The sequence below is a fragment of the Bacillus sp. D48C genome, from assembly GCF_053345735.1.
Map to the genome: position 1 here is coordinate 145239 of NZ_JBKFAQ010000010.1, position 57671 is coordinate 202909.

Here is a 57671-nt window from a genome sequence, read left to right on the forward strand (position 1 = left end):
AATAATAGTTCACCTAGTGAATTATAACACAAATTCAATTACATTAATAGATAATATTAACATTTTTGGAATTATAGTGAAAGAATTGTTAATTTACATTCAGATTAACACCGGCCTTTGCAGATTCTAACAAGATTTCCGCCAACAACATTCCTGTTTATTCTATTCAGAACCAAGAACAAGAACCTTTTACTGGATATGTCATTTCAGTAGAGAACAATTATTTAGTAGTTGCAGCTACATCTACAAAAGATGAAGCCCTTGCTTATCAACATGATTGGTGGTGGGATCTAGTTTCTCAAAATAAGATTTTAAGGGTCCCTGTTTCAGATGGTGCAAACTACACATTAGGTGAGAATTTAAATGTATATGCAGTTGCATGGACTAAATCCCTACCACCAATAGCTGTTATGCCTACAATTGAAAAAGTATTTCAGTAGGTAATATTTTCAATAATTAAGCTATCTCATATAAAAAGGAGTCGAATAACGGCTCCTTTTTATATTCTACATTTTCTTGGATTCCTTACCTTCTCGTACCCCTAATATTTAATAACATACTTCTTTCTCACTAGCTAATACAACTTTCACCTTAGGAATTTTTCATCATATTACTTATTTAAATCCTTATCATAGCTTTAAAAAATATATATTATAAAAAACGTATCCCCACCTACATTTACCTATACATATTTAAGAAATAAATAGTTCAAAAAGAAAAAGAAAAATACCACCACAAAGAATATCCATTTGTTTCTTTTCGTTGGTTTTCCAGCATGTTGTATATAAAAAAATAAAGCAATGCCTGTCATAGTAATTAAAAAAATTTGATATTAATCATCTGTAATAACCCCTCCATACAAAAATAAGAAGCCCCTTTTTAAAGAGACTTCTCATTTCTAATACAAACGACATACATAGGATAAATATACACAATATTATCAGGATGGTTTGCTTTGTTGCTCCTTTAGTATAACACACAATATCTCATTTTTGTTTAATAATCCCAAATTGTAAAACTTTATCAACATTAAAATATTTCATTTAAAGCAAACGAACAAAAATAAACTCAACGAAATACTTACTTATAAAACCAACGTATGTAAAAAACAGCTACAATTCCATTCATGGTTTTAAAAATTTGTCCCCCTTTTCTTCTAAGAATATTCTAAATCTCAGATAGATTGTCTTATATCGCCACCTTATGTATACAGAATTACATATTAAACTATATTGAAAGTCATTCTCATTGTAACCCTAAAATTATAACTGAATCTTTTTTCATTTTTCTTTTCCACCTTTCTTTTTCCGTACAATTATATGTGAACTCATTCATTCTCTTAGATTTCAATAAGAACGGACATGCTCTCTAACACATTTTTAAATATAAATAGAACTTCTTAATAAAAAGTGAGAAAGTTTCTTAACTTTTCCTTAAGAAAAATATTCACATAAAAAAAGAACTCTTATTAACAAGAGTTCTTTTTTTACAATATAGGTATATAGTATCTAGAAATGAATGCCGCATGTTATCCCCCCTATAATGCAGACTGATTAGGGGATGCTCTGATTTATTTTTCATATGTTTTTATATTAGTGCCTACTTTTAAAACCAATATATTTTATGAAACATGTGTTATCATTGGCTAAGTAGTTTAGCGATTCTTGTCTCAAATTCGAAAAGTTTATAGATTTACAGAACTAAATACATGTAATTTTGTGTGAACGTTTAGTTTTAAATACTACATTACTTTTATTTATAAAAAAAGGTATCCTAAGATGCCTATCTATTCTTTAACAAATTTAAATACATAGTACAAAAAATAGACAAGATAGATGGGCTAGCCTGCCAGCAATTGATTCCCTTATAAATTTCATAAGTATTACTTTGATAAGCAATGCTAAGTAAATTTCGACATAAAAAACATTAATTTTACTATTGTCATCTTTCTTTTTGTATTATTTTCCATTTTATAGGGTTTAAAAAAATTTACACCCTATATCTTATAAACCCTTGCTATTACTGATTTTCTTCACTTTACTCTTCTCTTCTCACTCTTATATATAGCTAAATTAAGAAGGTTATTAAAAATTTATGCTTCACTTTTTTTATATAATAACATTAAGATTATTGAACTGATGAGAAAAGCAAGACATATTTGAGGAGTTTTTATTAATAAATCTTGTTTATATATCAAATTTATTTCATTCATTTTACTTGTATCATTGATAGATTCGAATAGCAAAAAACAAGTATTTATTATTAAAATAATTGTTAATGATACTAAAAATTTAAAATGTTTTTCTAATGATAAAAAGAATCCATTTATAAGTATTCCAATCACGAACAATAACATAGGAACTAGCCTCCAAATTTCACTTGAAATTTCCCATGTTTGAGATATGGAATCATCTCCTGTTCCTAAATACCTGGATGATGTATAAATAAATCCAATTCCATTACCAACTAATCCTAAGATATATACAACATATGATTGCATGAAAGATCATTCCTTTATTTTAAGATTACAACGTTTGATACACTTAGTAAGATTAACAAAATAAATACTAAATTTATAATTAAACATGATGCCAGAGTTAAATAAAGACTTAATATAAGTTAATTCTTTGATTCGACATGAAAAACGTTAATTTTACTACTTTAAGCACTGTTATAATTATTTATAAACTATTCAAAAAACAAGAGAACATAAATAAAATTATGTCCTCCTACTTTCTTATTCATACCGTAAACACTCAATTGGATCTAGCTTTGCTGCTTTATTAGCTGGCAGTAAACCAAATACAATGCCAATTAACATAGACAATCCTACAGAAGTAATACCTAAGCTTACCGAAATAACAAGTGGCCATTCTGCGAATAGTGCAATAAGCCAGGCAAAGAAAACACCAAGTATAAATCCAATAAAGCCACCTAATGCTGTTAAAATACAAGACTCTATTAAAAATTGCATTAATATTTTGCCGCGCGTTGCACCAAGCGCTTTACGAATACCAATTTCACGTGTACGTTCTGTTACAGATACAAGCATAATATTCATTACACCAATACCGCCTACTAGTAGAGAAATCCCTGCAACCCCGCCAAATACCATTTTCAACATATTCGTGGAATCATCTAAATCCCCCATAAATTCATTCCCATCCTCAGAAGTTTTGAACTTATTTTCAAATTTTGGTGATTTGATTTCATTGACAAGAGAAACAGCTTGATTTTCTACATTTTTTCGATCAGTTACAGAATATAATTTTAATGTCACCGTATCATATTCATCTACCCCAGATATAAGAGGAGTATTTTCAAGAGATGTATATCCTATTGGGCTTGAAGATATATGCTTTTCTTTATTTTTATAAACACCAACAACTTTATAAGGTTTTCCTTTTATATCAATGTATAAATTATTCTCCCATTCAGGAAATAATTTGTTGAAAGCTACTTCATTTAGGACAACAGCTGGAGATGCTTGAATTAGCTCCCGATCATTTAGTTCACGTCCATGAAGAATTTCTAATTTTTTATCCTCCATAAAATTACCTTTACCACCATTTAATTCTAACGGCACACCTTTTGCCCCAGCATACGCTTTTACTTCCATACTCACATTTGGGTATACACTTTTTACTCCTTGTACCGATTCAAGTTGTTTTATCATTTCAGATGTAATCTTTGCTTTCTCTGTACCAAAGTCAGGGTTATCATAAAAAATTGTAAGCTCATCATCTTTGACTTGGCTTAACTCCGCTTTCATCTTTTCGTTTGATCCATCCCCCATTGAAATAATTGTAATAATGGAGCAAATACCGATAATAATTCCAAGCATTGTTAAAATGGAACGCATTTTATGGGCAAAGATGGACGATATGGCCATACGTATATTTTCATTTGTATTCAAATTAATTTCTCCAATCCTAGGCAATATTACCGTCACGAATAACGATTTGGCGCGCTGCTGCTTCTCCAATTTCACAATCATGAGTAATCATGATAATTGTTGCACCTTGTTTATTTAATTCGTAAAAGAGATCCATGATTTGTTGACTCGTTTTTGTATCGAGTGCTCCAGTTGGCTCGTCCGCCAAAATAAATTTCGGATTATTTACAATTGCTCGAGCAACTGCGACACGTTGTTTTTGTCCACCTGATAGTTCATTTGGAAGATGGTTTGAACGATCAGCAAGACCTACTTTCGTAAGCGCTGCTAGCGCACGTTCACGGCGTTCTTTCTTATCTATCCCAGCGTATATAAGCGGTAATTCTACGTTTTGTAATGCTGTTAAACGAGGGAGTAACATAAAGTTTTGAAATACAAATCCGATTTCTTTATTCCGAATATGTGCTAGTTCAGTTTCAGACATATTCGAAATACTTTGACCTGCTAATGAATAAGTACCCGTTGTAGGTTTATCTAAGCAACCAATAATGTTCATAAGTGTTGACTTACCGGAACCAGAGGGACCCATAATAGAAGTAAACTCCCCTTGGTTTAGTGTGACATCAATACCGTGTAAGATTTGAACCGTTTCTTCACCATTTTGAAAGGATTTTGTGATGCCTTTTAAATCAATCATTGAGCGGCAACCTCCATACCATCTGTGAGATCTTTTTCTGGTTTAGCAATAATGGAAGCATCTTTTTTTACACCAGAAACTTTTGCTTCATTATTTGTTTCAAATTCAATCGTGACAGGTTGTTCCTTTGCTTTACCGTCTTTCACAGTAAATACAACGTTTTTATCACCTTTTTTCACAATACTACTCTTTTGAACAACTGTACCGCTTGCTTCACCTGTTTTATTTGTGACGTATACATGGAAACCTGTCTGTAGTTCCTCAGAGTTATTTAATGTTACAACAAACGGGTATTCAGAAACTGTCTTGTTTTCATCTACGCTTTTTACCGGTGTCGTTCCAATCTCCGTTATTTTTCCTGTCCATGTTTTTCCTTGTATTGTTTTGGATGTAATAGAAACTTCTTGTCCTACCTTTACTTTTGAAAGTTCGTATTCTGATAGTTGTCCTTTTACCTTTAATGGACCAGCAGTACGAATTATAATGCCGCTCATCCCTGCTTTACCATCTGTTTCCTTGCTAATCTCTTCAATCACACCATCAACAGGGCTTGTAACTGTTAGTGCATTCGCTTTTTCCTTATTCGCTTGTATTATTTGGTTTGCTTTTTCGACTTCAAATTTCTTCATTTCAAGATTTGCTTCTTGCCCTTGGATTTCATTTTCAGCTGCTTGCAGCATCGTTTTTTCAACACCAGTATTTTTATCTTTTTGCAATTTTTGTTTTGCTATATCAATTTGCTTTTGCAGCAATGCTACTTCTTTTTCAGCCAATTTCTTCTGCATCTCTGCTTCGCCTTTTTCTATTTTTATAGATGAATCATTGTATTGAAATAGAAATTGTCCCTTTTTTACTTCATCACCTTTTTTAACAGCAAGCTTATAGGAACCTTTTGATAAATCAAACGCAATGGTTTCAATCCCATTAGGAATCACTTCACCACCAAACTTCTGTGCATTTTCTATTTTTTTCTCTGTAATTTTATAAGTATCATATGCCATAGCAACTTCCCTAGTATCTCCGGCAAAGGTAAAATATGCCCCTACTCCAGTCCCTATAGTCACTAAACCAATTAGTAATAATTTATTTTTCTTTTTCATTTATCTCTCACCTTTTCGTATATATTTCACGTTTCTCATTTGAAGAAGACAAGTTTTAGTATATAGATGGTTTCTTAATAAATTCCGAAGAGATTTCTTAAGTTTTTCTTAATAAAATGAACTTGCCATCCCTGTTTTTTACTACACGTTAATACAAGATAAAGTTTTTTTGAAATATAAAAAGACCCAAAACCTTAAATTTTGGGTCTTTTTCTTCATTTTGTATTATCTCTCTTTCGGAAGAACGATTCCTTTATATAATTGTACTGTAATAAGGTAATAAACCGTGTATATGCCGACAAAAATTAGAATTGGCAACCAAATACGGAAATATGGATCGATTACAAAAAATCCAAAAATATTCATACCAATTAACACATGGATTATTCCTACAATTGCAGGGAATAAAAATACTAAAAATAACTCTTTATAAATAGATTTCGTTAACAACTCACGGCGAACACCTATTTTACGAAGCATTTCATAACGTATAATGTCTTTTGATGCACCTGTAAGGATTTTAAACATTAAACAACTTGCCATCATCGCTAGGAATGCAATACCTAGGAAAAATCCCATAAATACTGCTCCACAAGCACCAACGTAATTATCATAATATAATATATATTTACTAAACATATCTTCAGCTTTTATATTTTTATATTTAACCAGCTGCAACTCATCAATTTTTTTCCATTCTTTTGTATATGCTACATAATCATCTGTTTTTCCAACGAATATAATGTTTTCTTTTTCCGATATTCCCTTGTACATATTTTCGTCGACTATCTTGATTGTTTTCTCACTGTAACCTACATAGGACGGTTGAATAGAACTTATAGCTATATTCCATTCGTCTGGAATCATCTTAGCATCGCTGCTTTCTTCTTGAACAACATTCGAAATAGCTCCTACCGGTAGATCCCCGGAAACACGTTTTAATTTACCACTATACTTCCCGTCAATTCTCTCCTGTACAAGTAGACGATTTTTCTCTAAATCCTCTTTTAAGTAATAAACGAATTTCTCATCTACCTTATAACGATATTCACTTTTCTCTTTAAATGTAATACTGTCTAAAATGATTTTCTCTTCTGCCGTTGGGTTATGAATAACTGCATCGTATATTTTATAGCGCTCAGTCGAGCTTAACACATTATTTTTGAAAGCCATACCGCCAGAGATTCCCCCAGCTCCAAGAGCAACTAACATCGCTACCGTTGCGAGAACCTTCGTTAAGCTATTCATACGGAAGTTTAATTGAGCGAAGGTAAAAGCATTAAGACCTTTTTCACTTCGTTTTTTATTATTTTTTAACTTTTTAATCAAAAGTGGGAGCACAGAAACAAATAACATATATGTTCCTGCCGTTGTCGTAATCATTGCAATTACAATACCCATCTCTTTCAATTTATTTAAATAAATCATGGAAGCATAGCCCATTCCCAATAAAATAATTGAGCAGAAAGCTACTACACCAGTCATTTTCCCTTTCACTAATCCTCTCTCAACATGAGCGTCTGCGTGTACAAGCTTCAAAACGGATATATGGGAAAGTTTCATACTATTCATAATGGCAGATAGTAAAAATAGTACAAAAAAGAATATACAAGTAACTACCATCGACGGTACATAAAAGCCTTGATAACCACTGCCATTAAAATCAAGCTGCTTCATAAGGAGTTTGCCAATCCCTTGTGCAAGCCCTACACCTACCGTAATACCAATTACTAAGGATGCTGCCCCAATAATAATGGTTTCCAAAAACATAAGGAGTGCAACCTTATATTTTTTCGCTCCTACCATCATATACATCCCAAACTCTTTTTGACGAAGTGACAACAAGAAAGAATTTGCATATAAAATATAGAAGAATGTGATAATTGCTAGTAAGGCTGAACCTGTTTGGAAAACCATTCCAATTGATTTGAAAGCATTATTTGATTCAAGAAATGCTTTATTTAATGCTAGTGTTTGAAACATATAAAAAACTGAAATTGACATAACAAGACCAACAAGTAAGACAATATAATCTTTCAGTTTACCCTTTATTCCTGACATGGAAAGCTTAAATAACATAGTAAATCTCCTTTCTTACGCCTTTTGTGTGCCTAAGTCTGCAAGCACATCTAAAATTTCTTTATAAAACGTTTCACGTGTACTAACGCGTTGAATTTCTTTATATAGCTCACCATCTTGAATAAATAAAATACGTTGACAGTAACTTGCACTATATGGATCGTGTGTCACCATCATAATGGAAACATCTTGCTTTTCATTTAAGCCTGTCATTGCATTTAGAAGACTTGTTGCATTTTTAGAATCAAGTGCTCCTGTTGGCTCGTCTCCTAAAATAATGGCTGGTTCATGTACAAGTGCACGTGCAGCTGCAGAGCGTTGCTTTTGTCCACCCGATACCTCTGATGGATATTTTCGAAGGATTTCCGAAATTCCTAGCATTGCTGCCACTTTTTCTACTTTGGGCCCAATCTTTTTTGAAGCAACCCCCTGTAGTGAAAGTGGTAGAGCAATATTTTCATAAATTGATAAGTTTTCTAGTAAGTTAAAATCTTGAAAGATGAATCCTAATTTTTGAGACCGAAAATCTGAAAGCTCTCCTTGTTTCATCTTTGTGATATCGATACCATCAATTTCAACAACGCCTCCCGTTGCTTTATCTAATGTTGAAATAACATTTAATAATGTCGTTTTACCTGAGCCAGATGGCCCCATAATACCAACAAATTCGCCTTGTTGAATTGAAAATGATACACCATTTAATGCGTATGATTGACTCTCACCTTTTTTACCGTATACTTTTTGTACGTTTTTAACATATACAACTGGTTTGTTCATTTTTATCCTCCTACTACTTTTCTTGTTTTTTCTTTTGTAATTGATCTACTGTTTCTTAACCTTATATGTTATTTCTTCTTAAGTTTTTCTTTTGCCTTTTCAGGAATTTCCTTCTCTTGAACTTCTTCAAATTGGAAAACATACTTCCCTTTTACATGAACTTTTAAATAAGAATCTACATACTCGTCTTTACCAGCAAGTCCCACTTTAATTTGCTCTTCATTTCCTGATTCGTCTACTCCGTTTAACTTGTACATATATCGCTTACCAGCGTATTCAGGGTCTGGTTCTGCTTCTCCCTTTGTAAGAACATATACATCATTTTCTTCTATCATTGGATTAAATCTATCTCTATTTTCCTCTCCGATATAAGTGAATACTCCGCCTGCCATAACAATTAATCCTGATACCGCAATCAACGTTTTTTTCATCTGTAATTTCCACCTTTCTCTTTTGATGTAGTTGATTATTTTTCTTTAAAGTTTCGTGAGACTCTGTAACACATTTCTTAGTATAGAGACCATTTCTTAATAAAAAATGAGGAAGCTTCTTAAGTTTTTCTTAACAAAATCTTTCATATTGTATAAAAAAAGAACCCTTTATTCTAAGGGGTCTTCTTATCTCGTTATGTAAACAACATATTTACTTGCTAGTTTATTTTCTAAGTTTTTCTCTTACCTTTTTGGGGATTTCCTTTTCTTGTACTTCCTCATAGGAGAAAACATATTTTCCTTTTACATGTATTTTCAAGTAAGTTTTTCTTTTGAAAACATTAGGGTCACTAGTTCCTACTTTATATTTCCCCTCACTTCCTGCTTCGTCTATCCCATTTACCAAATACTTATATCTTCCTGGATAATTATGATCAGGTACGCCTACTTCCTCTACAAGGGCATATACATTTTTTTCGTTGTATAACGGATTAAATCTGTCTAAATCCCCTTGTAAAATAAAAGGTAATACGTATATTAAAAAAGATAGTCCTATTATTAAAAGTAATAATTTCTTCACATATATTTCTCCTCTTCTGTAGTCACAACTTTAAGTAAACTATAATTAATAATTTCTAAGACAAGTTCAATTATAGTAAGAAATCCTTGTACAAAAAGAATACATTCACAAAAATCTTCTTAGAAAACTTTCACATAGTATGAAAAAGAACTCTTCTTATAAGAGCTCTTTTTCATTCATCGTATAAACAATAGCTTATAGAAGCACAACTATTTTTCTCCTGCAAGAGGTAGCGAAATAATAAATTGCACAACACCATCTTCGTATTTCGCTCGAATTTCTCCACCCTGCAGTTCAACAATACTTTTTGCAATTGCAAGCCCAAGTCCAGATCCTTCTGAGACTCTACTTCTTGATTGATCTTTTTTATAAAATCGTTCAAATACGTTATCCAGTTCTTCTTTTGAAAATTCTTCGCTTTGATTTGCAATGGAAATCAAAGCGTTATCTTCTTCTTTTCGAAGAGAGACTTTAATTTCTCCCTTATCTTTACTATATTTAATTGCGTTCATTAATAAATTATCAAATACACGCACAATCTTCTCTGAATCAAGTCCTGCATTTATACGTGCATCAGGAAACTCTTTTACAAAAGAAAGACCATGCTCCTCTGCTTGTGGCACCAATTCCTCGATTAATTGATCAAGCATTTCATTGATACATACCTCTTGTTTTTCTAACACGATATTTTCATTTGTTAACTTCGTGTATTCAAATAAATCTTCTATTAAATTCTTTAGCTGTTCTGATTTTGAAAAAGCGATTTTTATATACTCATCATATTGCTCTCTATTATCATATCTTGCATCGCGTAATAAACGTAAATATCCCATAATAGAAGTAAGCGGTGTCCGTAAATCATGCGAGACATTTGTAATTAATTCATTTTTTTGTTTTTCAATTTCTCTTTCTTTTTCAATATTTACCATCAGCTCTTCTGCCATTTGATTAATATTTTTTGTTAATAATGCCATCTCATCTTGCCCTTTCTCTTCAATTCGATACGATAGATTACCTTTTGCTATCTCATTTACTCCTTGCGCCATTGCCTCTATCTGTTTCATTTTTCTCTTTGTGATATAAAAGAATAAAAAGATAAATATAATCGTCCCAATTAAGAATGGAAAAGGTCCCTCTTCCGTAGTATATATTACATCCCCCTCCGGTATTCCGCTAACAAACATATATAGGTTTTTGTCTTGAATTGTAACAGGGTAAAAAGTAATGAACTCTTTACGTGATTCTTCTTTCCCCTCAAAATCACTTCTATTTGTTGGATTATTTATTGCAAAATCCATAACATTTCTTATCTTACTATGCAAATTAAATTTTTCTTCTTCAGCTTGCTTTGTTTTATACAAAACATTTCCTTCTTCATCTGTAACTAATACTTTTAAAGCGTAACTGTTTAATTCTATATTTTCATTTTCCTCATCAATCATCTTTTGTAATGCATCAACTTTATTATCTCTTATTGCTTCATCTGCCACAGACTTTGCTCTATGATTAATTCGCTCCATATCACTTCTGTAATCAATCGTAACCGTTTGGTTGGCGCTTTGAAAAAATGGTGCTACTCCTCTTGATACGAGAAAACCTATTGCTACACAAACAAGAAATGTAGTAACGAGCTGAATTCGAATACTCCGTTGCACGTAGTTTAACACTTTTTTAATTACACTCTTAATTTTTTTATTTAAATAATAAAATGGTTTAAATATCTTTTTCAATCTTATAACCTACTCCCCAAACGGTTTTAATATAACGAGGTTTCCTTGGATTTTCCTCTATCTTTTCACGTAATTTCCGAATATGTACCATAACGGTATTATCAGATTGGAAAGACTGTTCTTTCCACACTCTTTCATAAATTTGTTCGGCACTCAGTACCATTCCTTGATTCCGGGCTAGCAATTCTAAAATTGAAAATTCTCTGGGGGTTAGTTTCACTTCTTGATTTGCAACAATTACTTCATAAGTTGCTACATTAATTTTAATATCTCCAATTTCGACTTCATTTTCGTTTTGTTCACTTACTCTACCTTTCATTTTCATATATCTACGAAGCTGTGACTTAATTCGTGCAATGAGCTCTAATGGATTAAACGGTTTTGTTACATAGTCATCTGCCCCAGTTGTTAACCCTAAGATCTTATCCATATCTTGCGTTTTGGCTGATAACATAATAATAGGCATTTCTTCTATTTCTCTAACTTTCATGCACATATGAATCCCATCGATTTTTGGCATCATAATATCAAGTACAATTAAATGTACTTCATTTTTCTTTAATAGCTCTAAGCCTTCTTCTCCATCTCTGGCTTGTAGAACCCTATAGCCTTCACTTTTTAAATAAATAGCGATAAGCTCTCGAATTTCTTTCTCGTCATCTACTATTAGTATCGTTTCTTTACTCACAAAATTTCCTCCAATATCATTTTCGAGCGTACATTCTACCACTTACTCGCTAAAGTATTTTATATAGAAGCGGCATACCAATAATTCTTTACCATAAGCAAAAGAATTAAATATTATAACCATATTGCTGGAAATAATACAACAATTCATGTAATTGCTATGGTTTTAATTTAAATTCATTATAAATCGTATTTCTTAACAAATATCGAGGAGGTTTCTTAAGTTTTTCTTAAAAGAATAGAAATGAAATTTTAATATACAGTTATCAAGATTATTACTGATTAAGTAATTGAGGTTTACTTATCTTATGTTCAAAAAATATAAACTTTGATGTCCTGTTATTGAAGCAAGATATTTTAGTAATAACCGCCTTTTATTTATAACAAAATGAGGTTTTTATTTTGTTTTTTTTACATAATATTTTTTATTCTTCTCATACTATAGCTGTAACATTACGTTACAGTGTATTGTGGGTATCGTCACTGTTGGATGATAAAGCAGTTAGTTCATTGAGCTAGCTGCTTTATCATTTACTAAGTACAAAATAGCGTTTTTATATAAATCTTTTCACCTTTTAATTAGCCAAGCATATATTATTGTGTATGGCACTCCACAGTTCATACATTCAAACCTTTTAGTCTAGAAGCACACTTATACGTGTGCTCTTTTTTTATTTACTTTCAAATAACAATTTTGTTTTCACTGTCCCATTCTTTTAATAAATTACATATACTAAAAAGAATAGTCGTTACAGTACATTCAATTTCGAGCGTCTTTCTCCCAAGACGCTTTTTATTTTTCTAATGACAAGCTCCATGGGTCTTAGCAAAACATACAATATTAAAAATTTACTCATGAAAATCTGATTACAACTTTTGGATTTTTCTGTTTCATGAGACCTTCACCTACCTTATTAGTAAATGTAGATTCTCCCTTAACTTACTGTTGTACATAAACTTTGAATAATACTATAATAAAAGCTGTTCTACTGTGTGCGAATACCTTTTAGGCTAGGAGAAATCCTAGCTTTTTATTTTTCCTCCCTGAATAAAACTAAATATTTCGTTAACAATATAGGTGGAGGAATTTTTATATACCCATTAATTCCTCCCTTTCTTTAAGGGTTGGACAGTTAACTTTCGTTAGCTGTCCTTTTAAATTTATCACCTTTTATGTGAAGATGAATAATCTATAAAGGGTATTTTTGATGCACCTTTCTTTATTAGCTTATTCGATTATTCACTCCAGGAAAGAGCGCTGTTCGAAGGCACTTTTTCTTATGCATTCTTTTCTATAATTTTTTTATAATCATTACTAATTAAAATTCACATATACTTTAATGAAAACGGATATTCATTAGCGATTGGAGGCATCCACTCATAGAAATCTACCTTTCTTGTCAAAGGGCATACTTATATGTGTGCTCTTTTTCGTTTGTTGCGAAATAATGCTTTTGTTTGAAATTCATTCACCTTATTGATTCCTTTGCATACATTACAAGCACAAGGAATTCTACAGGTTTCCCTAGGCCAGTTACCTTGTATTCCTTGCACACCTTAAAGGAAGAATCCGTTTATAACAAACGGGTTCTTTTATTTTTACTCGTATAATAAGAATTTTGTTTAGCTATCATTTGATTAATCATATTTAGATTTCATTAACATAACTTAATATTAATCAGGAATTACACTACCCCCCAGTAGATTTGTAGTTCCTGTAATTGAGTCTATGGCTCTGATCAGAACCTGTTTGTTATAAACAACAGGTTCTTTTTAATTCTACTTTACGAATATTCTTTTCCACATTACACATACTATCTACGAGTCAGCTACACTCTTTCAAAACGGAGTTTTACTCCTCAGGCAAAATGGCAGGTGATTTGGTCAATCACCTGCCATTTCCGATAAAAATAACGCTTTTCTTTATTTATCAATAACTGAAGTTACTTAATGTAGTAAAACAATAATCGGATTGGCATTCAATACCATATTGCTAATGATTCAAATCGCAGAAAGCACCTTAGGGTGTCTTTTCTTTTGTTTGAAACAAAAACTGCCAAAATATTTGTATTTTCATTGATTTACGACTCGTATAAACTAACAAACTTCTTATATACAATTTGTTATCCTAAATGGGTTGACAATATGAACAGTTATAGAAGGATTTTGTGAATTGTAAAAACAACTTGTGCAAGTATTATTACTGGAATTTTTTTAATATGTTCAACAGGATGTGCCTATCAAACTGATTTCATCGCAGCTAAAACTCAATCTGTAGATGGAACATATACAACAAAAGATATCACAGAAACATTTTCTGTAGGAACACCCATAACTGCTTACATTCAAACAGCAGAAAAATGAACGTAAAATATCTCACTATTAAAAATAGTATTGATTAAATGCTCTAAACGTTACTAAACTATAATTCGGTAATTTGTTTGATCTGTCATAAGTTATAGTAATTTTGTGGTTTTACAATAAATAATTTTTTTAATATGCTATTCATAAGTACGGTTGGAAAATACTTTAACATTGCAACTTTGAAATATCTCATTATATGACTGTCAGATGAAGAAAAATTCGCTGCTTTGATAGATTTTTTTTGTATTTTTTCAATTTCATATTTTAAGTAAGATTCATAGTTATAGAAGGCTTCTTTGTGAGAAGGGCAATGTATTAACTCTTGAGTCAATTTGTAAGCCCCCAGCATAGATTTCCCACCACCAGTTCCTGACATAAAGGTCATAGCATGAGCCGCATCGCCTAATAATACTATACGTCCATCACTCCATTGTGGTAACTGGACAAGTGTCATTTGATCTTGAAAAATAAGATTTTCGTTATTTATACTTTCAATAACGTCACGTATCCCCCACTCAATGTCTTTGCATAACTCTAATAAGAATTCTTTATTATTTTTATTATGGAACTGTTCTCGATGCTTATTCTTATATATAAACATTCCCCAGATATAAGTATCATCCATCCCGCAATGAATATAACATCCTGGTAACAGTGTCTCTAAAGTTTGATTTTGCTTCAATTTCTCAGGGATAAGAGTAGGCCTTGGTATAGTAAACACAGAAAAACCTATATCCAGCTGTTTCATATATTGTTCTTTCATTAATAAATTACGTGTAACTGAATGAATACCGTCTGCCCCAATGACTAAATCAAAGGACTCCTTCCTTCCATCATGGAAGGTGACCTCAACCTGATCGCTATTTTGATGGAAGGAATGAATTGTTGTATTAAAATTCACATCAATAGAATTTCTTATGGATTCATAAAGAATCTCATGCAATATAAAACGGTGAATACTTATTGAACCACCCTGTTGGATATGAAATTTTCTAAAATCGATTTTGCGCAGTTCTTGTCCCCCTTTATCAACAAATTGTCTCATTTCTACTATGACTCCGTTTTTTTTAACCTGTTCTAATAATCCTAATTTATCAAGAACAAATATCGCATCTCCTCTTAAACTAATTACGGACCCAATCGACCGAAACGAGTGAGCCTTTTCAATAATAGTTGGAGAAAAACCATTAGATAAAAGACAATTTGCTAAAGTTAGTCCCGCAATACCACCACCAGAAATTAATACTTTCATAAAACCCCTCCTGATATTGATAATCATTATCATTTATAAATATAATATTACAAAAAATGGCTTATAACAAGAAGGAACTATATAATTACGGTATTTCTTCCATAGACATTTTCAATGCTGTCAAACAAAAAACGTCATTTAGTTTCAAATCATGTACAAGTGGTTATCATACACAAAAAGTATTAATTGGGTTAACGCTGTAAATAATAATTAATAAAGGAGGTGTAGTGTAATGGCTAGAGATGTTCTTTGTGAGGTAAATAACTGTAAATATTGGAATTCCGGAAACAAGTGCAATGCAGATGCTATTTATGTAATTAGTCATACAGGTAAACAAGCATCAGATAGTAAAGAAACAGATTGTAAAACATTTGTACCAGAAGAATTGTAATTTTTTGATGGATGAAGAAATAGAACATCTAATCCTAGGGTTGAAAATAACAGTACAATCTTGTATAGATAATAATTTATATAATGCTTACGAACTTAAAAAATATCTTGAAAATTAAGACTAGAATAAATAACCCACTTAATTGGAATTGAGTGGGTTATTTATTCTAGTTAATTAAAGAATCATGAAGACATTTTGAAGTTTTTGGATTTAATGTTTGTCACCGTATAAGTACTCTTCTCCCACATTTCTGAACGATATGTACCTGGTGGTAAAACAATGTGCCAGTATTTTTAATTTATACATATATTACTATTTCATTTTATCTGTTTTTGCAACAAATTGAGCTGCTTCTGCACGCGTTACGAATCTATCAGGTTCCCATCCAGATCCTGTACCAATAGAAATCCCTTTATTAATGAGAATATTTACATAGTCCTCACCCCAATGGCCTTTTAAGTCTGAAAATATAAGTTTGCTATTATTGGAATTCACCTTGGTATTAAGATTATATGTTCTTACTAAAATAGTCGCCATTTCGGCTCTCGTAATAGCTGCTTCTGGATTGTATTTTCCTGTTCCATCTCCTATAATAATCCCTTTTTTCTCAACTGCAGCGATGTAAGGTGCAGCCCAGTGATCTTGTGAATCATAAAATGTTGGTTTAGCAGATGAATCTACAGGTAAATCTACAGTTTTTGCAATAATTTTGGCAGCCTGTGCACGTGTTAATTGATCATATGGTGCAAATCTTCCATCTGGATAACCATTTATAATATGCTTATTAACTAAATAATCCACGGATTCTTTGGCCCAATTAGGTACATCTGAAAAAGAGGTTGCTGGAGTTTCTTTCTTAACTACAACATTTTGCATCACTGTTCCATTAAATAATATTGGATAATAGCCACCTGCATCAAAGCTGGTTTCAAATGTAAATTCTTTTTCCCCTGCGGTCTTCCATTTTATGACCCCGTTTGTAACTGTTCCATCTTCTTTCAATTTAATGCTCTTAGGTAGATTCCCCGCTGGATCAAATATTTGTACTTTTTGAGCCTCATTTATATTTCCTTCATTCAAAAAGATTTTTTGCCTTTGGATATTTGCTCGCTTTATATTTTTTAATGGGCGAATATCTGAAATAGCATTTGCATCTAAATTTACATTACTTAAATTCGGTAACATACTTAATGTTGAAATATCATTAATGTAGTTTGTTTCCAGGTTAAGAGTGTTTAATTGTTCCAATTTAGATAAAGGACTAATATCATTTATCTCATTATATTTTAAATCTAACTCTTTTAAATTCTTTAATTCGCTAATTGGTTGAATACTGTGGATTGTATTATATCCTAGCGACAATTCTTCTAAATTAGTTAATTGGTTAATACCAGTTATATTACTAATATTATTACTTGATAAAAATAACGATTTTAAAGAAGTTAATGTACATATTGGCCGAATATCCTCTATATTATTTCCTATTAAATCCAACCGTGTTATACTTTTCATCTCGTTTAATGGCGAATAGTCCGAAAGCTTAGTTTCTCTCAAATATAATTCTTCAACTTTTTTTAATTCAGTAAGTGGTTTAATATCATTCATTTGACTATAAGATAAATCAATAACTTTAAGATTTTTCAATTTAGATATTACTGACGAATCTTTGATTTGTGCATTTCTCAAGCTAAGACTTTCTAAATTTTGCAGGTACTCTAATCCTCTATAATCCTTTATCTCCTTATTGTCTAAATATATATCTTTAATTTCCAATAAATCTTCTTTTGTTATAGGTGCATTTGCATCCTCTCTATTTAAGACCCATTGATTAATATGTTGTCTTAACTTTTCATCGGGTATTAACTCTTTACTATCAACTGGTTTATTGCTGGAATCCTCTTTCATATTTGAAGCATCTATTTCAAATTGAACTTGATATTTATGATCATATCCCATGGTCGGAATCAGAACATGCATCTGCATATTATATTTCTTTGAGAATTCTCCTATCTCAAATTGAACCACTTTTGTCCCATTTTTTCTTTTATCTTCAGAAATTACCTGTACATCATGGAATACACCAGGTGTACGATAATCTTCTACTCTAAGATATTGAAAATAGTCACTATCCTGAACGGTTACCGTTACAATTTTCTTTCCATCTTTAATCGTAACTTTTGGCTCCTTTAAGTAATTAGATGTGATAGATGATTCATTGGTTTGATCCCTATATGTTTTTAAGATTACATCATAGGTACCTTCTGAAACTTTTTGATTTGTATTTACTTGAATAGGCGTTTCTGCTTTAACTATTGGAGAAGCAAGCACGTTAAATGGAACTACTAAGGATGCAGCCACAACCAATCTTTTTAGATATTTCGTCTTAATTTTTCCCAATATAATATCTCCCTTACATAAAGAGTAATAAAAAATAATTAACACTACAATCATATTGATAATGATTATCATTGTCAATATGATTGTGTTCAGAATTTACTTCTTGTTAGTAGTTTTTTCGGAACATCAATAATGTATTTATATAATTTTATGGAGATATACTCATTTTTCTAAATCTGTTGTATTATCTAACCAGCTAAATTTTAGAATTGTATGAGATGTCGGGATACAAAATATATTCAAGATTATTTCTATAAAAAAGTGCTCCTAAATTTATATAGGAGCACTTTTTTATGAAACGTTATTTTTAATCTGCGTAGGAACTATTTTATTATAATACCCATGCTTCACAACTTGCCTAACATCATCTACTTCAATATCCATTACTTCTGTAATATCTACAACAATTGTATTTTGTAGAACAGTCACTACAAATCCTGTTAATTGTAAATTAGGATTTTTACGATATGAAAATTGAACGTAATCTCCAAGTTTTACTTTTGTGTTATGATCCATTTTGTGTCCCCCTAAATTATCGTTAAGTATTCAATAGTTTCCCCCAATTTTGATTCTTCATACTGGTTGGCAAGTATATAAAATAAAGAACACTTAATCTTATTTTTCGTAGCTCCTGTTACAGCATTGGATTTTTAAATAATTTATAGCACATTTTATAATTTGTTTCTCAATATAGAAATAGATGTTAAATATAGGTTTTATATAGAAGTAAAGTAAGGAATATACTATTATTAATGTTAAGAAAGTCTTTGACTTTTTCTCCTTATGAAAAAGATAAGATCCTCTCCGGTCTTATCTTTTTTATTTTGGATTTGTTATACAAAAAAGAGCATCCCTATAACGAGGACGCTGCAACAGGAAAGAACAAATATATAATAATAAAAAGAATTACTTATATTATAATTTGAGAATGATATAATAAATATTGAGAAAATTCAAAATAAGTTGAATATATTTGTATACTTAATTATAATTGATTAAGAGCTGGGTACTATCCTGTCATCTATTCCTTTTTTAAAGAAGATTGATTCAATCTTCTTTTTTTTATTTTTTGTCTCTCTCCCCCGAAAAATAGAATATGAATTACCTAATAATTGTGGAAATCGCTTGTTTGTAAGTTAGTTGTTGCTTACCCTGAACCATCATAAGAACCGTAAATTTATCTGTTGCAAGAATTTTCCCGCGTATGGGAACCCCACTCTTTAAAAATATGGTGCAGTCCCCCTTTTTTACTTTTAATTGTTCATACGTATCTCCTTGTAAGTTATACATGAAACAAGCCCCCTATTTATATATATTCTCAATACTTGCTACTATATAACTATCGTAACACAATTAAATACAAATGCCGCTCCAGGTACGTATTTCGCAACAAATTAATTTAAAATACAGAAAATTGATTATTCTTTCTAAAAAGCATAGTCAACTTGTAGTAGTAAATACAAGTTGACTACAAACTGTAACAAATATTACCAATAAGCACAATGAAACAACAGTAATCCGTTTATTTGACTATTCATTCCTGGAATTAGTCTTGGTCAAGTTTACTCTTTTTTCACTTTGATACACCTGAATATTTCTAAATAATAAACACATACTATACACAGGCAATAAGCCATAACTCATTTAATCTGTCCCAGTATTTCTTCTCTTCTCTTTTCTGTATTGAGCAGTTAGTCTACTCTAACTGCTCTTATCCTTTCAATTAACTTGTCACCATTTATAAAAATACATATATATTATGTATGTGAAAGCTTTCCCACTCATATTATTCTCCCTAAAAGGGCCTACTCTCACAACAGAACCTTTTTAAAGAATGATTTTTTATGACATGTTTTGTATCTCAAAAAACTTATATATATCGTACTCTTTACCAGTAAGAGTAATATTGTTTTCAGGAATATTTAAACACAAACGCTTCTTTTATTCACTTTATCTGCTAAAACACATACAAAATGCATAGTTACCTCAGTATTAGTCATAAGACCCCTTATAGGGTGCTCTTTATTTTTTCTGGTTACTAACCCTTTCTATGAAACAAGCTATTGTTTTAAAGTTGTTTCAAATTCCCCATAAATTACATATATTGAAATGAATAGTCGTTACTGTATACTCACCTTAAAAGCATCTTCTTCTCAAGGCGCTCTACACATTTATCAATAAATGCCGATTTTTTTGAAATACTATACACATTTTAACTAGACAAGCATATATTTATATAGACAGGACATAGCTTTTTATTACGCATGCACAAAATTGTTCATGTTTTTTCGCATATATCATAAAAGTTCACACTAAAATTGCACATCTATAGAACATTTCCTTTCAAAAGGTTCTGTCCTTAGCAACATCCTTCTGCACTTTTTTTGATAAGCTGCTTACCATAACTTATATAAGTGAACCTCGGTAACATGTGCTATATCTTTTTAATTGATACTTCTAGTTTAATGATTTTTTCATTTTGAATTTTCTATCAATTTATGTTATACTAAAAAAAAGAGTCGAGTCTCCTTTAGGCGATGTTTATTATAAAAAACCAATTCTACCATACAAGAATTGGTTTTTTGTAATTTATTTACTATAAATATTAAAACTAGTTTGTGGTATACTTTTAAAGAGAAAAAATCAGTGACAAGTCTCTTCTATTTATCAGTACCTTGTCACTGATTTTTTCTCTTGTGTCTACTTCTTGCATCTTAAAAGAGCCATAATCTCAGCCATTGGGGATTATGGCTCTTTTTCTTGCTTTCTTTATTATAATACAGTTGAAGGAACGTTCCTCAAGTTTTACAATTAATTATTTTTTTATTTCCTTTTTAGACTCAGCTCCCAGTTGCTCTAAAAAGCCTAAAAGTCCTAATAACGTAGCTAAGGTGGCTGCTTTTAAAAAAAACTCAGTTTAATCAATTAATTGTGTTAAGAATCCATTGAAAGGATATTGTTAAACTTTTCTTTATTTTTTAATACAAGTATGTCACATTGTATTTCGTATGTATATCAAATCAAATTGATATACCGTGTAGTTTAAGTATCGTCACCTAAATTTGAATCTTCGTATCTAATACTGTTCGATATTCTTCTAAGATCAGTACATCAAGATGCATGCTACTTACCTTCTAAATACTAATTAGGTACATGTTTTATGTTATCGAATGTGGCTTTGATTTTTTCAGCTCGTTCATACTACGTTTTTGTTGTAGCTGTTGAAAAAATTCGAGATTTAAGGAGTATAAGTAAGTAAGCAGGTTCTTGTAAAATTAACATCGCTCAACTTGCTATATCTCTTCCTAGCTAATAGCTATATCTCTCATTTATATAGTAATACAAGATTTTTCTTCTAGTAGAATGTACTCCGCCTCTTTTAACTGATGAAAAGGGCCTAATTGCACACTATATATCGTATTACCCACTGCTTTCATTCCCGAAAAAAATATATTTCTCCTTCTATTTCGTAGTCAGGACGTATAATCAGCCCTTTTTGACTTTCATATTGAACATGACCAATTTCAACCATCCCTTCATTTAACAAGACATCTCGAGCATTTGTATAGTCATTTCGAAAATCGGTATGTATCGTTTTATAAGACATTGTATCCCTCCAGCGGTTTGATGAGTGGTTTTTAACTTTGTACATCCTAAGTGTCTGGCATCTATTTTTAATGGCATATACGTTTAAATTCAATGTAGGAAAACATAATTCCTAGTATGTTCTTGTTCTTTTATGAAAAAGTAACATTTGTCATGTTGTATTTATAGAATCCAAAAAGAGTAGCACCCTTACTCAGGTACTACTCTATCTTCATGCTATTGTATACATAGTTTAATATCCAAGTATGCCAACAATTTGAGTTGCTTTATTGTTACGAATGGAATAATAAATTTCTAAACCTTTACGTTCAGCTTTTAGTACTTTACCCTTCATTTTCGATAAATGTTGTGACACAGATGATTGGGGTATCTCTAAAATTTTTGTTAGCTGCGAAACATTAAAAGTATTATGCTTGCTTAGCTCATTTACAATACGTAAACGAATTGGATGCGCCATTATTTTTAAAATTTCAACATCTTCTTCTGTAATATTAGTTTTTTTTGATTCCAGTACAGTGCTTGTCATAGTTATTCTCCTTTATTATTTTCTTATGAGAAGTTATTTATCCAAGTATCCCGTATCAAAATTTATATTTTAATAGATAAACATTAGTGTACCATTAAAAACTATTATATAACGCATTATCTATGTGAGTGTGAAGTTAATCTGGAGTTTGCGTGATTTTTATATATTCCAATGTACAATTAAATAAATACACATCTGACATCCAATGTTTCATAAAAATAAATAATAATATAAGTTTCTCTTACTTACTTATGAAAGAGTTTTGGTCAGAATGCATCGACAGTTCTACAATTCTATTACATATAATTACGTTCTTACACTCTAAACTTAATTACTATTTTCACATCTTTCTATAAAAGTGAGTAGCAACATACATCTGTCACAATTTGAACCATAACTTTACCCTTTTAGAAAATTATGGATCAAGTATCAAATAACAAGAAAATGAATACTAAATGTTGCAGGTAATAAAAAGATTTTAAAATCAATACTCTTCACAGAAATTAACCAGCTCCTCAAAATCAAGAACTGGTTAATTTGTGTTTAAATAATACATTTATTAATAGATATATAAAAATTATAGAATTCAACATATACCTGAAACAATACATATAAAGTTACCTACCAAATCGTATCTTCCAAAGTAATTAGGTATTATAAAGTGGTCTCCTTTTTTAAAGGAATAGTCCTCCCCTTCTTTAATTAACTCACCTGCACCCTCTATTACACTAACAAGAAGGAATTCTTTTTGTTGTTCCAAACTAGTTAATCCATCTAACTCCCATTTTGCCACTGAAAAATATGGACATTTGATAAAGCTAGTTATACTCAAATCATCTACTTTTTCCTGTTTAACCATTAACTGATTTGATATAAATGGAGTTTCTATTACATCAATGCTCTTTTCAAGATGCAGATCACGTAAATTCCCTTCTGAATCTCTTCTATCATAATCATACAATCTATAGGTTGTATCAGAATTTTGTTGTGTTTCTAATACTAAAATCCCTTTACCAATTGCATGAACAGTTCCACTCGGCACATAGTAGAAATCTCCAGGTTTCACCTTCACACGATGTAACAGTTTGTTCCACTCTTTCTGTTCAATCATAGACATTAATTCTTCTCTTGTTTTCGCATGATGCCCATATATAATTTCTGCGTCTTTAGTGGAATCGATTACATACCAGCATTCTGTTTTTCCTAATTCTCCATTCTCATGCACGCTAGCATATTCATTATTGGGATGAACTTGAACAGATAAATCTTGATTGGCATCCAAAATTTTTGTAAGAAGGGGGAACCGTTCCCCCTCCATATTTCCAAATAAATCTCGATGATTTTCCCACAATTCCCCCAAGGATAGCCCTTTATATTTTCCATTCTTAACAATACTTTGTCCATGTTGATGTGCAGCAAAAGCCCAACACTCTCCGGTTTGATTTGATGGAATCTCATATCCAAAAGAGGTTAAATGTGTCCCCCCCCAAATTCTTTCTTTAAAAACAGGTGCAAAAAATAATGGTTCCGTCATGATTATAATCCTCCGTTCTATATAATTTCACCTAGTAGCTTGTATGCTTCTTCTTTTGTTTGGACGGATAATAACCGCTCTCTATAACTGTCATCCATTAGTTTTCGAGAAAGCATTTGAAGGATTTTTAAATGTTGATTTCCCTCATTTTCTTTTGGTACGGCAATCATAAATATTAATTTCGCTTCCGTTCCATCAAGGCTCTTCCAATCCACCCCTGATTGTTTAATTCCAAATACCACGCTCGGTTTCCTAACAGCATCTGATTTTCCATGCGGAATCGCAATATTTATACCAATTCCTGTAGTACCTTCTTGCTCACGGTTCATAATAGCTTGTTTAAATTCTGTCACTGAATATAATGCACCCACCTGCTTTAACTTTTGAATCATTTCATCAATGATGTCATCTCGTGTTTCCCCTTTTAAGTCCGTTTCAATTAATTCTAAACTTGTAATATCTGTTAATTTTTTAATTTCTACCTTGTCTACTTGTTCGCCTCTTGCTTGAGCTTCCTGTTCCAGTTGTTGCACTTCTATTGTTGCTGAAACTTCTTTTATTTGTTCATTTTCTTGTTTTTCTAACTTTGAAACGTCTTTTTTCAATACATTTACTACAACAGCTGTCACAATAGAGCCTACAATTACAGCCACAAAAAACATAAATACATTATCTACTGCTCCTAACACAGCAACAATTGGACCACCATGTGCTACTCTGTCTCCTACATGACCGATCATCGCAATCACAGCACCCGTCATCGAACCAGCCATTATACTTGGAATAACCCGAAGTGGATCTTGTGCTGCAAAGGGAATCGCACCTTCCGTAATACCAAATAGCCCCATTGTAAATGATGCTTTACCCATTTCTCTCTCTGAATCTTGAAATTTCCCCTTACCTATGAAAGTAGCCAGTCCCATTCCAATTGGTGGGATACATATTGCCGCAGCAATTGGACCCATAATTTCATAGTTTCCTTCTCCAATCATTGCTGAACCAAATAAGAATGCAACTTTATTAACTGGACCACCCATATCAAATGAAATCATTGCCCCTAAGATTAAGGCTAAAAGAATTGAACTTGAACCTTGCATACCTGCTAACCAAGCTGTTAATGATACGAAAACTTGTGCAACAGGAGCACCAATAATAAATACAAATGCTAAGCCTACAATAAGAGAAGTAAATACCGGAATAATAATAATCGGCATAATTGGTTGAATCGCTTTTGGAACTTTTAATTTTTTGATTCCTAACGCTATGTAACCAGCTAAGAAACCAGCGATAATACCACCAAGAAAACCAGCACCACTTTCACTTCCGTAAAAGCTTCCTGTTGCTGCAATATATCCACCAATCATACCAGGAACAAGTCCAGGCTTATCCGCTATACTATATGCAATATATCCAGCTAGTATTGGAACCATGAACGTAAATGATGCACCACCAATTTGTTCAATAGTTTTCCAGAAAGAACCCTCCGGAATCACTAAACCCCCAGGTGTTTTTTCTCCCCCAATTGTTAACGCAATTGCAATTAATAATCCCCCGACTACGATAAATGGGACCATAAAAGATACACCATTCATTAAATGACGATATATCGGATTTTGCTTTCTTTCCTGTTGGTTACTTTCTACTATTTTTGACTGTGAATGATAAAGAGATACATTCCCGCTGATTATTTTCTGAATTAATTCTCCTGGTTTACGAATACCATCTTGTACCCCAACAACCAACAATTTTTTCCCTACAAATCTATCTTTATTTACGACCCTATCTGCAGCTATAATAATGCCGTCTGCTTCGCGAATATCTTGTTCCGTCAACTCATTTTCTACCCCTATTCCACCTTGGGTTTCAATTTTCATTTGGATTCCTAATTTATCCGCTGTTTTTTGCAAATTTTCAGCTGCCATATAAGTATGGGCAATCCCATTTGGACATGATGTAACCGCTAACAATTTCATTCTTAATCCTCCTCACACTTTTTACTAAGCGCCTACACTTACTATAAATTAATATTACGACGTCAAAAGTTTCATTTTTTACCGTAACTTCCGGAAAAATAAACCTTTTACCCAAGCGAAAAACGGGTTATTTGATTCTCCACTTTTCGGTTAATTATGTAAAAAGGACAAAAATTTCATTACGTTTGTTTCTTTCGTAAGCTTTTGAATAAAGGATGGTTGCTCACTTATAAAGGATAGTTCCTGAAACAATTGTTTCGTTACCTCTTGTCCATCACTTTTAACTGCTAGCATAAATACAAGTGATACCTTCTCTGCTCCCCAATTAATTGGCTCCTTTAATGTAGCAATTGCTATTACTGACTCTTGAATAAATTTCGGATTTCCATGAGGAATTGCGATTCCTGCCCCAATCGTTGTCGCTGACATTTTTTCTCTTATGATTGCATTTTCTGCATACTGTTTATCTACATAACCCTTACTATGCAAAGCATACGCTAACTTTTCAATTAGCTCATATGGATGTTGTATATCCTGTTGTAAAAACACTAAAAATGGAGATGTATAGTTGAACATAACAAAGTCTTTTGGTTCTTTATAACTTGGCTCATCACAATTTTGTATAAATTCCCCTAGCTTCTTTTCTTCCAGCCCCTCTAATAATGGGGATACTACTATATGAGGAATGTTTAAACTTGAAAGAGTAGTAGTTGAAATAACGAGATCCACATCACGATGTTTCATCATATAACTTTGTAAATCAGCTTTTGATATACAGTCCATCACATGAATATGACGAAATTTACGCTCAATTTTTGTACGTAACAACTGCGACATGCCAATTCCCATATGACAAACAATAATTACATTTTTAGATTTTCCCTGGTAATCTAACCGTTCAACAGATGCTTCAAAGTGTAGAGTAAGATAAGCCGCTTCTTCTTCTGGAATATATATAGTTAGAGATTCGTAAATTTCTTCTAATACTTGTATCAATACATTAAACACATAGGGATACATTCTTTTTATATCGTGTAACATTGGATTTGAGACAGAAAGGTCATAGTTTAAACGATTCAATGTGGTATATAAATGAATAGTTAACCCTTCTATTAAAATATCGTCTTTACTGAAATCAATTTCATACAACTGCGACATACGTTTAACTAATTGCTGTATAACCATAGAAAGAATTGGATTACTTTCAGTAAGTGTGCTGCCCTGCATTGGTTTATCTTGATAACGAATTTTCCCACCTAATATATGAGCTGTTAAATACGTAACTTCTTCCTCAGTAAAATGCACAGAAAAAACACATTCCAACTGTTTTAAAAATTCCAATGTCCATATATATTCTTTTGTTTCTTTCAGTATTTTAATTTCCTTTTCAGCATTTATAATAGGTTGCTTAAGTTTCATTCTTCGTACCATAAGCAACGTATGCACTAATAAACTTTCAAATGTATCATCTGTAAAAAATAATGCATTTCGTTTTTGCAACGCTTTTAATTCGTTCGTAACAAATTCAACCTCATGATATTGAAATTGTTCTTTAATAAATTGATTCGTAAGATCTGAATTACGAATCAAATCTGATAATCTAGCCAATGCTCTTCTTTTTTTCTTTTCATCTCCATCAATAATAAGTCCAACTCGCTGTTTTGAAATAATAGTTAAATCAAAATGATGCAACCATTTTTTAATTCTATCTAGATCTTTTTTAATAGTAGTCCGACTTACAAAATGTTGAGATGCCATATCCTGTGCAGTAACTGCCTTTACATTCATTAATAAGTTGTAAGCAATTTGTAGAATTCTTTCTTCATCTAATTCATATTTTGTACGATTATTAATACAATAAAGTTTATTAAACAAGTCCACCTTTTCATATTCCTCAATCTCTAAGTACACACCTAATCCCGGTTTCCTAACAAGAATCGCACTTGTATAATTCGCAAGGTGCTCCTCGATTATTTTAAAGTCATTACGAATTGTTTTTTCAGAGCAATTCACCTGATCCGCAAGGTCTTGTACTAATAAATAGTCGTTAGATTCAGATAATAGAAAAAATAAAATTTCTTTTTGTCTTGTATTCATAAATTTCACCTATCTCTTATATACTTCTATGTTATATGCATTACTTTACAAGATACTTTTACCCTCTCTTATAACTAGCACTTTCGATTATTTGTACTCACTTTCAAATTTTTGCTACCTTACGTTAAAAATTCCTATTTAGATTAAATTATTTTTCTCTATACTCCAGTATTGCTTCTATTTTAAGTATCTAAGAAGACAATTACTTTCAATATACAGTAAAGTAGCCTAATTAAAAGTTTAATATATTACCAAGGCTCCGGAAAAGCGGCTTTATTACTTAAAACTATCAGTGGGAGCGATAATCAAAAATAGAACCCTGTATTTACAGTTGTTTATCTACATAATTAATTTTAATCTCTCTTCTAGAATCTCTCTATCCGATTGTGATTTTGAAATTATAAGACATGTATCATTTCCACAAATACATCCTACTTTTTCTTTCCAGTCTAAAGAGTCTAATAACACACCTATAACATGTGCATTCCCCGGTAAAGTTTTAATAATGGTTAATTGATTTATATAATCAATCTTTACAACAACTTCTCCCAGCTTTTTCTTTAACATCGTATCAGCTTGTATGTTATCTCCTGTAAGATTTTTGTATATAGTTAAACCGTTTGAAGAAACTGTCTTTATTAAATTTAATTCGCGAATATCTCGGGAAATAGTAGCTTGTGTTACTATTTCTCCTTTTTCTGCTAACAGCTCTACTAACTTTTCTTGTGTATCTATTTCATGCTCTCTAACCACTTGTTTAATTAGCCTTTGTCTTTTCTCTTTTCTCATAAAAGACGCCCCTTATATCGTTATACTTTTATTATATCTTGCTATAAATTTTATTCGAAAGAGACAAAGGAGAATGTTGCGGAAACGTTCATAGTTTTGAGTACTTTACGCCTCTTTAGGGGTCTAGCCTCATTGCTATCAACCCATTTTATGATTTTCGTTTCTATTTACTTATATTTTCATTGTTACTAAACTCTACTTCATTTTTATTTTGTCTATATCCAAGTTTGCCTTGTGTGAAAATAAGAATAAATAACCAAACCCAATCCTAACACTACAAATAAATCCGAATTCTTTAAAATAGGATTATTGAAATGAGTTTGTACCAGGCTAGAACTAGCAAGATAATAAATACGTTACCTTGATGGCTATTATAGAAACCAGTGAGAATCATTGAGATCGGCAAACACAACAAAATAAAATTGGCAAATGAATATATAGGATAGAAAGATCAGAACCCTGTTCACCTCTTTGTGCAGCTGTTAAAAAATGTGACAGATGCCAAAAATCCCACAAAACACCAAGTAGTAATGTATATTTTAACAATCCAAACTTTAATTGTCATCGAGGCAGAGAGAAACCACGCCATCCGATTTCCTTAGGCAAAGATCCATCAAGAAAGAAAATGGCTACATAAGAGATGAGATAGGTTACAAAAAATTCAGAAGTAAGGCCATGGAAAGTAGGTATCCCTCCATTTAATATCACCATACCCAGAAACATTACAACAAGGATAACCATTAGAGTAGACAAGCAGAAAGAGAAGTCCATAATTGTATAGACTTCTCTTTCTTACTTGCAATTTATCATTAAAAAACTATGCAAATTATCTCCTAAAGTTACAGTATGACAGGTAAAGAAATACAATTAAAAGTGGAATAGTAAAAAAGCACTCAAAAGATTAATTTTTTTCTCAATAACCGACATTATTTAATGTGATAAGATAATATTTGGATTGGCATCCAATACCATATTACGATGGTTCAAATCGCAGGAAGGCACCTTAGGGTGTCTTTTTTATTATAAGCCCCCTAGTATTAATAAACTTAGGGGTTAAACAATTGAAAGGTAAAAATATTCGGAATTCCATAAACCAAGAACAAAGTGGGATTTTTCCTAAACCAATTCGTAGATCTGCAGCGAACGCTCGAATTGGTACAGAAATCTGGATACCTTCTACAACTAAGAAATATTGTCCACTTACTACTTGGAAACAAGCTAATTGCATGGTTATTACTCCCCTTTGTTAGGATTAATACATTACATTTTCGTAAAACATGTAATTGGTTGATAATCAGGAGAAATCACCCTAGATTGCCTTTACTTTATTTTCAAATGGACCTGCTCATTTAATCCGTAAAAACATAACGTAAATTGCATTCATTAACGTATACTTACATGTGCGACCTCTGTTCTTTCTCCTATTACTCAAAAAGGGATTCGTATATTCTATAGTGGCGGATTTGCTTTACTGATTGTTCTATTCATACTGTTAATCATTATCGGATGTAGTTGTTGGGGCTATGGTGGTGGATTCGGTTACTAAGAAAAATAGGAGGAAGACACCTTTAGGTGTCTTTTCTTTATGTATTTTGAAATCTATTATAATGATAAAGAGGTTTAATTTAGAGAGGAATTTAATATGAATTTCAGTTCATTGAACTACTCACCACTTAACGTCCTTACGGACTTTTTGAAGTGGGAGATTCCTGCGAACACCGATGTATCCACCAGTTCTATTAACAGGCTCTACCCGTAGTCCCTACGGTGAGAACATAAGTATCTTGTACGTTGACGCACCACACTCCCTACTTTAGCCTGGTTTTCGCAACTTCGGCAAGCATAGGGCGATAGAACGTTGAAGATTTTACGGTTGCAACGTTTTTCTGCAACCAACCTCATATCTTCAGTTTTCGAAGAGCAATCTGTACAAGTAAATGATAGCAAACATGTCGGCTTATGCCACCCAACATTCATATCCCACCTAAAATTGGTGTTTTACACCTTCACGTTTTTGAGGAAAGAGTCTTCTGTCGGAAGACGATAAAATTACCAACACACCATACAAAATATGGACATATATACCAGTTCTATTTTAAAGATATCAATAGATATCTTTTTTCTCCTTTGTTTTTCGTTATGTCCATTATATGCTCTTTGATTTACAATCTCACCAATATAAAAAAGACTACCATTACTGATAGTCCTTTTTAGGTAGATTTAGAGATTATTATTATAACATATATACATCAAAATAATAAGTTTAATTGTTTTTACGATAAGAATATTGTTCAAAAAAAATGTGCGTAATTCTTTTATAGACTTTTTTTATGACCACTGTTTTAATCATAAAGTGCTTAAATTCAAAAATATACATAGCATAGAACTTAATATGTTAATCCTAATAAATCAGTAATCTCAATGACCTTCTTATCCACTACTCTGCAATAAAGCCTTGTGCCTTTGCGCTCGCTAATTACAATATTACCTATAGTTAGTTTTCGCAAATGTTGTAAAATCATAGGTTCCGAAATATGCGTCGCAGTGCTCAACTGAGAAACTGTTAAGGTACCACTTACAATCAATTCACGTACAATTAATAAACGACTTGGACTACCTAATAATTCTAAGATTTTAGCACTACCTTCATAATCACTAGAATCCATGTTGAAATCGCAAGACATAATATTCATCTCCCTAATATAAATATTGAATATTTTAACATATAAACCAAAATACACCCTAATATTTTCTATAAAATTGAAAAAAATCAATTTCAAGTTATTTAAATTGGCGAAAAACACCTTAGAGTGTCTTTTTTTGCATAAAAAAAGGCTCCATTTCTGGAGCTCTCAAAAAATAATATAAGTAAATGAATTAAAAAAATAACAAACAATTAATTATATAATATATACATATTAAATTCATAATATAAAATCCCATTATTGCTCTACAATCAAATTGAAATGGTTCAATTCGAAGAAAGGTACTCTTAGATGTCTTTTCTTTATTTGAAACACATTCTGCCAAAATATTTGTATCTTTGTTGGTTTACGACTTACATAAACTAACAAACTTCGTATATATAATTTGTTATCCTAAATGGGTTGACAATACGAACAGCTATAGGAGGATTTTGTGAATGGTAAAAAAGACTTGTGTAAGTATTATTACTGGAATTCTTTTAATATGCTCAACAGGTTGTTCCACTCAAACTGATTCCATTGCAGCTCAAACTCAATCAATAGATGGCACATATACAACAGAAGATATCATAAGCGTATTTCCTGTAGGGACACCCCTAACTACTTATATTCGCAAAGAAGAAAAACTGAACGTAAAACATCTCACCAGTATTACGCTTACAGATGGTGGCGTCGGTAAAGTCCTGGAAGCAACAGATGGGTTTGTTATTGTATGCAGCAATGAAAAAGGAGTTTTTGATGTGTTAATATTTAAGACTATGGAAGATGTAGAGAAATATGAACAAAGTTTGGCGCTATAATTAATACACTTCCAGCCTCCTCATATACACCGTATCTATTCTAGATTACAAGCTCACCAATATAAAATAGCCCACCTACTCCCGTAGATGGGCTATATCTTTATTTTACAATACCAAAATATCTCTCTTTTCTTGTTAACTTTATGCAATTATACATATTCAAAAAAATTACACTATAAAAATATTACATGTAGTAAAATATAAGTTGTGGATACATTCTATAAAGCAGATTCTTTTGAAAGACGTAACATTTTAGCAATTATAAAAGATGTCGCGTCACTCTAATATTGATCTCAAATCTCTTGTATTTTGTGAACTAACAATCTGGTATATATAGACGATTCTGTTTTATAGGATGTGTTTACACGTATAACAAAGGGATAATACGGATAGGTTTATACTAAATGAACGTGGTTCAATTCGGAGAAAAGACACTCATTTTAGAGTGTCTTTTCTTTATATACATTATTAAAATTGAATTTCTTCTACAGCTCCCTCTAATTGAATAATAACTACGCCTCAATTTCATCCTGATATTACAAGAAAAGAACGGAGATATTTCATCCTAGCTCTTATTTAGCAATATCAACTTATTGTATATATTCCCCAATCATTATTGTACTTCATTGGCTACAAAGAAATGCTCACATACGCTTGAAATACGTTTTAAATCCACATTACCACCTGAAATAACCGCTACTACTTTTTTCCCCTTTACGTATTTATCAACTTTCCCTGCAAGAAGAGCGGCTGTGGCTAATGCTCCCGCTCCTTCTACGACAGCCTTTCCGCGTTGCAGTAAGTCTTTCATTGCTACTTCTAATTCTTCTTCCGATACAGTTACAATATCATCTACTAGGTCTTTTACAATTTCAAAAGTTAAATTTCCTGGTATTTTAACTGCACAACCATCTGCAATTGTTGGGGCTTTATAATGTGATACAATTTCTCCAGCATCGTAAGAAGCTTTCATACCGTGTACGTTTTCAGCTTGAACTCCAATAATATTAATGGAAGGATTAAATGATTTCAGTGCAACAGCGATCCCTGAAATAATACCTCCCCCACCAATAGGTATAATGACAGTATCAACATCCCACATGTCATCCAGAATATCTAAACCAATTGTCCCTTGGCCAGCCATTACTTCTACATCATCATATGGATGTAGGTATGTTTCTCCTGTTTCTTTTATAATCTCTTCACATTTCGCTTTTGCATCATCAAATGTATCACCGTATAAAATAACTTCAGAACCATATCCTCTAGTCGCATCCACTTTAGCTTGCGGTGCGGAAGTTGGCATTACAATTTTGCTTTTGATTTTAAGTAAATGAGAAGATAATGCAACACCTTGTGCATGATTTCCAGCTGAACAAGCGATTACACCACGTTCTTTTTCTTCATTTGTTAGTTGGGAAATTTTATTAAATGCACCACGAAACTTGAATGAACCTGTTAACTGCATATTTTCTAACTTCAAATAAATTTCTCCACCGGTTTTACTGGTTAAATAGAATGATTTAACCAAAGGTGTTTTTCTAGCATTTCCATACAAAATTTTTTGTGCTTTTTTTATATTCCCAATGTTGAGTGGTAAAATTGCATTACTCATAATAACACTTCTTTCAATGGCTTATAATCTAATTCTAGTGTTGTTCCTAAGTTCTCATAAGTTATCGTACCCTTATAAATATTTATACCAGTTGCCAAAACTGGTTTATGTTGAATTGCATTTTCTAATCCATCTTTAGCTATCGCTAGTAAGTATTCAATATTCCCCTTAGCCAATGCCATAGTAGAAGTACGTGGGGTAGCACCAGGCATATTGGGTACTGCGTAATGAATTACATCATGTTTAATAAATACAGGATCATCGTGGGTTGTATAATGATCGACCGTCTCGATCGTACCACCTTGATCTATTGCAATATCCACAATAACACTTCCAGGCTTCATGGATTGTACCATATATTCTTTTACAATTTTCGGAGGTTTAGATCCTGGTATTAAGATTGTTGAAATAAATAAGTCTGCTATTTGTATATGTTTTTCTAAGTTTTGAGTATTAGATTCAATAACTTCAACAGGATCATTTATATATCTCTCTTTTAAATATGTTATCTGTGTTTGGTTCAGTTCTAAGATAGTTACACTACACCCAATTCCAATTGCCATATCACATGCATTAATCGCAGCATTTCCTCCACCTAAAATGACTACATTTCCGGCAGGGATTCCCTCAATACCTGATAATAAAATCCCTTTTCCTTGATGTTGTTTTTCTAAATAATATGCTCCCATAAATACGGCGCGACGGCCAGCAATTGCACTCATTGGCTTTAATAATGACAAAACACCATCTTCGCTAATTGTTTCTCCTGCAATTGCAGTAGTACCAGCATTTCTCATTGCTTCTACACACTCTTTCGATGCAGCTAAATGTAAAAACCCCCAGATTATAAGATCTTTTTTAAAGTAACGATATTCTTCAGGTAATGGTTCTTTTACTTTAACTACCATGTCGACTTCCCAGGCTTCTCCTTGTGCTACTAAATTTGCGCCTGCACTTGTATATTCATCATTTGTATATCCAGATCCAATGCCGGCATCTTTTTCTACTAAGACTTGGTGTCCTTCTTCAACCAATTTTCGAGCATTCTCAGGAGTCATGCCTACACGTGCTTCTCCTTTTTTTATCTCTTTTACTACTCCAATTTTCATCTCTAACACATCCTTTTATACAAGATATAGTAACTACAATTGAAAATAAGTAATAATTTAACAAACTTATTATATCCATTTATATTATTTTTATCGCCAAATTCCCTTTAAAGAAAAAAGCCCTGGTTAGGGAGCCTTATTTTGCTTTTACAGTAAGGTTATCTAAGAAATTGCTAATTGAAGAAGCTTGAAAAATACGTAGATTAAAAGATCTAATATCATAATGCTTTTCAGTAATTATAAGTATTGATGGAAAGAATTTAGATTCTTTTGGCTGCCAAGATTCGTTATGCCAATTCTGACTCTGGAAGTACAACTCATACCTATTTATTTTATCTTGCATAACTTTTTTACTGTAAACTGAATTCTGAACTTCAATGAAGAATGGAGATCTACGCCAAATTGTAAATGCATCAGGTTCCATGAAATCTTTACCGTACTTTGGCTCCACTTTAAACAGTTTCGGTTTTTCATAATGGATAAGCTGTTTATACACGTCTACTATACCGAGGAAGTGGAGAATTTTTTGGCTAGTTTTGCAAAGTGTGCTGGGTTGAGGGAAGTAGATGTATGGCTGCTGCGAGATATTGGCATCCACATGACCATCTCTTCTTAATCGTTTCATCACCGTATTACAGCAAGTCACTGCATTCTTTAATCCTTGAAAGTGCAAATCAACAATATCATCACGAGACATACATCTAAAACGTTTCAGATTGCTAAGTATCGCTTTGTCTCTACTCATCATAATTTAACACCCCGAATAATTGATTTTCTTCTTTTGTTGAATTTTGAACTTTTATATGCTCTTTTAGAACACGATAAGGTTCAACTATCTTCTTAGCTTTACTTAATTCTAAATAAGGAGCTTGCACTTTCTTTAATCCATTTAACTTTAATATCATTTGACCCGATTGTTCTAACTGTTCTGATCCAGGTGTACCCATGATGTTACTGTTAATTACGCTATCACATTTAAATCCCATTTTAACTGTCATATTGAGCTTTAACTTACCATCCAATACCTTTGCATCTGGTCTCTGCATACTGAGCATCAGAAAGACTCCGAGTGCCCTGCCGACTGCTGATATTTTTTCGACTATAGACATGCATTCTTTTTCATCTTGTAACATGGCAACTTCATCTATAGCGAGTATGATATATGGTTTCTGATTGTCAGAGTTCAATTTGTTATATTCATCGATATGATCCACTTCATATTCTTCCATCAGCTTTCTACGCTCGCGTATTTGCTTCCACACTTTCTGTAGCACCATCTTCATTTCAATTTCTTCCATGCAAACCTCTTTTACGTGTTTCACTCTTCGCAAGAAATGAAATTCGGAATTCTTCAGGTCGCCTAGGTACAAATGCAATTTATCAGAGGACATATGCTGAACGAGTGTAGTTAGCACAACACGTACCATACTACTTTTCCCACTCCCTGTTTCTCCTGCGATTAGAAGATGCGGTGTATTCGAATCTACCAAGTCATACGTAATCATGTTTCCGAATTGGTCTCGGCCTACCACAACAGGAAGACGATGCTCTTTTAGTAACGGCTGCCATTTTTTATAACTGTAATTATATGTTTGTAATCCTGCATCCGAATGAAACACATTTAGTAAAAACCGTTTAATATCACCTTCAATTGCTACATTGCGTCCTAATATTTGTTGAAAGCAAAACCATTTCTTTTCGATAATCTTCGGATCCAAACCATTTGGAATGGTAAATATATATCGAACTTTTTCTTTCGAAGAAGCAATGTCCTGTATCTTCGGATAAATGGGTACTTTCCCACCCCGTGTTTGATGGTCTACATATAAACCCGCTTTTCTAAATACCTCTATAAGTTGATTCCTCAAACTTTGTTTATGAATCCATTCTTTGATAAGTCCCATGTAACACCTCCTAGAACATGATTAAGATCTTGACAAATACATAGCCAATAAAACAAACTCCACCTATTCTCATTCCATGATACATTCCATCACTTAAAAGTTTAGCTGCTGCAACGTGATCATTTTTTACAAGATGCTTTTCTAGTAGCACCCCTCCGATTGTCGTTACTCCTAAAACTCCTAAAGAGATAAATGTAGTTAACATATAAATCTCCCCTTTATAAACAGAATTTTGAATGCTGATTATATACAAGTTTATAGACCAAATACCTTTGTAGCATTACTTTGATAGCTAACTTGATAACTACTTTGGTAGCAACCTTGATACATCATATTGCGGATGGCTTGTACACTATTCAAACTTTCGTGAAGTTTAAAAAGTTTAATTTTTGTACATACTTTTTACTAATTAAGAAAGTAAGGGAGTGGAAATGATGTTTGGACTAGGTAAACAACGTTCGCGTTTTGGCAAATTTATTGATAAAAACGGGCTTTCGCAACAAGATATAGTAAAAGAAAGTGGAGTGAACAGAGGGACCATCAGTAGGATATGTCAGGGAGATGCATTCCAACCTTCATTGAAGAATGGGAATAAAATTATAAGAGCGTTAAAAAAATTAACAGGAAAAAATGTTGATTATAATGATTTTTGGATGTAGCTGACTAAACGTGGTCAGCTTTTTATATTGTTGAAACTTTAATAAAATAAAAACTATGTAAGGATAAAAAAGCGTCCAATTAAGGACGATTCTTACTTATCGCTTCACATATACATTGCTTTATGATAGTTTAATAACTTTTGCTCATTGCTATGTACCTGTTTCTGGATAGGTTAAGTTACACAAAATGACCTGTGTGTTACATGAAGCTCGTGATCTCTTTCTCCGTATGAGCCTTTAATTTATTTTTGGTAGTGGAGAATTGTTTTCTTCAATTACATCATTAATAAATTTGTCTAGTACACTTCCTGCTGCTTCTCGCATTTGATTTGGTGTTGAATTACTAAACACCTTTTCTATCTCCCGGAGTAGTTGCCTTAAAGAATGATTGTTCTCGCTATTTTCTAGGAATTCCTCACCCAAACCTTGAACAAATGTGCTAATAACAATTACCTTTTCCAATTTAGTTAGTTCCATCTCTATTCCTCCTAATCAAATCATCATTCTCATCAAGCATGATATTTTCACTATTTAATAAAGAGTTACCAAACGCCTTTGTGTTATAACAATGTAGACTTTCATGAATCAATGTGGTATCTCAGCTGTATATATTCTGTGGTCTACAATCAATGGTATGGTTTCCATTATTCCCCTTCTGTTCTTTATCATAAATATGTGAGATGTCATTAAGAAAAACTACAGAACCTCATTACAAATTTACTCATAAAAACCTAATTACAATCTTTGATTTATTCCTATTTCATGAAACATTTACTACCTTAATATAGTTTTTAGTCTAGAGCACCCTAACCTTCAATGGTTCTCTTTTAAATTCAAATAACCCCTATCTATTTTGGACAAATTTACCGGCTTAATTAGCAGAAAATTTGTGTTATTATGAACTTGTTGGATATCCCAATACATTCAACAATGCTCAAAATTGCATATTTATTATGCAACCATCCATCCAGATACCTTAGCTAATACTTCTCCCTAATTGTCGTTATTGCTAAGGTATCTTTTTAGATGTCCTGTGTGCAGGGCTTTTTATCTCAGTGATAAAACTATTTTCCCCATCATGTTATCAATATTTTTATTACATTTTCTTAACAAAATTCAATTCCGTATTTTTACTTTATATATTGATTTTAAGTTTTCAAGTTTTGTCCTTACCATTTTGAAATCTTATTCTAAAATCTAAACATATTTTTGCGACCACTAAACTAATATATAAAGTTTAAATAACTAACTTTTATTTCATATAAAATGGTTGCCATAAAGATAAGGCAAATATCCAAGTAGGATCTCCATTTCCTTGATAGCTTTGAACCGCTTCATAAAATTTCCCTTGATATTCTACTTTGTCCCCTTTTGTATATGCCTTTTTCGGATCCCATTTTTCATAAGTTACATTTTGACTCTTTGTTGTTACTGTAAGGATATTGCTTTGAGCCGAGATATTTCCAGCCGCATCTACAGCCTTTACAGTATATTTATATTCTTTATTAGCTGTAAGATTTTGATCAGTAAACATTGTCCCTTGTACAGTTTGAATCAATTGTCCATTGCGTAACACCTGATATCCCTTTACACCCACATTGTCTGTAGAAGGATTCCATTTTAGCTCTACACCGTCTGATGCAACATTGCTTGCATATAATCCTTGTGGCTGTGTTGGAGATTCTGTGTCCGGTTTCGGATTAACAATTTGATTTATTTTCTTCAGGCCATCCTTTGTAACTTCATATATTACTTTTTTATCAAAGCTTTCGCGTTTATTATTATCCAGATTTGTTAATGTTGCTCTCTCTCCACCTTCTAGGTGTGTAAGTTCAATAAAATTGCCCACTTTTACTGGGACTGTTTTTGTTTCAGCATTTTGTCGGTTATTCCCATAAATCTCTTTGTTATATACCACTTTACCTGATGTATCCTGTACTTTAATACTTGCATACGTACTATCAAAATAATTGTGTGGTGTCCCTGCTATTAAACTAACTTGCAATTCTTCTGTTGATTTATTTAAATCAAGTTTTGCAAATTCAAAATCTCCTATACCCTTCATCGACCATGCAAACCGATCCCCTTCTAAAATGTTTGGAGATTCATTTTTGATTTTCACCTTTTTTTCCACAGTTTGATCAAATATATCTGTTAATACAATTTTTGCATAAGTATTTGTTGGTAATGATATAGATTGACTGATTCCATTTTGGTAAGATTTAATATCATTAATTACGTTAATCGGTTGGCCCGTCATATTTTCATTATTATAAATTTCAATTTTCCCCTTAAATTGAGGTGTACTACTATCTTTTAATTGCCAAGTTATATTTAATTTTTCATTTTCATAATACGTAGACTTTACATCATAATCTAGTTTTCCTATTTCAGGTTGGCTAGGTTGATTTAACGTAAATGTTTTTCCTGTTCCAATAGTTGATCGAGAGTCTCCCCCAGCCTTAAACCAAAGATATTCTGAAGTAGCTCCCCCATCCCAATTATTATTCAATGGCTCTTGCCCCTCTATTGATTGAGTATTCCAAGATGTCCATTTTTTATCTGAGATATTTCTTCCATATCCATTTTTTACACGTGCCTCTCTTACATCTTGTCCATTACCAAGCCAGTCTTCTTGAAACAGCGTTTGTCCATAGTTAAATGTAACGTTAGGAACTGGAAAGTCCATAATCCCAATAAGCTTCCATTGGTTTTTTGAAACATCTTTTAACCACTGTCCAAATTTTGTGTGTCCATTCTCTTGCCAAGAACGCATTGTCATGCGATACCAATTATAATTCTTCCAATCATATGTCGTCTGAATTTTAAGACCTGTTCCTTCTCCACCAAAATTACTTGCAACTGATGTAGGGGATACATATTCTGCTTTTATTGCTTCCTTAGAAGAAATAGGATCCCAAACTGCAAAGTGCAAAGTACGCTTTCCATTTTCATCAAAACCGCTTTGTTGTTGGAATCCAGCATACCCACCAGCTTCTCCCCCCTGGTTCCAGTTATGTACAGCCCAATATGTATAAGGTGCTGTTTGAACAGGAGACCAATCTATACTAATAATATCTGAAGAAACACTATTTTTAGGTGTAACATAAACTCCTGGAGCAGACGCCGCCTCTATGATAGAAATTGATGATCCAAACATCGAAAACACCGTACTAGCTGCTGTAATTGCTAGGATTTTTTTGACGCCATTTCTTGTTCTTTGATTGAACATAATTTTCCCTCTCCTCTTTCGTTATTAATAACTATTTAAAATAATATCTCTCTATATACAATTGAACAAATTCCCCATGAATGTAGTACTATTTTAATAAAATGGATATATTTGATGTTATTTTCACTGTTATTCAATAAGCATTTATAGTATTTCGTTATAAATTTAAGTTATATATCGCTGAATTTATCCTATTAACAATAGAAAAATTCATAAAAATAAAAATATTTTAGAACTTTTTAAGCACTTATTAATTAAAAACCCCCATTTTTCTACAAATGAGGGCGTAATGCGTTGAAAATCTTATAGTTTACTTTCTACATCTTACTTGTCTAAAAAATATTGAATTCATTTTTAAGTATTTGATGATATTGTTTCTCTGTTATTTCTTTTTTAATTTTCTTTCCATGCCGGGTTTCTGTAAAACTTTGCTTAGTAAGTGCAATATGCCCGTGTTCAATTAATTTACAAATAATATTCGCCTTATTTACTGGTGATTCTGGATGCTCTATAACCATGTTTTGTATAGCATTCACTTTCTTTTCATTAATTGCATTTAAATAAAAAGCATAACCGATAGACCAGGTATCACTAAGATCCGAATCAAAAAAATGTGAAGTTTCTCCATTTTTTCCTTTTTTCATTTCTAATACATGGGTTCCTTTCTCCGTATTTTGTTTACGAACACGATATTCACCCGTTACAGAAGTCACGCTGTCACCGTGAAAAGGAACAGGATGTAAAGGGAGATAGGATGCAAAACCGGCGTCTATAATATAGTTTTCATATTTGTGTTGTAAAACGATAAGTGCATGGCCATCATCAGGGTTCCACTTTCTTGTTTTTGGATCATATAGAGTTCCAGCTATTCGATACACATTAAATCCACAATCACACAAAAAATAATATAATAAAGAATTAATTTCATAGCATAATCCGCCACGATTCTTTAAAAGCAGCTTTTCTTCAATATTTTCTCTAGAAAATTCTTTCGTATTTCCTTCCATGATGTCTAAGTTTTCATAAGGTAATAAGTGCCCCATCTGCAAAAGAATTCTATGTAAATCTTCAAATTTCACATTTTCTCTTGGGGGAATTTTTAATTTTAAGAAAAACTTTTTTTGTAATTCAGTTAACATTATATATCTCCTCCATTTGCAGAAATCATATATATTTACCTATATATTAAGACTATTAATTATATATGGTGTACAGCTTGATTAATACATTTCATAAGAGTGTGTAGCACTAACCATATTAGCGACAATTAAGGAGCAAGTGCTCAAAAATTCCTTAATATTTATTCAAATGTATGTTTTTGATATTTTGATATCTTTGCTAATTCCCCAAAACTGAGTTGATAAGAATTTTAAATGTAACGTCTAAAAGTGTACTGTATGAAAAAACAAAAATAGAGAATCTAAGATGCAGTTATTATTTAGATAAATAACTATATAACCTTTAATCCTTCTACTTATACATATAATACTCTTTATATCGTTCAAACTTAGATTTTTTTGTTTTTGCTGGTATTATGGGTGACCTTAATGTTTTAGAGGGTGCCGCTTGCTTTGGCATTTCTAATACTCCACGTTTCTTGAGCTCTCTATACAAACTACTCACTTTGCACCCTACTATTTTCGCAATGTCTGGATATTCGGTCCCTTGATTAAATAATTGAACTGCTTGTTTGCATCTTTCATCCCATTTTTCTTCTGTCGTTCGATTTTTAACTGATTTTTTTTCTAGCTTGAAATACTCTCTTTCTATATTACACTTCTCCGCATTATACTGTTCTGCGTCCGCTTGAAGATTACAAAACTCCTCCCCCTCTAAGGGTATCATTTGTGCTTTTTTCGTAATTACTTTCATGTTTCATTCACCTCATTTTATTTGATAAATTCTCGCATCCTACTACGTTATCTACAATTATTGCTAGTTTCTCAGATAATACTTATAATAAGGCCATTAATACTTCTATCCTTATCACTTCTATTACAACTTTTAATTAATTATTTACAAGCCACATTGATTTTGCTGTTTACGTAAACTACTTATTTGACATTCAAATTGATGTACATTTCTTATACATATCCATTCCTTCTTAACACCAGCGCCTGCTAGCAAATGTAATCCCACTTCAGTTTTATTTTTCTTTTAGCAGCCTTTTCATCAAAAATCAATTCCGTTCCTATTTGACATACTGCTTTTCCAATTTTTTAATCATCAATAAAATATTTATGTACACTACTAGTATGATGATCTTGCAAATCTAAAATACAAATTCTCATTTCTCTACTATTCATAATTCCAATCTCTGCGGTATAATAGTTGCCAATATTACACCCCTAATGACAGCGCTTTCTAATTCTAATAGATTTGATTGATCCCATTTGAACAAGTCTGTCCATTTTTGAATCCAACTCCAAACAAGCCTACAATTCCATTCAAAACAACGGGTATTTTAGTCTGAATTTTAAAATTATTTTTCTGTACAAATGTTGCCGATGTGGTAAAATTATAAATGAAAAAGAGTATGGATTTAAAAGAAGTCAATGAATATAAAAATTGGCTTTTTTCTTGATGGAAAATGAAACAAAAACTTCTTTAAATCTTTATTAGTGATAAGTTTTAAAGAAAATCCATCCTGGTTATAGTTTTACATAATTGTAAACTATAGTAAATTGATATTATTAATATTGAATATTCTTAACATTAATCCCACCTATACACATCAACAAACAAAACATTACTATTAATTTCTACTAATTTTTTGTAAACATACTAAATTATCACCTCTTAATGTATTTATCATTAAATTTATATATTCTGTTTTATAATTTAAATACCTCTTTGTATTTAATATTTATTTTACAAATACAGGTAATCTATCAAATATAGTGAATATGAATTAGGGATATGAAGTCTATACATCTTCTTTAATTTCTAAAATTACTGATTCAGAAAATTTATAAGTAACCTACTACTATTTATCAATGTGTAGCATAACAATTGCCCTCGAATCTTCAAGTAACCCACCAAAATTAATTTGTCTTTCAATAATTCCCTTTAGGTGTCCACCTACTTTTTCAAAAAGCTTCTTTATCTTGAATAGATCCTTTTTACGTTCAAATAAATATTTTGTTCAAACTTGTGCTTACCCTAAAAAAATACAAGTGATTTTATTCTAGTCACCTTGAATTTCTTGCACACCTAGTGAAAAGAATCCGTTTTTTACTAACGGGTTCTTTTCTTTATTCGTCATACTATAACTAGATTGTTACATTTTTTCACAGCTCACCTTTACTTGCATAAATATTCCGTTCTTATAAATCCTTAAATCCTCTTTCCTTTAATGCTTTTATGTTATTTGAGTCTATTCATGTAAATTCATTATTTCTCCCTTATTCAATAGCCTCTGAACCTGTGAGTATAAGGTTTATCTAGAAATATAGTCTAGGACACATAGGATTTTTGTGTACGAAAGAAAAAATCGTAATTGCAAACAAAAACCATTTATTTACCTATTTTAAGTTTCTAAATTTGTATTGATAATTCTTGGCTTTAGAAGTATCCTATACATATTCAAACATTTGAAGATGTATAGGATACTTCTGAAATGTTAAATGTAAATAAATACTAGAGGTGTTTTAATGGGGACCGAAATGCAACAATTTAAAGCAGATTTCTTTAAAGCTTTATCGCATCCTTTACGAATAGGTATTTTGGAACTTCTATCAGAAGGTGAAAAAAGTGTAAATGAAATTCAAAGCATTCTTAAAAAAGAAGGTTCTGCAGTTTCTCAACAATTAAGTGTATTACGCGCGAAAAATATTGTTGTTGGCACTAAAGATGGAAAACGAGTATTATACTCCCTTCGAGATCCTATGATTATGAATTTATTAGTGGTTGCGCGGAAAATTTTTAACAATCATTTAATTGATACAATTTCTATGTTAGAAGAGCTAGATGAAGCAGAAAACGAAATGGTAAAGGAGGAATAAATTGAGCAATGAGGCTAAAAGAGAAGATATCATCCAACATGGAATTGAGATATTTCACTCTATAGGAGCTCATCACGTTTGTAATGTTTGCATTAAAAGTGGGTATTCTTGTTGCGTTTCATGTCAACATTTACAAGATGGTATTGGATGTCAAAAAAGGAACACAGCTTGTACAGCATGGTTATGCGGCATTCAGAACTTTTTGTTTGATCAAATAGGATTATTAGAAGAATGGAATCGTTTTTGGACTGAAATTCCAGGACAGATGTTTCGTAGAGATATTACTCCAGATAAAGTAAAAGTCACTACGTTTATTGATACGAAGAAGCTAGATAGTCGAGCTGGAGAACTTCTAGCGGAAAGATTACAATTCCATGTACAACAAGGTGGAGATATAGGAAAATTAGAACGTCATTTAAGCAAAACTTATAGTAAGTATTAGGATGTCGTTTTCTTTGATAAAAATTAAATCCTCCTGTATAAAACGAATGAGACACATAGTTTTAATCCGGGTTTATTAAAAAGAGAAAAGAAGGGTTTGTAATGAGAGGTTTATTTACGGGAAGGTTTGAAGGATATTCATTAGGGCATTTTCAAAAAGATCTTCTTTCAGGACTGATTGTTGGAGTTGTTGCGATTCCTCTTGCTATGTCTTTTGCCATAGCTTCTGGTGTAAAACCAGAGTATGGAATTTATACAACGTGTATTGCCGGGATACTTATTTCTCTATTTGGTGGTTCAAGGTATCAAATTGGAGGGCCTACAGGGGCTTTTGTTCCCATTCTTTTAGGGATTGTCATTACTTATGGGTATGAAAATTTACTACTCGCTGGTTTGATGGCTGGAATTATCTTATGCCTTATGGGAATTTTTAAATTAGGTTCGTTAATTAAGTTCATACCACGTCCTGTAACAATTGGTTTTACTTCAGGTATTGCTGTTATTATATTCACTGGACAAATTGCTAGTTTTTTAGGTTTAACAGGCATAGAAAAACATGAGGACTTTATAGCAAACTTGAAAGAAATATTTACTCATATCGGTACCACTAATTTTTATAATGTAGTAACTGCTTTGATTTGCTTCTTCGTTATACTCGTAACACCAAAAATTTTGCCAAAAGTACCGGGTTCATTAGTAGGTGTTTTGATTTCAACTATAATTGCAACTATATTTTTCTCAGGTCATGTACCTACTATTGGTACAGCATATGGTACGATTCCAAATACACTGCCTCAGTTTGATATACCAGAGATCACAATAGAGCGTATCCAACATTTAATTGGCCCTGCGTTTGTTATTGCTATGTTGGGCGGTATTGAGTCCCTTTTATCTGCTGTCGTTGCAGATGGGATGACAAATAGTAAACATAACAGTAATAAAGAACTTATTGGTCAAGGAATTGCTAATATTGTTACCCCATTATTTGGAGGAATTCCGGCGACTGGAGCAATTGCTCGAACAGCAACGAATATTAAAAGTGGCGCTGTTTCACCCATGTCCGGTGTGATTCACGGAGTATTTGTGTTATTTACGCTTCTACTGCTAGCTCCATACGCCTCGCACATCCCACTTGCTAGTATGGCTCCTATTTTAATGGTTGTAGCGTGGAATATGAGTGAGCAACAGCATTTTGTTCATATACTTAAAATGAATACCGGAGATTCTCTTGTATTACTAGTAACATTTTCCCTTACTGTATTTACAAGTTTGACAACGGCTGTGGAAATCGGTCTTATTTTAGCTATTATTTTGTTTACAAAACGTATGAGTAATATGCTTGTGATGTCAAAAGTGCTTCCTGATCATACAACAAAGAATGAAAAATTATTACCGCATGTGGTAAATAATGCTCATGATTGCCCTCAAATTAGTATTTACACAATAGAAGGTCCATTATTTTTTGGAGCTGCGCAAACATTCGAACAAAACATTTTAGCGACAATTCATTATAGACCCAAAATTCTAATCTTACGTATGGGCAAGGTTCCTTTTATTGACACAACAGGCGAAGCCTACTTTAGGAATATTGTCCAACATTTTAAAAACCAAGGTGGCGTACTTCTCATTTCAGGGGCTCAATCAGAGTTGAAAACAACTCTAATTAAAAATGGATTATATGCTGAGATTGGAAAAGAGAACTTTTTTGATCATACAGGAGAAGCAATTAACTGTGCTTTAAGACATTTGAATAAAGCGAAATGTGTAGGATGTAAACATTTTGCTTTTCATGAATGTGCCCAGCTCTCCCAACAATGCCAGGATATTAATACAATAAAAAACAAATCAAAAGCATTAGAATTTTAAAAAATATATTTCCTATACAAAGTTTACTTATTTTGATTTACTCTTTTAAATATTTTGCTAAAAAGCAGAAAAGGAGAATGTTTAATTTGGCGAATGCGAAGAAGATTTTTATAAAGTTTCAACAAGAAGGATTTTCATACATTCAAAAAATGATCATTACACAGCAAGAAGAGAATATATTCCTTACATTTCAATGCAAAAAAAATTGTACAACTAGTACCCTTTCAATAGATGATAAAAAGAATTACGAAAAAGCTATATCGTTTTTTTCTCATGCTTCTGGTGGTGTAATTATATGGGGAATAGATTCAAATAAAAATAATAATGGTGTTCACATAGCTAAAAAAATTCACCCTATCTCTAATGGAAAAGAATTTTTTAATAATCTAAATGATTTATTATTTAAAAATCCCAACAATACAAACCAGGATGTTAGAAATATATATATTCCTTTGCCTAAAGAAGTAAACCGTGGATTTGTAATCACCTATGTCCCCAGGAAAGACTATCTATTAAAACTTAATGACTACTATACAAAAACCAGGGATAACTTTGCAATGATGATGGGACAGATTCTATTAAATGATATGTTAGAAAATAGAAAATTGTTAAGGGAATCACTATAAATCATGCATATAAAGGAACCCTCTTGCTTTTACAAGAGGGTCTCACTTTACATTATTTTATTTCGGTATAAAGATAAATAAAAAACTGTCATTTGAATAAAGAAAACACTAAATACAATGTATAAGGGATATCCTGGAATATACATATTAAAAATAGGAGAAAGCACTAAAAATCCAATTGCGATGATTAACACATACCATAGTGAAACAAATGCTGTACGACAAGCTCTTTCAGTAATTAACTTTTCACGTTCGTCTTCTAGGGGAAACAATAGTGGATACATCAGATATGAAAGGGCGTTATATTTCTTCCTCTGTATTTTATAAAAAATTGTTATTACAATACCTATAACTAATAAGAATAAGACTGGTGTAATATTTAATGATACTTCAAAGGCTACTTTCTTAGCTTCAATAATATTGGCAAGTTCTATAATGTCGTAATAAAGTTCAATGAATACCCAACATGCTAATGCCATAATAAGTACATTAATTACATAAGAAATCATCAATCTATTCATCCTCTTCTTCCTCCTTATTTAATACAAACACTTCTTCCATCTTCAAATCAAACACATCACAAATTGACAATGCTAGTAATAATGAAGGGACGTAATCCCCTTTTTCAATTGCTGCGATCGTTTGCCTCGTCACTCCAACTTTTTCAGCTAATACACTTTGTGTGAAATTAAAACGAGCTCTAATTTCCTTTACTTTGTTAAAAATAGTCAAGTTCGCCACCTCTTACCTTCAATATATACCAGACTTAACAAAATGTAAAATCAACTTAACATTCATTCCGCTAATAATTCAACTTTATAATAAGCGGTACCACCACACATTCATCAATTTAAAAATTGTATAGTGCTCCTAAAACAAAACGCAGATTCCGTGCTCTAAGGCTGAATTATTTGATATAGCAGTAAACTTCAAATACTCCCCACCTTCCAATAGAATCAATTAATAACTTTGAAAAATCAAGTGAACTCTTACTGTTCAAGACCTTTAGACACACGAAGCTCATAAGAAAAAGAAAGATGTATATTTAAGCCTTAGGAAAGAGATAAACATTAGAAAAACTGTCAATAAAAATTCAAGTACACTCTCTAAAAAAGTTTTACAATCAAAGCAGTGAGACTTTGAAACAGGAGGCACCAACCTATGAATCGAATTGAACGTGAAGAGAAAACAATTAGCATAATGATTGATATGTATTGTAAAAACGAACATAAACAAGATAAAATATGTGAAAAATGCAAAAAATTAAAATGTTATGCTTATTTCCGTCTATCAAAATGTCCATTTCAAGAAAAGAAACCAGCATGTCAAAATTGCAAAATTTATTGTTATAAACCAGATATGAAAAGTTTAGTTAAGGAAGTTATGAAAAAGAGTGGACCGAGAATGATCTTAAAACATCCATATCTCACGCTCATGCATGTTGTTGACACAATGAAGAATCCTCCTAGCTTACCAAATAGAAAAAAGGAATAAAAGAATTCTATATAAGTTTTAAACAATCTTCTTTTTCAAAATGCATTCATTTTATGTGCCAGAGAACAAGGATTTGTAGACTATATTTAATCAAATCTTTTTTCAAAGCTACAAAGTTAAATAGAGCCTATCTATCACTACATCAAAGTAACATTTGCATCCTTTATTTTGACCATTTAATATAATTATATTAATATATTGATATAAATATTTTAAATTTTATAGGAGGTCATATCTTGGCAAAAAAGAAACGTTCTTCAAAAACACAAAATGTTCAAAGCTGTAACCAATGGAATTCAAACATTTCTTCTGTATCAACTGAAAATACTAACTCAAAAGAAAGCAATATGATTCTTACCACATTTAATCAAGCTGCTATTATAGTGCTAGTATTTACAGCTTTAGCCTACGCTTATGCTGCTTTATTTAAATATGGATACCATAGTTTTTATGATTTAACTGATTATTCTTTATTAAAAATAGATACAAGTGATTTAACTCGATACTTTTTGGAAATATTTCCTTGGTTAGCAACTACTTTAACTATTTATATTTTTGCAAGATATGTTTTCCTTATACCAGAATTACTGTTAAAGCGGAAAGGCGTTAAAAGTAAAATAATTCTATCATTGATGATTTTATTCTTTATCAGTCCTCTAATAGGATGAGTCTTTATAATAGACATATATAGTAACTGGTATATATCAATCTGGTGTATTATTTATGTATTTACATTGGCATATTATTTTCTTCCTCCCATTGTACAAAAATATATACAGGTGGTTTTATCACCATTTAAACCATTTAAAACAATTGCAATTATAGTTTTTATTTTGGTGTTAGGGTTCATTTCTTTTAGATTAGGTGCAGAATCTGCTGAAAGACAAAGGAAATATTTAATCTTCAATCAAAACAATCAAGACCAAATTGTAATTAGCAGTAGTGGCAATTACTTAATAACCGCTCCTTTCAATAAGAATAAAGGAACAATAGAACCAACATTCTATGTTATGCCTATAAAAAATCAAATAATCTTAAAAACAAAAAAACTATCTAAAGCTCTAAAAGTTGCCCCAGTATATGAGAATATTAATACGTCAAAAACACCTTGATGCAAATAAGGTGTTCTTCATATATTTCTTACTACAAATATGAACGATATTATCCTTTTTGCAGTTTTAAATTTAATCAAATCTATTGTAATTACACAGATTAAAATATCTATTCGATTTCAAAAATAGCATAGGGAATGTATACAAAAAGATCACTTGTCTTGGAAACAAGTGATCTTTTCATTAGATAAATTGCTACTTGCCAACAGCAGGTAGTTGTTATCCTATTCATATGTTCAATAGATATTATATCACATTTTTCAGTTATATAGACGGAATTATTTCTAATGAAATGAGACCGAAAATATTTCAAAAGGTACCATTAATTATTTAGCACTTTAAAAATGAAATTTTGAACCTTTCGAAGCACTAAATTAGCTAGATTTTAATATACTTCAAAAGGTGTACCTTTTGATGCGTATTAAAAATCATTATTCTTATTATAATGAGGAGTTAATCTTAATTTGTTTTTGCAGAAGTTTTGATAACATATTTAAGTATTATATAAGAAGAAAATTATGAATCTAAATTTTTTATTTTTGGTACGTTTAATTTATGGAAAATAGATAATAAAATAATTTTCTCAATAAGTACTATTCTTATTTCAATACAAAATTTTTACAATTAATGCTATACCTGTATTAAGGGGATCGTTTTAGTTGATTAGGGAGAAAAATTGTAAAAATGATATGGGAGGAACAAAAAATGTCATTGAAAAAGAAATTAGGTGTTGGAGTGGTTTCAGCCGCTCTTGGTTTATCCTTAATTGGTGGGGGAACATATGCATATTTTAGCGATCAAGTTGTAACAAATAATACATTTGCTGCAGGTACATTAGATTTAGCTATGCAGCCAACTACTTCACTTAACTTAGAAAATTTAAAACCTGGGGACAAAATATTAAAGAAATTCAATTTAACAAATAGTGGTACATTAGACATTAAAGATATCATGATGAAAATAGACTATAATGTAAACGATTTAAAACAAAACAATATTTCAGAAGATTTCGGCAAACATATTAAAGTACAATTTCTTTTGGATTGGGATCCTGCGAAAAGCCCTGTATACGAAACAACTCTTGCAGAACTAAAATCACAAAACCCAGAGATTGCTTCCAAAAAAGTATTTCATTCCAAGTGGATTGAAACAGGAGGATTAAAATCTGGGAAAATGGATTGGTTTTGGATAAAGTTTATATTTGAAGATAACGGAACGGATCAAAACATGTTCCAAGGGGATAGTATTGCGTTAAAAATAGAGTTCCAAGCCAATCAAACAGAAGGAAGAGAAAGATAATCTTACAAAAATATTTTTGTGAAAATGTAAAACTGAGCTTGTAATTTTTTATAATTTGTAAAATCGACCATCAAATATCCATATAAAAAACCAGTGATATCAATACATGTGTATAATATCACTGGTTTTTATGAGTTTAACATTTTGTAAGTTTTGTAAAACTCATTTCAAATTATAAATTCTTCTAATTAGATTCAAGTATATAGTTACTTATTTCTATCTTTATAATATTAATTTAGATGAATAATTCATAAAAAATACAAAAAATAAGTTATTCATACAACTCAATGCATGATACCTTAAAAATGTACTCTAATACAAAAAGAGGAGGATGAATGTATGAGGAAAAAGGGCGTACTGCTTAAATGGATGTGTAGCTTAACAATTGGTATGGCGAGCCTAACAATAGGTGGTTTAAATACTTCTGCAGATGAAGTATCAGATTCTTTAGCAGATGTAGGTTTTCTCTATGGAAGCTATCTCTACGACACTGGTCAGCATCAAAAGAATACACTACCTATAACCTACCCAATGAGAGAAGTCAACAATTATAAAATTATTGATAAATCTGTTTCTCAAATTGGAGATACAATATACGAAGATGGTCCAGCTTTGTTTATTGGCACTGATATTCTTGCAAATGAAACAAATGTAGATCAAGAGTTAAAAACAATTCAGTTTGAAAAAACATTAACAGAATCAGCCACAGCGACAACCACACATTCTGTAGGTGTAGGTATGGAGGAAAGTGTAAAATTTGATTTCTTTATTGGTGAGGGTTCAGCTAAGTTTACAGTAAACTATAATTTCACCAACACAAGCTCTGATACAACAACAGAATCTATTAAATATACGTTGCCTTCGCAAACAATTAAAGTACCTGCTAATGCTAAATATCAGGTTCAATGCATTCTAGAAACTCAAAAAGCAAAAGCTAACGTTCAATTAAACCTCGATATTCTTGGTAATGCTAAATACGCGTATAACAACACTGCACCTTACACTCCTTTATACGAAAGTGGAGCTAATATGGTAAAACTTTTGAATGATCAAAATCCTGGTCCTGTCGTTTCATGGTTAGATAAAGAATGGGAAAAATGGGAGTATAACAATGGAAAAGCAAGGTACAAAAATGGAAAAGGTACAGTTTCAGCTGATTATGGTACGAGAATGTACCTTGTAGTTAAAGATGTAACAAATACTAAGGCGAGAAGTGATAAAGAAATTGCTAGAATTCCTGTTACACCAATCAAAAAACAAATCTAACATAGAAAATGTACTTTTATAGGTAAACCAAGTCTTCCATACATTATAAAATACCTAAAGAAAAATTGTTCAAATGGTTGTAACTTTGTAAACTAGAACTTGAACAATTTAAAAATAATCATAATCTTTAATGATATTTACTTATAAAAAAGCCCGTGATATCAGTACGTAATATCACGGGCTTTTTGGAGTTTAATATTTTGTATCTTTTGTAAAACCCATGTTTTATTACATATCAACTAAAAAGTAGTCTTTAATCATTCTAGGCTCTACTACCATCACTTCTGATTCATCAAATAAGATAATACATAATTTCATATTCCCAAACTGTTCGCCTGTTTCAGACAACCCCACCAGGTACTTTAATTAAATATGAAATTCCCATGTATTTTCCACCATCCTTTATTAGTTATATAGTCTAACATACTAAATCAATATATGTTTCTTATATAGGTAACATATATTGATTATTTTTTTATTAATGCAAAACATTATTGTATTATTTTACGTTTTATGATAAGGAATAGTTTGTGTAATGAACATGGATTTCTTTTTGATTCTATATGAAATTGAACTATTTCATCCCCCTCCTATTTTCGGATTACATTTGACTCTAAATTTTCCGCTTACTTATTTATACTAAAAATAGCAGAATTTCATTTGTGGTATAATTTTCTGAATAGATTTTATTTTTGGAAAATATTGTTGAATATTGGTAATATTTACTGTATGTTTAACATATACTAGTAAGTTATAAAAAAATAGAGAACTGGGGATGATTTTGTGAAAATGCTAAAGAGAAATATCTTTGTGTTATTTGCAGTTATTATCGGTTTCACTACAATTGGAGTTAGTTCAGCAAGTGCTTATACAAGTCAAAAATTCCCTGTAAGACCAGAAAGATATGGTGAATGGGATGGCGTAACTATTAGTAAACACGTTGGTGGAGACATTGCAGTAAGAGTTTGGCAACAAGGTGTTCACAGTGGACAGCAAGCGGAAACGCAATGGGTTTTAACAAGTTGGGAAACTGGAAAAAGATATACTCAATATTTGAAATATGATTATGATGGCGCATTCACTTTTAAAAACGTTCCTTATGGTTCTTATTCACTAACATGGACATCTTTAACAGGTGCAAAAACAGAGGGATGGTTCTATGTAGCAATGCCAGGTGGATCGGTTTATAAATAAAAAAAGAGGGTGTGTATGTTTAAAAACATACACACCCTCTTTTTATAATTTCTGCATTGATTGAGCTAGTGTAATTAATTCTTGTTTAGAAATTCTTGAACTAAATAACTCAATCATTGTTCCATCTTGTACCCACATTAATTGTCCGCCTTGTACGTCTTTAATTCTTTTTGTTGGTGTTAATGGATGAAACACACCATTTATATTGTTTATTTTCACTCTTTCTCCATGTTCCCCAGGTTGAATATCATTACCTGTTGCCGCCTTTTCAATAATTGCCACTTTTAATTGCGTTCCTGCCCTATTCAAAAAATGTATTTGTACTTTTTCCATATTTTTATGTACTTGCTCTGGATATTTTAATTCTATATTCCAATCTTTTGCTATCTCTTTAGGAATAAAACAATTAAAAGAAGTCTGTCCTTTTAATTCATTCAGGGAAAATCCTTTATTAACCATATCCTCATTTTCAGCATAAATAATGCTATTAAACAGACTACCTGTCATGAACAGAAACAATGCCGCCATTACCTTGAAAACAATATTTTTCATATTTTATCTCCTACCACAACGAATTTTACTATTAGTATTTGATTCCATTAGAAACTTTATACTAATTAGGGGTAGCACCACATGCTGGTGACCCCTTATAGAAATTTACAAAATGATTTAAAAATATTAAAAAAGTAAAAATTACAGAGGATTTAGTCGTTTTTAATCGAATTGTATATTTTAATTGGATTTAGTTTATATAATTTAATTAAAACGTTTACTTCAGGCAGTGGGTATACGAATGTAAATTGTGATTTAGTGTATCAAAAAAAGAGTATTATAAATCTTAGTTTGAAACCATCCCATACATTTGTAAGAAGTGAATATGATTAAATAACAAGTACTTATGATACAAAAATAGTAAAATATACAATGAAGGGTGATTGGATTAAAGATAATAGTTAGCTTAATTTATTTACGGAAAAAAAGGTTAAGCATGCAGTAGTTACAGTTACTAAAAATCAAATAATTATGTGAAGGAGATTTTTAGAGCATGAAAAAAATTGTAGTTAGAAGTTTTTTATTGATAGGTATAGCATTAGGAGGAATCAGTATTACAAAACCTATACACGCAGAGGGCTTACCTGGATCAATAAATCAACCAGCATGGTCTGAAATGCAAATTGGTATGGGGAAAATAGCTTATTGTGCCGGATATGGTTATACTGGACCACGTGAATCGTGGAACTTTCCTATTCCATCTGAAAATAGAGGAATTAATCTTGTGCAACAATTCTCTCAGGGATATGGACCGTATGGCGTATTACCTACAAATCAATATGTAGAACTGGCAGGTGAACCTGTGATTCAAGACTCTAAATCACTTTCGGTTGGAAATAGTACTTTAACAAATGAAACTAATCAGGAAATGAATATGAATACTCCTGAATTTTCATATGAAAAAACTTATTCGACAACTACCACTACAACTAAAGCATTCGATTTAGGGATTAAGCAAACTGAAACAATAAAGATCCCATTAGTTGAACATCAAACTGAAATAAGTGCAGGATTTTCAATGAGCAACACAGGTTCTACAGAAGAAAGTACCAAATCAACATATACAGTACCGTCTCAATCTATTCCAACACTTCCTGGTCATTCATACAAGGTAGAATACATGTTAGCTATAGGTAAGGCATCTGGGAAAGTGAATTTTTATGGTGATGCTACAGGAACACTACCAATATTAGATGCACCTGAATATCATACATTAGGCTTCTTGGGCGCTGGTGATGCTTTGAGTATTGGTGAAAAAAATATTTATTATGGAGACCAATTTAAAGAATCTTGGGTAAGAAAAGACGAGAAAACCATTTCTTACAAAGGCGGTCAAGCAACTTATGAAGCTGAATATGGTTATGACTTTTTCATGAAAGTAACGGATACTACTACAAATAATGTTAGAAATTACAGCATCAAGGATTTTAGAGTACGAACTAATAACCTTTAATATAATTCTCAAAAGACCTTCGGGATAAAATCTTAAATTAATTAAAAAGGTGTTTCATCACTATTGTTGTATCTAAATGGAACATGGCAATATTTACTTCTTTTTTGGGACACTTAATAAAAATAGCCACAGTCTATTTATAAATAGATTGTGGCTATTTTTGTTAAATTTGCTGCTGTCTTTTGTTTTCTCAATCCAGCATATTCATAGAAAATACCCCAGAATATTGCGTTAATATCCTTATTATCGTGTGTACGCTAAGAAGGGCAGTCCCATGTATGTAGCTTCAGAATTTTAACGTTTTGGTATTAACAACAAGAACATAGTTGGCTAGAAACAAATGTTTTTGATTCAACAATAACTTGTTTGACGTACCATGTTGCTTTATATACTAACATGGTTTGAAACTGTGACCATGACAAATTGAACAACTAAGGCTGAATCCTAAATTCGTCTACAACTGATATGGAGTATTTTGTATTAATCCCCCTTTTCGGGGGATGGGCAAAAACATCCATTTATATAAGAGAATATACTTTGCAGGATAAAAGTATAAAATCCATTAAAGTGGAACCCTGGCGTTCGTTTAAAGAGGAAATGAAGGTGCTTGGTATTAATGACAGTGACATTTTTCAGATTCAACTAATTGAAAAGCGAGTGTGAATTAAAAACCTTAATAATATCATATAATCATAAAAAAGAGTCCTTATTATTAGGACTCTTTTTTATAGTCTAATTGCAAACTTTTAGTCATTTCGAATAAATAATTCTAAATCAACATTAATTGTAATAAATTATTAAAATAACTTATTTGCATCTAAATCGTAGCCAGCATTTTTTAACTCTTTAAATAACTCCATGTGCCAACCAGTTTCTGAATCATAGTTAATATATACAACTCCTGATATATCATTTGGTTTTTCAATATTATCTTTAACTAATGCACAAACATTGGATCTTCCCAATTTTGCAATTAGATATCCATGTTCAAATACAACATTTTGTCTAGCTCTTATTTGTAGTTCGGCATCATTTTTAGCCTTACCTAAATCACAGGGCGTATAAAGTACAATTCCAAAACCTACATCTGTATTATTTTCTATTTTTTCAATAATTGTTGTGCCACCACTAGCTTGTTCATGTAAAATTATTGGTTTCAAATCTAACCTTTCTAAAAATCTAGCGACGGCAATTTTTACACTCACATCATGTCCATGTACTATAAATACTTTTTTATTATCAATTTCAGTAGATGAAGGGCTTGCTGATAGCTTTGGAAGTTCTTGCATTCTTACTTTAGCTTCTTTTAATAATTCTGTCGTTACGTCTTTAGTATATTGATCACTATCAAAAGCGTCCTCTTTTTCTATAAACATAATCACATTAGCTGGTAATTCAGCGTCTATTCTGCTTACTATAGTTTTTATAGGCAATT

General features: G+C 31.7%; 50 protein-coding genes and 4 pseudogenes (1 of these 54 only partly in view). 18 read left to right on the forward strand and 36 right to left on the reverse strand.

Annotation, left to right across the window (positions count from 1 at the left end; all coding sequences use genetic code 11):
- Window positions 1-92: 92 nt before the first annotated feature.
- Window positions 93-440: pseudogene (locus tag ACLBXA_RS21940) on the forward strand (DUF3221 domain-containing protein); the annotation flags it as partial.
- Window positions 441-2092: 1652 nt separating this feature from the next.
- Here ACLBXA_RS21940 and ACLBXA_RS21945 read toward each other — a convergent pair.
- The 10 genes from ACLBXA_RS21945 to ACLBXA_RS21990 form a co-directional block, all read right to left on the reverse strand.
- The gene (locus ACLBXA_RS21945) at window positions 2093-2500 is read right to left on the reverse strand and encodes a hypothetical protein (protein ID WP_447617473.1); all 408 of its coding nucleotides are present in this window, start codon (window positions 2498-2500) and stop codon (window positions 2093-2095) included.
- A gap of 237 nt (window positions 2501-2737) precedes the next feature.
- Entirely contained in the window at window positions 2738-3916 is a 1179-nt protein-coding gene (locus ACLBXA_RS21950) for an ABC transporter permease (protein ID WP_447617474.1), read from the reverse strand.
- Between the two features lie 16 nt (window positions 3917-3932).
- A complete protein-coding gene (locus tag ACLBXA_RS21955) occupies window positions 3933-4592 on the reverse strand; it encodes an ABC transporter ATP-binding protein (RefSeq protein ID WP_447617475.1) in 660 nt (219 codons plus the stop codon).
- A complete protein-coding gene (locus ACLBXA_RS21960; protein WP_431156032.1) occupies window positions 4589-5692 on the reverse strand; it encodes an efflux RND transporter periplasmic adaptor subunit in 1104 nt (367 codons plus the stop codon). Before ACLBXA_RS21960 ends, ACLBXA_RS21955 begins: the two co-directional genes overlap by 4 nt.
- Window positions 5693-5917: 225 nt before the next feature.
- Window positions 5918-7771, reverse strand: a complete 1854-nt coding sequence (locus tag ACLBXA_RS21965) for an FtsX-like permease family protein (RefSeq protein ID WP_447617476.1) — start codon at window positions 7769-7771, stop codon at window positions 5918-5920.
- 15 nt (window positions 7772-7786) lie between these two features.
- Window positions 7787-8548, reverse strand: a complete 762-nt coding sequence (locus ACLBXA_RS21970) for an ABC transporter ATP-binding protein (RefSeq protein WP_327886973.1) — start codon at window positions 8546-8548, stop codon at window positions 7787-7789.
- 68 nt (window positions 8549-8616) lie between these two features.
- Window positions 8617-8979: a YxeA family protein gene (locus tag ACLBXA_RS21975; RefSeq protein WP_327886972.1), complete on the reverse strand. Its 363-nt coding sequence runs from the start codon at window positions 8977-8979 to the stop codon at window positions 8617-8619.
- A gap of 223 nt (window positions 8980-9202) precedes the next feature.
- Window positions 9203-9559 (reverse strand): YxeA family protein, encoded by a 357-nt coding sequence (locus tag ACLBXA_RS21980; protein WP_447617477.1) that lies wholly within the window; start codon window positions 9557-9559, stop codon window positions 9203-9205.
- A gap of 209 nt (window positions 9560-9768) precedes the next feature.
- Window positions 9769-11289 carry a HAMP domain-containing sensor histidine kinase gene (locus ACLBXA_RS21985; protein WP_447617478.1) on the reverse strand — a complete coding sequence of 507 codons (1521 nt, stop codon included), beginning with the start codon at window positions 11287-11289 and terminating at the stop codon, window positions 9769-9771.
- Window positions 11273-11977, reverse strand: coding sequence for a response regulator transcription factor (locus ACLBXA_RS21990; RefSeq protein WP_447617479.1), 705 nt, complete (start codon window positions 11975-11977; stop codon window positions 11273-11275). Before ACLBXA_RS21990 ends, ACLBXA_RS21985 begins: the two co-directional genes overlap by 17 nt.
- 2171 nt (window positions 11978-14148) lie before the next feature.
- Between ACLBXA_RS21990 and ACLBXA_RS21995 the strand changes: the two are divergent.
- Window positions 14149-14357: pseudogene (locus ACLBXA_RS21995) on the forward strand (hypothetical protein); the annotation flags it as partial.
- A gap of 68 nt (window positions 14358-14425) precedes the next feature.
- Here the strand turns inward: ACLBXA_RS21995 and ACLBXA_RS22000 are convergent.
- Complete coding sequence (locus ACLBXA_RS22000) at window positions 14426-15592, reverse strand: FAD-dependent monooxygenase (protein WP_000866095.1); 1167 nt, start codon at window positions 15590-15592, stop codon at window positions 14426-14428.
- 232 nt (window positions 15593-15824) lie between these two features.
- Here ACLBXA_RS22000 and ACLBXA_RS22005 point away from each other — a divergent pair, with 232 nt between their 5' ends.
- Window positions 15825-15983, forward strand: a complete 159-nt coding sequence (locus tag ACLBXA_RS22005; RefSeq protein WP_000090307.1) for a DUF1540 domain-containing protein — start codon at window positions 15825-15827, stop codon at window positions 15981-15983.
- A gap of 312 nt (window positions 15984-16295) precedes the next feature.
- On the opposite strand, the gene ACLBXA_RS22010 is transcribed toward ACLBXA_RS22005, so the two are convergent.
- From ACLBXA_RS22010 to ACLBXA_RS22055, 10 genes and pseudogenes are all read right to left on the reverse strand, one after another.
- Window positions 16296-18380, reverse strand: coding sequence for an S-layer homology domain-containing protein (locus tag ACLBXA_RS22010; RefSeq protein WP_447617480.1), 2085 nt, complete (start codon window positions 18378-18380; stop codon window positions 16296-16298).
- A gap of 291 nt (window positions 18381-18671) precedes the next feature.
- Complete coding sequence (locus ACLBXA_RS22015) at window positions 18672-18896, reverse strand: DUF2187 family protein (RefSeq protein WP_242297151.1); 225 nt, start codon at window positions 18894-18896, stop codon at window positions 18672-18674.
- A 585-nt stretch (window positions 18897-19481) separates the two neighbouring features.
- Window positions 19482-19670, reverse strand: a complete 189-nt coding sequence (hfq, locus tag ACLBXA_RS22020) for an RNA chaperone Hfq (protein WP_242297152.1) — start codon at window positions 19668-19670, stop codon at window positions 19482-19484.
- A gap of 2143 nt (window positions 19671-21813) precedes the next feature.
- Entirely contained in the window at window positions 21814-21987 is a 174-nt protein-coding gene (locus tag ACLBXA_RS22025; protein ID WP_277489720.1) for a hypothetical protein, read from the reverse strand.
- Between the two features lie 231 nt (window positions 21988-22218).
- A complete protein-coding gene (locus ACLBXA_RS22030) occupies window positions 22219-22512 on the reverse strand; it encodes an ArsR/SmtB family transcription factor (RefSeq protein WP_000204906.1) in 294 nt (97 codons plus the stop codon).
- Window positions 22513-23098: 586 nt separating this feature from the next.
- On the reverse strand, window positions 23099-24046 hold the full coding sequence (gene manA, locus ACLBXA_RS22035; RefSeq protein ID WP_277489724.1) for a mannose-6-phosphate isomerase, class I: 948 nt from the start codon (window positions 24044-24046) through the stop codon (window positions 23099-23101).
- Between the two features lie 17 nt (window positions 24047-24063).
- On the reverse strand, window positions 24064-26019 hold the full coding sequence (locus ACLBXA_RS22040) for a fructose-specific PTS transporter subunit EIIC (RefSeq protein ID WP_447617481.1): 1956 nt from the start codon (window positions 26017-26019) through the stop codon (window positions 24064-24066).
- 150 nt (window positions 26020-26169) lie between these two features.
- On the reverse strand, window positions 26170-28116 hold the full coding sequence (locus ACLBXA_RS22045; protein ID WP_447617482.1) for a BglG family transcription antiterminator: 1947 nt from the start codon (window positions 28114-28116) through the stop codon (window positions 26170-26172).
- A gap of 339 nt (window positions 28117-28455) precedes the next feature.
- A complete protein-coding gene (locus ACLBXA_RS22050; protein ID WP_277489726.1) occupies window positions 28456-28905 on the reverse strand; it encodes an arginine repressor in 450 nt (149 codons plus the stop codon).
- A gap of 163 nt (window positions 28906-29068) precedes the next feature.
- A pseudogene (locus ACLBXA_RS22055) lies at window positions 29069-29658 on the reverse strand (CPBP family intramembrane glutamic endopeptidase); the annotation flags it as partial.
- A 308-nt stretch (window positions 29659-29966) separates the two neighbouring features.
- On the opposite strand from ACLBXA_RS22055, the gene ACLBXA_RS22060 reads away from it, so the two are divergent.
- Window positions 29967-30155 (forward strand): hypothetical protein, encoded by a 189-nt coding sequence (locus tag ACLBXA_RS22060; RefSeq protein ID WP_447617503.1) that lies wholly within the window; start codon window positions 29967-29969, stop codon window positions 30153-30155.
- Window positions 30156-30328: 173 nt separating this feature from the next.
- Entirely contained in the window at window positions 30329-30451 is a 123-nt protein-coding gene (locus tag ACLBXA_RS22065; protein ID WP_277489930.1) for a YjcZ family sporulation protein, read from the forward strand.
- 841 nt (window positions 30452-31292) lie between these two features.
- Here ACLBXA_RS22065 and ACLBXA_RS22070 read toward each other — a convergent pair.
- Window positions 31293-31589, reverse strand: a complete 297-nt coding sequence (locus tag ACLBXA_RS22070) for an ArsR/SmtB family transcription factor (protein ID WP_001277523.1) — start codon at window positions 31587-31589, stop codon at window positions 31293-31295.
- Window positions 31590-32047: 458 nt separating this feature from the next.
- Between ACLBXA_RS22070 and ACLBXA_RS22075 the strand changes: the two genes are divergently transcribed.
- On the forward strand, window positions 32048-32410 hold the full coding sequence (locus tag ACLBXA_RS22075) for a hypothetical protein (RefSeq protein ID WP_277489729.1): 363 nt from the start codon (window positions 32048-32050) through the stop codon (window positions 32408-32410).
- Between the two features lie 613 nt (window positions 32411-33023).
- Here the strand turns inward: ACLBXA_RS22075 and tdcB are convergent.
- From tdcB to ACLBXA_RS22100, 5 genes are all read right to left on the reverse strand, one after another.
- Window positions 33024-34025: a bifunctional threonine ammonia-lyase/L-serine ammonia-lyase TdcB gene (gene tdcB / locus ACLBXA_RS22080; RefSeq protein ID WP_000063415.1), complete on the reverse strand. Its 1002-nt coding sequence runs from the start codon at window positions 34023-34025 to the stop codon at window positions 33024-33026.
- Window positions 34022-35134, reverse strand: a complete 1113-nt coding sequence (ald, locus tag ACLBXA_RS22085; RefSeq protein ID WP_000690455.1) for an alanine dehydrogenase — start codon at window positions 35132-35134, stop codon at window positions 34022-34024. Before ald ends, tdcB begins: the two co-directional genes overlap by 4 nt.
- 136 nt (window positions 35135-35270) lie before the next feature.
- The gene (locus tag ACLBXA_RS22090; protein ID WP_277489730.1) at window positions 35271-35882 is read right to left on the reverse strand and encodes a replication-relaxation family protein; all 612 of its coding nucleotides are present in this window, start codon (window positions 35880-35882) and stop codon (window positions 35271-35273) included.
- Window positions 35872-37038, reverse strand: a complete 1167-nt coding sequence (locus tag ACLBXA_RS22095) for an FtsK/SpoIIIE domain-containing protein (RefSeq protein ID WP_277489731.1) — start codon at window positions 37036-37038, stop codon at window positions 35872-35874. The genes ACLBXA_RS22090 and ACLBXA_RS22095 overlap by 11 nt, the downstream gene beginning before the upstream one ends.
- A 10-nt stretch (window positions 37039-37048) precedes the next feature.
- Window positions 37049-37243, reverse strand: a complete 195-nt coding sequence (locus ACLBXA_RS22100; RefSeq protein ID WP_000958235.1) for a hypothetical protein — start codon at window positions 37241-37243, stop codon at window positions 37049-37051.
- 229 nt (window positions 37244-37472) lie between these two features.
- On the opposite strand from ACLBXA_RS22100, the gene ACLBXA_RS22105 reads away from it, so the two are divergent.
- Window positions 37473-37697 carry a helix-turn-helix transcriptional regulator gene (locus tag ACLBXA_RS22105; RefSeq protein WP_000467347.1) on the forward strand — a complete coding sequence of 75 codons (225 nt, stop codon included), beginning with the start codon at window positions 37473-37475 and terminating at the stop codon, window positions 37695-37697.
- Between the two features lie 237 nt (window positions 37698-37934).
- Here ACLBXA_RS22105 and ACLBXA_RS22110 read toward each other — a convergent pair whose 3' ends face one another.
- The 4 genes from ACLBXA_RS22110 to ACLBXA_RS22125 all read right to left on the reverse strand — a co-directional run bounded on the left by ACLBXA_RS22110 (window position 37935) and on the right by ACLBXA_RS22125 (window position 42801).
- Window positions 37935-38174, reverse strand: a complete 240-nt coding sequence (locus ACLBXA_RS22110) for a hypothetical protein (RefSeq protein ID WP_000424046.1) — start codon at window positions 38172-38174, stop codon at window positions 37935-37937.
- Window positions 38175-38949: 775 nt separating this feature from the next.
- Window positions 38950-40929 (reverse strand): DUF3472 domain-containing protein, encoded by a 1980-nt coding sequence (locus ACLBXA_RS22115; protein WP_447617484.1) that lies wholly within the window; start codon window positions 40927-40929, stop codon window positions 38950-38952.
- Window positions 40930-41261: 332 nt separating this feature from the next.
- A complete protein-coding gene (locus ACLBXA_RS22120) occupies window positions 41262-42068 on the reverse strand; it encodes an arylamine N-acetyltransferase family protein (protein ID WP_097982017.1) in 807 nt (268 codons plus the stop codon).
- A gap of 331 nt (window positions 42069-42399) precedes the next feature.
- Window positions 42400-42801 carry a hypothetical protein gene (locus ACLBXA_RS22125; protein WP_000864835.1) on the reverse strand — a complete coding sequence of 134 codons (402 nt, stop codon included), beginning with the start codon at window positions 42799-42801 and terminating at the stop codon, window positions 42400-42402.
- A gap of 1781 nt (window positions 42802-44582) precedes the next feature.
- Between ACLBXA_RS22125 and ACLBXA_RS22130 the strand changes: the two genes are divergently transcribed.
- The 4 genes from ACLBXA_RS22130 (at window position 44583) to ACLBXA_RS22145 (ending at window position 47866) form a co-directional block, all read left to right on the forward strand.
- Window positions 44583-44933: an ArsR/SmtB family transcription factor gene (locus tag ACLBXA_RS22130; RefSeq protein ID WP_000536397.1), complete on the forward strand. Its 351-nt coding sequence runs from the start codon at window positions 44583-44585 to the stop codon at window positions 44931-44933.
- A gap of 1 nt (window position 44934) precedes the next feature.
- Window positions 44935-45375, forward strand: a complete 441-nt coding sequence (locus ACLBXA_RS22135) for a DNA mismatch repair protein (protein WP_081143351.1) — start codon at window positions 44935-44937, stop codon at window positions 45373-45375.
- Window positions 45376-45476: 101 nt separating this feature from the next.
- Entirely contained in the window at window positions 45477-47240 is a 1764-nt protein-coding gene (locus ACLBXA_RS22140) for a SulP family inorganic anion transporter (RefSeq protein ID WP_242297164.1), read from the forward strand.
- An 86-nt stretch (window positions 47241-47326) separates the two neighbouring features.
- A complete protein-coding gene (locus ACLBXA_RS22145) occupies window positions 47327-47866 on the forward strand; it encodes a hypothetical protein (RefSeq protein WP_277489741.1) in 540 nt (179 codons plus the stop codon).
- A gap of 47 nt (window positions 47867-47913) precedes the next feature.
- Here the strand turns inward: ACLBXA_RS22145 and ACLBXA_RS22150 are convergent, their stop codons facing one another.
- Entirely contained in the window at window positions 47914-48387 is a 474-nt protein-coding gene (locus ACLBXA_RS22150) for a DUF2178 domain-containing protein (protein ID WP_277489743.1), read from the reverse strand.
- Window positions 48380-48598 carry a helix-turn-helix transcriptional regulator gene (locus ACLBXA_RS22155; RefSeq protein ID WP_000151822.1) on the reverse strand — a complete coding sequence of 73 codons (219 nt, stop codon included), beginning with the start codon at window positions 48596-48598 and terminating at the stop codon, window positions 48380-48382. Before ACLBXA_RS22155 ends, ACLBXA_RS22150 begins: the two co-directional genes overlap by 8 nt.
- 429 nt (window positions 48599-49027) lie before the next feature.
- Here ACLBXA_RS22155 and ACLBXA_RS22160 point away from each other — a divergent pair, with 429 nt between their 5' ends.
- The 5 genes from ACLBXA_RS22160 (at window position 49028) to ACLBXA_RS22180 (ending at window position 54231) form a co-directional block, all read left to right on the forward strand.
- The gene (locus tag ACLBXA_RS22160) at window positions 49028-49360 is read left to right on the forward strand and encodes a nitrous oxide-stimulated promoter family protein (RefSeq protein WP_277489750.1); all 333 of its coding nucleotides are present in this window, start codon (window positions 49028-49030) and stop codon (window positions 49358-49360) included.
- A gap of 236 nt (window positions 49361-49596) precedes the next feature.
- Window positions 49597-50028, forward strand: a complete 432-nt coding sequence (locus ACLBXA_RS22165) for a hypothetical protein (protein WP_447617485.1) — start codon at window positions 49597-49599, stop codon at window positions 50026-50028.
- Between the two features lie 1149 nt (window positions 50029-51177).
- Complete coding sequence (locus ACLBXA_RS22170; protein WP_447617486.1) at window positions 51178-51771, forward strand: TasA family protein; 594 nt, start codon at window positions 51178-51180, stop codon at window positions 51769-51771.
- A gap of 339 nt (window positions 51772-52110) precedes the next feature.
- Window positions 52111-53037: an ETX/MTX2 family pore-forming toxin gene (locus ACLBXA_RS22175; RefSeq protein WP_277489758.1), complete on the forward strand. Its 927-nt coding sequence runs from the start codon at window positions 52111-52113 to the stop codon at window positions 53035-53037.
- A 789-nt stretch (window positions 53038-53826) separates the two neighbouring features.
- Window positions 53827-54231 (forward strand): hypothetical protein, encoded by a 405-nt coding sequence (locus ACLBXA_RS22180; RefSeq protein WP_277489932.1) that lies wholly within the window; start codon window positions 53827-53829, stop codon window positions 54229-54231.
- Window positions 54232-54273: 42 nt separating this feature from the next.
- On the opposite strand, the gene ACLBXA_RS22185 is transcribed toward ACLBXA_RS22180, so the two are convergent.
- Window positions 54274-54783, reverse strand: coding sequence for a DUF4367 domain-containing protein (locus ACLBXA_RS22185; RefSeq protein WP_277489762.1), 510 nt, complete (start codon window positions 54781-54783; stop codon window positions 54274-54276).
- Window positions 54784-55276: 493 nt separating this feature from the next.
- Here ACLBXA_RS22185 and ACLBXA_RS22190 point away from each other — a divergent pair, with 493 nt between their 5' ends.
- On the forward strand, window positions 55277-56236 hold the full coding sequence (locus ACLBXA_RS22190; RefSeq protein ID WP_277489764.1) for an ETX/MTX2 family pore-forming toxin: 960 nt from the start codon (window positions 55277-55279) through the stop codon (window positions 56234-56236).
- A gap of 260 nt (window positions 56237-56496) precedes the next feature.
- Here the strand turns inward: ACLBXA_RS22190 and ACLBXA_RS22195 are convergent.
- Window positions 56497-56658, reverse strand: a pseudogene (locus ACLBXA_RS22195) (zinc ribbon domain-containing protein); the annotation flags it as partial.
- Window positions 56659-56701: 43 nt separating this feature from the next.
- On the opposite strand from ACLBXA_RS22195, the gene ACLBXA_RS22200 reads away from it, so the two are divergent.
- The gene (locus ACLBXA_RS22200) at window positions 56702-56899 is read left to right on the forward strand and encodes a hypothetical protein (RefSeq protein WP_277489765.1); all 198 of its coding nucleotides are present in this window, start codon (window positions 56702-56704) and stop codon (window positions 56897-56899) included.
- Window positions 56900-57033: 134 nt separating this feature from the next.
- Here ACLBXA_RS22200 and ACLBXA_RS22205 read toward each other — a convergent pair whose 3' ends face one another.
- Window positions 57034-57671: the 3' portion of a TIR domain-containing protein gene (locus ACLBXA_RS22205; protein ID WP_090979186.1), read on the reverse strand. The gene runs 199 nt beyond the window's last position; 638 of the gene's 837 nt are visible here — the last part of the coding sequence; its start codon lies beyond the right edge, outside the window; the stop codon is at window positions 57034-57036.

What these genes read in the sequence shown, in the direction of transcription:
- hfq (WP_242297152.1), bottom strand. Translation starts at nt 19,670, where the DNA reads ATGTATAACTTACAAGGAGATACGTATGAACAATTAAAAGTAAAAAAG.
- ACLBXA_RS22180 (WP_277489932.1), top strand. Translation starts at nt 53,827, where the DNA reads ATGCTAAAGAGAAATATCTTTGTGTTATTTGCAGTTATTATCGGTTTC.
- manA (WP_277489724.1), bottom strand. Translation starts at nt 24,046, where the DNA reads ATGACGGAACCATTATTTTTTGCACCTGTTTTTAAAGAAAGAATTTGG.
- ACLBXA_RS22005 (WP_000090307.1), top strand. Translation starts at nt 15,825, where the DNA reads ATGGCTAGAGATGTTCTTTGTGAGGTAAATAACTGTAAATATTGGAAT.
- ACLBXA_RS22050 (WP_277489726.1), bottom strand. Translation starts at nt 28,905, where the DNA reads ATGAGAAAAGAGAAAAGACAAAGGCTAATTAAACAAGTGGTTAGAGAG.
- ACLBXA_RS22045 (WP_447617482.1), bottom strand. Translation starts at nt 28,116, where the DNA reads ATGAATACAAGACAAAAAGAAATTTTATTTTTTCTATTATCTGAATCT.
- ACLBXA_RS22100 (WP_000958235.1), bottom strand. Translation starts at nt 37,243, where the DNA reads ATGTTAACTACATTTATCTCTTTAGGAGTTTTAGGAGTAACGACAATC.
- ACLBXA_RS22040 (WP_447617481.1), bottom strand. Translation starts at nt 26,019, where the DNA reads ATGAAATTGTTAGCGGTTACATCATGTCCAAATGGGATTGCCCATACT.
- ACLBXA_RS22110 (WP_000424046.1), bottom strand. Translation starts at nt 38,174, where the DNA reads ATGGAACTAACTAAATTGGAAAAGGTAATTGTTATTAGCACATTTGTT.
- ACLBXA_RS21960 (WP_431156032.1), bottom strand. Translation starts at nt 5,692, where the DNA reads ATGAAAAAGAAAAATAAATTATTACTAATTGGTTTAGTGACTATAGGG.
- ACLBXA_RS22105 (WP_000467347.1), top strand. Translation starts at nt 37,473, where the DNA reads ATGTTTGGACTAGGTAAACAACGTTCGCGTTTTGGCAAATTTATTGAT.
- ACLBXA_RS21965 (WP_447617476.1), bottom strand. Translation starts at nt 7,771, where the DNA reads ATGTTATTTAAGCTTTCCATGTCAGGAATAAAGGGTAAACTGAAAGAT.
- ACLBXA_RS22160 (WP_277489750.1), top strand. Translation starts at nt 49,028, where the DNA reads ATGAATCGAATTGAACGTGAAGAGAAAACAATTAGCATAATGATTGAT.
- ACLBXA_RS22075 (WP_277489729.1), top strand. Translation starts at nt 32,048, where the DNA reads ATGGTAAAAAAGACTTGTGTAAGTATTATTACTGGAATTCTTTTAATA.
- ACLBXA_RS22030 (WP_000204906.1), bottom strand. Translation starts at nt 22,512, where the DNA reads ATGACAAGCACTGTACTGGAATCAAAAAAAACTAATATTACAGAAGAA.
- ACLBXA_RS22190 (WP_277489764.1), top strand. Translation starts at nt 55,277, where the DNA reads ATGAAAAAAATTGTAGTTAGAAGTTTTTTATTGATAGGTATAGCATTA.
- ACLBXA_RS22090 (WP_277489730.1), bottom strand. Translation starts at nt 35,882, where the DNA reads ATGATGAGTAGAGACAAAGCGATACTTAGCAATCTGAAACGTTTTAGA.
- ACLBXA_RS22120 (WP_097982017.1), bottom strand. Translation starts at nt 42,068, where the DNA reads ATGTTAACTGAATTACAAAAAAAGTTTTTCTTAAAATTAAAAATTCCC.
- ACLBXA_RS22185 (WP_277489762.1), bottom strand. Translation starts at nt 54,783, where the DNA reads ATGAAAAATATTGTTTTCAAGGTAATGGCGGCATTGTTTCTGTTCATG.
- ACLBXA_RS22140 (WP_242297164.1), top strand. Translation starts at nt 45,477, where the DNA reads ATGAGAGGTTTATTTACGGGAAGGTTTGAAGGATATTCATTAGGGCAT.
- ACLBXA_RS21970 (WP_327886973.1), bottom strand. Translation starts at nt 8,548, where the DNA reads ATGAACAAACCAGTTGTATATGTTAAAAACGTACAAAAAGTATACGGT.
- ACLBXA_RS22130 (WP_000536397.1), top strand. Translation starts at nt 44,583, where the DNA reads ATGGGGACCGAAATGCAACAATTTAAAGCAGATTTCTTTAAAGCTTTA.
- ACLBXA_RS22175 (WP_277489758.1), top strand. Translation starts at nt 52,111, where the DNA reads ATGAGGAAAAAGGGCGTACTGCTTAAATGGATGTGTAGCTTAACAATT.
- ACLBXA_RS22170 (WP_447617486.1), top strand. Translation starts at nt 51,178, where the DNA reads ATGTCATTGAAAAAGAAATTAGGTGTTGGAGTGGTTTCAGCCGCTCTT.
- ACLBXA_RS22200 (WP_277489765.1), top strand. Translation starts at nt 56,702, where the DNA reads ATGGAGTATTTTGTATTAATCCCCCTTTTCGGGGGATGGGCAAAAACA.
- ACLBXA_RS22015 (WP_242297151.1), bottom strand. Translation starts at nt 18,896, where the DNA reads ATGGATCATAACACAAAAGTAAAACTTGGAGATTACGTTCAATTTTCA.
- ACLBXA_RS21975 (WP_327886972.1), bottom strand. Translation starts at nt 8,979, where the DNA reads ATGAAAAAAACGTTGATTGCGGTATCAGGATTAATTGTTATGGCAGGC.
- ACLBXA_RS22000 (WP_000866095.1), bottom strand. Translation starts at nt 15,592, where the DNA reads ATGAAAGTATTAATTTCTGGTGGTGGTATTGCGGGACTAACTTTAGCA.
- ACLBXA_RS22115 (WP_447617484.1), bottom strand. Translation starts at nt 40,929, where the DNA reads ATGTTCAATCAAAGAACAAGAAATGGCGTCAAAAAAATCCTAGCAATT.
- ACLBXA_RS22095 (WP_277489731.1), bottom strand. Translation starts at nt 37,038, where the DNA reads ATGGGACTTATCAAAGAATGGATTCATAAACAAAGTTTGAGGAATCAA.
- tdcB (WP_000063415.1), bottom strand. Translation starts at nt 34,025, where the DNA reads ATGAGTAATGCAATTTTACCACTCAACATTGGGAATATAAAAAAAGCA.
- ACLBXA_RS21945 (WP_447617473.1), bottom strand. Translation starts at nt 2,500, where the DNA reads ATGCAATCATATGTTGTATATATCTTAGGATTAGTTGGTAATGGAATT.
- ACLBXA_RS22125 (WP_000864835.1), bottom strand. Translation starts at nt 42,801, where the DNA reads ATGAAAGTAATTACGAAAAAAGCACAAATGATACCCTTAGAGGGGGAG.
- ald (WP_000690455.1), bottom strand. Translation starts at nt 35,134, where the DNA reads ATGAAAATTGGAGTAGTAAAAGAGATAAAAAAAGGAGAAGCACGTGTA.
- ACLBXA_RS22025 (WP_277489720.1), bottom strand. Translation starts at nt 21,987, where the DNA reads ATGTCTTATAAAACGATACATACCGATTTTCGAAATGACTATACAAAT.
- ACLBXA_RS21955 (WP_447617475.1), bottom strand. Translation starts at nt 4,592, where the DNA reads ATGATTGATTTAAAAGGCATCACAAAATCCTTTCAAAATGGTGAAGAA.
- ACLBXA_RS22150 (WP_277489743.1), bottom strand. Translation starts at nt 48,387, where the DNA reads ATGAATAGATTGATGATTTCTTATGTAATTAATGTACTTATTATGGCA.
- ACLBXA_RS22070 (WP_001277523.1), bottom strand. Translation starts at nt 31,589, where the DNA reads ATGTCTTGCGATTTCAACATGGATTCTAGTGATTATGAAGGTAGTGCT.